Here is a 57511-nt window from a genome sequence, read left to right as displayed (position 1 = left end):
CAGCAAGCGGCTCAGGGTACGCTGGAACTCGAAGGCCAGGCGCCCACCGGTGTATAGGTCCTTGAGTTCGACCTCGGCCGAGATGATCAGCTTGACGTTGCGGTCGTAGAACTCGTCCACCATGTTGATGAACCGGCGGGCAATGTCGTCGGTGGTCACGCCCATCTGCTCGACGTTGCTCAGCAGCACGGCGTGGAAGATCTTGCCCAGTTCGATGTAGTCATTCTGGCTACGCGGCCCGTCGCACAGGGCACGGAAGTCGAACCAGGCGACGTCGTCGCAGGTCCGCAGGGCTGTGATCGGACGATTTTCGATCATCAGCACGTCGTTCTCGACAGCCTGGGTGCACTCCGGGGTCAACGCCTTGAAGCTGGCGCGCATGCTCTGGTGCGCCGCCTCGTTGAGCGGATGGTGGAACAGTTCGGCCTGTTCCAGATGACGCAGGCGATAATCGACCCCGCTGTCGACGTTCACCACGTCGGTGTACTGCTTGATCATGGCGATGGCAGGCAGGAAGCGCGCCCGCTGCAGGCCGTCTTTATAAAGGCCGTCCGGGACGATGTTGGAGGTCGCCACCAGCGATACGCCGTTCTTGAACAGCTCCTCCATCAAGGTGCCGAGGATCATCGCATCGGTGATGTCGGACACGAAGAACTCGTCGAAGCAGATCACCTTGGCCTCTTCGCTGAAGCGCTTGGCGATGATGGTCAGCGGATTCTTCTCACCCTTGAGAGTCTTCATTTCCTCATGCACACGCTTCATGAAGCGGTGGAAGTGCGTCCGCATCTTCTGCTTGAACGGCAGTGCCTCGAAGAAGGTATCGACCAGATAGGTCTTGCCACGACCCACCCCACCCCAGAAGTACAGGCCCTTGACCGGCGTCTGGTCCTTCTTGCCGAACAGCTTGCCGAACATGCCGGGCTTGTTGTTCTGCGCGTGCACCAGGTCATCGTACAGGCGCTGCAGGTGACGCACCGCAGTTTCCTGCGCCGCGTCATGGAAGAAGTCGGGACGTTTCAGATCTGCTTGATATCGTTCTAGGGGCGTCATGATTCGTTAGCGAGGCAACAAAAAACGGGCCGTCACTGTAGCGACCGGCCCGCCTTATGGCAATCAGACTTGCGTCAATATGCCTCAGTCCACTTGCGGGGCAAGCGCCTCGCGTAGGGTCTGGATGGCCGCGTCACGGGCCTCGGCGGCCTCGAACTGCGGTCCGTCGGCTACCTGCTCGCCGTTCAACCACAGACTGAAACCAAGCCCCTCGACCCGCACATCGGCCTCGCCACCCTGCTGCAACTGCTTGCTGACGGCACCCGCGCTCTTGCCGTCGGCGAAGCTGCGCGACAGCAGCAATTGCTCGCCATCGGCGCCCAGCAGGCGGAAGCGGAAGCTGCCGTCTTCGTCGCGGAAGCTGACGAACCGCGCAGTCTTGGTGGCCTTCTTCTTGACCTCGGCAGTGGCCTGCACGCTACTGCGGAATGAACGCAGGCCAACGGCTTCACGCAACTGCTCGAGGAACGGCGTGGCGATCTTGCGTGCCTTGGCAGCACCGGCCAGGAGAATGTCCTCCAGGTCAGATGGGCGCGAGATGAGTTGGTGATAGTGCTCACGCTTCTCTGCCAGCTGGCCGTCGAGCAGCTGGAACAGACGCTGCTTGGCTTCGCCCCAACCCAACCCCTGCAATAGCTCGTCGCGGAACTCGGCGCACTGCGCCGGGGTGGAGAAGGCCTGGAACAGGGTGAACAGGTGCGCGTTGTCCGGATCCTTGGCCTCACCGGGCGCGCGCGAGTCGGTGACGATGCGCGAGATGGCGTCTTTCATGTCCTTGGCGCTGGTGAACAGCGGGATGGTGTTGTCGTAGCTCTTGGACATCTTGCGGCCGTCCAGCCCAGGAAGGGTCGCCACGCTTTCTTCGATCACCGCCTCAGGCAGGGCGAAGAAATCCTTGCCCTGGCCGAACAGGTGATTGAAGCGCTGGCCGATGTCGCGGGCCATCTCGACGTGCTGGATCTGGTCACGGCCAACCGGCACCTTGTGGGCGTTGAACATCAGGATGTCGGCGGCCATCAGCACGGGGTAGCTGAAAAGCCCCATGGTCACACCGGCGTCCGGGTCTTCGCCGTTTTCCACGTTCTTGTCCACCGAGGCCTTGTAGGCATGGGCGCGATTGAGCAGGCCCTTGGCAGCGACACAGGTGAGCAGCCAGGTCAGCTCGGGAATTTCGGGGATATCGGACTGACGGTAGAAGGTCACCTTGTTCGGGTCCAGCCCACCGGCCAGCCAGGTAGCAGCGATTTCCAGACGCGAACGCTGGATGCGCAGCGGGTCGTCGCACTTGATCAGGGCGTGGTAGTCGGCCAGGAAATAGAACGAGTCGGCACCCGGCTGCTGGCTGGCGACGATCGCCGGACGGATGGCCCCGGCGTAGTTGCCCAGGTGCGGAGTGCCGGTGGTGGTGATACCGGTGAGAATGCGCGTGGTCATGGTGTTCGCTTATTCAGGCTTGGCTCAGTTCGAAAGGCGCGGCAGCAGCAGATCCTTCAGATCGGTCAGCTTGCCATGGAAGAAGTGTCCGCATTCTGCCACTTTCAGCAGCTCATGGGGGCGACCGAGTGCGTCGGACCAGGCGTAGACCAGCTGGGGGTCAACCACTTCATCCGCATCAGGCTGAACCAGGCTGATCGGGCACCGTTGCGGCAGTGGGAACTCGGGCGTCAGTCGCATCACTGCCGGAGCGATCATGAACAGATGCTGCAAGGTCTCGCCCTGGCTTTCCAGGCGACCGGCCAGGCTGGTGGCGACGAAGCCGCCGAACGAGAAGCCCATCAGCACCAATGGTAGTTGCGGGTGGCGCTCGCGCAGCCAGGCAGCGGCGGCTTCGGCATCGGCCACCTCGCCAGCGCCCATGTCATGGCTGCCCGCGCTCTGGCCAACGCCCCGGTAGTTGAAGCGCAAGGTCACGTAGCCGGCATCACGGGCGGTGCGTTGCAGGGTCGAAACCACCTTGTTGAGCATGGTGCCGCCCTGGACCGGGTTGGGATGGCAGATCAGGACCGCGCCGCGGGCATCGGCCACGTCCAGGTACAAGGCTTCCAACTGGCCGCAAGGGCCGTCGATGAACAAGGGGGTTTCGCGCACGAGCAAGGTACTACTCCGTGACCTCGGGTTGGGTCTATTCGTCTAGCTGAAGAATTCTGTTCTGATTTGCGATCGCTCGCGGTATACAGCGCAGGTCTGAGCCGTTAACGTAAAGCAAAGCCGTTTATAGAGGAAGGACTCGTGGAACTCTCGCTCCTTGTTTGGTTGTTGCCAACCCTGGCCCTGGTCATTGGCGTGGCGGTCGGTTTCATCGCGGCCCGCCTGCTGCCCAATGCTGCGCCAAGCAGTACCCAGCGTCAGCTGGACGATATTCAGAAGCGCTTCGACAACTACCAGCACGAAGTGGTGACCCACTTCAACAGCACTGCCGTGCTGGTGAAAAAACTGACCCAGAGCTACCAGGACGTCCAGGATCACCTGGCCGACGGCGCCAACACCCTGGCCCTCGACGACCTGACCCGTCAACGCCTGCTGGCCGCCCTGCACTCCGAAGCTGCGCAGGGCCAGCGCGACCGCCTGACGCCACCGAAGGACACCGCCGAAGTGCCACGCGACTATGCGCCGAAAACGCCGAACTCGCCGGGCATGCTCGATGAGAGCTACGGGCTGAAGCGTTGATTCGCTGAAATAGAATGCAAGAAGGCCTCGTGAGAGGCCTTTTTTGTGGGCGATATCACTGGCCCCTTCGCGGGCAAGCCCGCTCCCACAGGCGCACCGTCGAATCCCGTGGTTACCTGTGGGAGCGGGCTTGCCCGCGAAGGGGCCCGCACCGCAAACCTAGCTACACGCCTCCAACGCCTGCTCGATATCCCCCAGCAAATCCTCCACATCCTCCAACCCCACCGACAACCGCACCAACCCCTCGGAGATCCCGTGGTGCGCCCGCTCCTTGGGCGTATAGCTCGAATGAGTCATGCTTGCCGGATGTTGCGCCAGCGACTCGGCATCTCCCAGGCTCACCGCCCTGGCGAACAATTGCAGGGCGTTCATGAAACGCCGCCCAGCCTCGATCCCACCCTTGAGCTCGAACGCGATCATCCCGCCCGGCTGGCGCATCTGCCGCTGGGCCAGGTCGAACTGGGTGAACGAGGGCAGTCCGGGATAGTAAATCAGTTCAACCTGCGGCTGGCGGGCAAGAAACTCGGCTACCTGCTGCGCATTGCCGCAGTGGCGGTCCATGCGCAATGCCAGGGTCTTGATGCCACGCATCAGCAACGCCGCATCGTGGGGCGACAATACCGCCCCGGTCATGTCCTTGAGGCCCTCCTGTCGAATCCTGTCGATCAACGCCTTGCGTCCGACCACCAGGCCGGCGGTGATATCGCCATGGCCGCTGAGATACTTGGTGGCCGAATGCACCACGAGGTCCGCCCCTAGCTCCAGGGGCCGCTGCAGGTAAGGCGTGCAGTAGGTGTTGTCGACCACCACCTGCAGGTCATGGCCACGCGCGGCCTCGGCCACTGCCGCGATATCGACCAACTGCATGTTTGGGTTGGCCGGGGTCTCGAAGTAGATCATCCGCGTCTTGTGGCTGATCGCTGCTTTCAAAGCCTTGGGATCGTTGAGATCGACATGGCGGACTTTGATTCCGAATTCGCCAAGGCCATGGTGCATGTAGGCGAACGTACAACCGTAGACGGTACGCCCGACGATCAGCTCGTCTCCTGGCCGCAGCAGGGTCCACAAGGTCGAGGTAATGGCTCCCATGCCCGAAGCGAGCGCCAGCCCCGCTTCGCCGCCCTCCAGCGAGGCCATGCGCTGCTCCAGCAGGGCCAGGGTCGGGTTGGAGATGCGGCTGTAGAAATGCCCACCCTCCTCCCCGGCAAAGCACGCGGCGCCGTACTCGACGGTCGGAAAAGCGTAGGTGGCGGTCTGGTAGACCGGCGGCACCAAGGCGCCGCCATGGGAGAGCGGGTCGTAGCCGTGATGGATGGCTCGCGTGGAAAAACCGCTGTTGTTATGGGAGGCGCGCATGGCAACAACCTCTGGTGGTTTGTTCTAAGCTTATGCCACCAGGCAGCCCGAATCTTTTCAAAATTGCCCACGCAATCAGGTTGGTTTTGGAATGAAAACAATAAAAAACCCTTCAGGAGGGCACCAAATGCCAAACACGCTCGACCGTACCGATCGCGCCCTGCTCGCCGCCTTGCAGGACAACGCCCGGCTGACCATTTCCGAACTTGCCGATCAGGTGGCGCTGACCACCTCGCCGTGCTGGCGGCGGGTCAAGTTGCTCGAGGACAATGGCTACATAACAGGGTATCAGGCCATTCTGTCACCCAAGTCGTTGGGATTTGGCGTGACGGCGTTCGTCAGCATCATGATGGATTCGCATACCAAGGAGATGGCGCTGGCGTTCGAGCGGCGGTTGATGGAGATACCAGAGATCGTCGCCTGCCATAACATTTCTGGGCGATATGATTTTTTGCTGGAGATATTGGCGCGGGATTTGGAATCATTTGGGGAATTTACGCGCGAAGTGCTGCAGCGATTGCCAGGAGTGAAGGAGATCTATTCGAGCTTTTCTTATAAGGCGGCGAAGGAAAAGCGGGTGATCCCAGTGACAAAAATGCACATATGAGGCAACTATCATACCTTTTTACACACCTTCAACCCAAAATTTTAGTCCGGCCTCCACGGCATCACGCGATACTCAACCATTAAAACTCTGCAACCATGCACAAGCCGATAGACACAAAATTCTAACGTGTAATTTTTCGTACACCAACAAGAAACATTTCCTGCTAAAGCGGTAGAAAACCAAAGTATCCAGCGAAATAGCCCGCAACCAAAATGGCGCGACCTTTAGATATGTGAGCACGCCATGAAACCACTAGGCCTAATAATTTTAATATTTATCTCCGGATGCAGCAACAGTTGGTCATGGGATCCAAACAACAAAAACACAACATTTAAATGCGACATGGACCCATACCGACCAGGCTGCAAAAGAGACATAGACTACAAAGAATATTATCGTTCACTGCAGACACCCCAAACCTGATCCAACCCTGCAACGACTACAACCACAATGTCTCCAAGTCATGCCAACTACAATATTCACTGGCTCGACTTGGAGCCATTGCGGCCTAATCTAAATCCTAAAACTTACGGATAATTATGCTTCAACTCAAATTGTGGATCAAGTATAGGCAGATCAACATGTGGAAATATCTTCTCCCGGCGACGAAGTCGGCCTGGTACAAATCCTGTCCGCGCCCACCTGATATCCCCGTTCCTACCATCATAAATTTCTATATTCCCTATGTCTGTGACGGCTAGATGGTTATGGCGCCAATAGGATGTATCCCGGGTTTCAGTGGCTTGGGCCGACCATATCCGGCTTCGAGAAGGGTCATAGAGGAACCCTGAATTTTTTACTATAAAGTGAAGCGTCTCCCGCTTTCTTAGTTTAAACGTATAGCTATGCGGCTGCTTCTCATTAGCCACCCAGATCACAACACCACGATCCTCTAGCACTAAGTTTCCATCAGGACGAAGACGCAAAATATAGCGTCCGTTTGGAGATCTTATGAAATCCCCTGCACTCATCGCCTGGTTCGGGGGAAGCACAACGCCCCCAGAACCGCGGAACCGCTCGACATGAACTTTTCTGTATTTAGCCATCTTTATATACCTTAATCAAGAATCAGTGAAACCTGAAAGCAATCGTCTAGCGAGGCTCAGGCAGTCATAATTCCAGATCAGACAAAGGCGAAGCCACTCGGAAAGATCACCTAATCAGCGCCTCGAATTTTCCTACGATCAGGATTGAAATTTCACGCACAAAACCGTCCTTCTTCACTTCCTATTCTATGACAGAGTGATCTGACATACCCCCAAGGACAAGGAGAGCAGCCAACATGAAATACATTATTGTCTTGTGCACCCTGCTTTCGGGCTGCGGCGGCAGATGGCTTCTATACGAACACAACCATGAAGAGCAATTCAAGTGCGATATGGACCCTCACATGCAGTTCTGCTTAAACCCAGCAGAACTGGTCCGTTACATTGAAAGCCAAGAACAACGGAATGCTATAGACGAAATAGCGCCCGCTCTACAATGAGGCAGTACGCCACGAAGCGACTAAACCTTAGAATTTTAAACACTCTTATAATGCTATCCAGATACAGCAGTAGTTGGTCGTGGGACCCTAACGACAAGAACACGACGCTCAAGTGCGACATGGACCCATACCGACCAGGCTGCAAAAGAGATATAGACTATCAAGAACACTACCGATCACTGCAAATTTCACAAAGCTGAACTCCCCGCATCGATAACAGTTTCAAGAGGGCGTCCTTCGGAATGGCGAGATGGGCCGCTGGTGCTTGCCTTAGTTGCAGTGGCGCTCAATCTCAAACCCGCCAAAAATCCTCCGACGAGCCCCACCCCACCCAACCCAAAAACGAAAAAAACCCCGCCGAAGCGGGGTTTCTCACACAACATCAACGCTTAGATAGCACCACGCTGACGCAACGCATCCAGCACCTGCTTCACACCTTCCTCGACGCTGGTGACCTGGGTATCGATCACAACATCGGCATCCAGCGGCACATCGTACGGGAAGCTCTCGCCCGGGATGTTGTCGCCGCCCGCGGCGTACAGGCCTTGCGGGTCACGCTCGCGGCAGGCCAGTGGCGAGGCCTGGACGTAGACGGTGACCAGACGGTCCTTGCCGATCAGCGCCTTGGCCTGCTCGCGGCCCTCGGCGTCAGGGGCCACGAAGGCGGCCAGGGTCAGCATACCGGCTTCGTTGAACTGACGCGCCACGTGAGCGGCGCGGCGCCAGTTCTCGGTGCGACCGGCGCGATCCTGGGGCAGACCCTTGTTCAGATCGTGACGCAGGTTCTGGCCATCGAGCACGTACACCGCTCGCCCCATGTCGAACAGCTTGCGCTCCACGGCATAGGCCAGGGTGCTCTTGCCAGCGCCGGACAGGCCGCTGAACAGCACGGTGGCCGGCTGCTGGCCGAAGCGCAGGGCACGCTCTTCGGTGGACACGTGAGCCTGCTTGCCGTGCTGGCCGGTGCTGCCGTGCGGCAGTACTGGCGGGGCGATGATCATGCCGGCGCCGACGGTGCCGTTGGTCAGGCGGTCGATGACGATGAACGCACCGGTGGTGCGGTTGCTGTCATAGCCGTCCAGGGCGATGGCGCTGTCCAGGGATACCTTGACGCGACCGATCTCGTTCAGTTGCAGCGCGCTGGCAGCGTCCTTCTCGAGGGTGTTCACATCGACCTTGTGGGTGATGCTGGCAATCGAGCCCGGTACATAGCTGGTGGCGCGCTTGATGTCGTATTTCTTGCCCGGGAGCATCGGCTCCTCGGCCATCCACACCAACATGGCGTCGAACTGGTCGGTCACCGGCGGCACGTTGTCGGCATGCACCAGCAGGTCGCCACGGGAGATGTCGATTTCGTCTTCCATGGTCAGGGTCACGGCCTGGCCAGGACCTGCGTTTTCCAGTTCACCTTCGTAGGTGACGATGGACTTGACCCGGCTGCTCTTGCCCGACGGCAGGACCACGATCTCGTCGCCCTTGTGCACCACGCCACTGGCGAGGGTGCCGGCGAAGCCGCGGAAGTTCAGGTTCGGGCGGTTGACGTACTGCACCGGGAAACGCAGATCGGTGAAGTTGCGGTCGGCCGCGACCTCGACGGTCTCGAGAATTTCCATCAGCGCAGGGCCGGTGTACCAAGGCGAACGCTCGCTGCGGTTGACCACGTTGTCGCCCTTGAGCGCCGACATCGGTACGAAGTGCAGGCTGCTCGGAGTCAGGTTGATGGCCTCGGCGAACTTCAGGTAATCGGCCTTGATCGACTCGAAGACCTGCTCATCAAAGCCCTTGAGGTCCATCTTGTTGACCGCGACGACGATGTGCTTGATGCCCAGCAACGAAGCGATGTAGCTGTGCCGACGGGTCTGGGTCTGCACGCCATAGCGGGCATCGACCAGGATGATCGCCAGGTCGCAGGTCGAAGCGCCGGTAGCCATGTTGCGGGTGTACTGCTCGTGGCCCGGGGTGTCGGCGATGATGAACTTGCGCTTGGCGGTGGAGAAGTAGCGGTAGGCGACATCGATAGTGATGCCTTGCTCGCGCTCGGCCTGCAGGCCGTCGACCAGCAGCGCCAGGTCGACTTCCTCGCCAGTGGTGCCGGACTTCTTCGAATCACGGGTGATGGCCTCGAGGTGGTCCTCGTAGATCATCTTGGAGTCGTGCAGCAGGCGCCCGATCAGGGTGCTCTTGCCATCATCCACGTTGCCGCAGGTGAGGAAACGCAGCAGTTCTTTACGCTCGTGCTGAGCCAGATAAGCGAGGATGTCTTCGCTGATCAAATCGGATTGGTGACTCATTGCATTCAAGCTCCAAGCTGTAAGCTTCAAGCAGCAAGCTTGTCGGCGTACAGTTAGTTAGAAATTTTGTTGATCAACCCTGCGAGCATTCTGGAGAGCTCACGGGTCTCGGTAATCCAGTCGTCGGCCAGTTCAGATGGCAAGTAACCGATTTCACCAGCGATGATCAGTTGAGTTCGCAACTCGGCGCAGGATCCCTTCGCTACGCTCAGAAACCATGCCTTTTCTCGCGAACCTCCACGCTCCATCCCCTCAGCAATGTTGGAGGGAATCGAAACCGCTGCACGGGTGATCTGAGACCTGAATCCGAAATCCCGGCAGCCGGCAAATGCCTGATACATCTCAACGGCTAAACCTTTACTCCGCTGCCAAACCAGCAACTTCTCAAAATCCACTGCAGGTACTCCCTGTGCACCCGCAATGCAGGCGGCAGTCCACAAAAAATCAGAAGCTATGCGTTCTGCTTCTTTCTTGCAGCTTGCCGCTTGTAACTTAAAGCTTAGAAGTACCCCTGACGTTTCTTGTCTTCCATGGAACCGGCGCCATCGTGGTCGATGACTCGGCCCTGGCGCTCGGAAGTGCGCGTCAGGAGCATTTCCTGAATGATGTCGGTGAGCGTCTCGGCTTCCGACTCGACAGCGCCCGTCAATGGGTAGCAGCCGAGGGTACGGAAACGGACCTTCTTCTTGACGATGCGTGCCTTCTCTTCCTCGGAGAGGTGTTCGAGGATGCGATCGTCGTCGATCATGATCAGGGTGCCGTTCTTCTCGATGACTTCGCGTTCGGCGGCGAAGTACAGCGGCACGATCGGGATGCCTTCGAGGTAGATGTACTGCCAGATGTCCAGCTCGGTCCAGTTCGACAGCGGGAAGACGCGGATCGACTCGCCTTTGTTGACCTTGCCGTTGTACACGTTCCACAACTCGGGACGCTGGTTCTTCGGATCCCAGCGGTGCTTGCTGTCACGGAACGAGTAGACGCGCTCCTTGGCCCGGGACTTCTCTTCGTCGCGGCGGGCACCACCGAAGGCGGCATCGAAACCATGCTTGTCCAGCGCCTGCTTGAGGCCCTGGGTCTTCATGATGTCGGTGTGCTTGGAGCTGCCATGGGTGAACGGGTTGATGCCCTGCGCCACACCCTCTGGGTTGACGTGGGTGATCAGCTCCAGGCCCATTTCCTCGACCATCTTGTCGCGGAAGCGGTACATCTCCTGGAATTTCCACTGGGTGTCGACATGCATCACCGGGAATGGCAGCTTGCCTGGGAAGAAGGCCTTGCGCGCCAGGTGCAGCATCACGGCGGAATCCTTGCCGATCGAGTAGAGCATCACCGGGTTGTCGAACTCGGCGGCCACCTCGCGGATGATATGGATGCTTTCCGCCTCCAGCTGTTTCAAGTGCGTCAGTTTGTCGACCATGGCTACTCACGAAAAACGATCTTATGGACGGCCTGCGGGCCGTGTTCGAGCGAGCCACTTTATCACAGCGGATAATTCTATTTAGGCGGCGGACTAGACCGAAAAAGTCTAACCATATGACTGGGGGTTTGGGCCAGCGTCGTCAGATTGGATTCGGACAATCGATGAACAGATGTTCCAAGGCAAAGCGCCGCGCCAGGTAGTCGCCCAAGGCCTGCACGCCATAGCGCTCGGTGGCATGGTGGCCGGCGGCGATAAAGCTGATGCCGTTCTCACGGGCACTGTGGAAGGTCTGCTCCGACGCCTCGCCACTGATGAACAGGTCGACCCCGACAGCGATCGCCGTGTCGATGAAGCCCTGCCCGCCACCGGTGCACCAGCCGACCCGACGGATCACCTCGTCTCCTTCGACCAGCAGCGGCTCGCGCCCCGTCACTTCCTGTACCCGTCGAGCGAAATCGCGGGGGGTCACAGGCTCGGCGAGCGAGCCGACCAGCCCGACCACCTTGGCATCGTTCGGGTCCAGCGCGCCTTCGACGGTGATATCCAGCTGGCGCGCCAATTGCACGTTGTTGCCGACGTCCGGATGCACGTCCAAAGGCAGGTGGAAGGCCAGCAGGCTGATGTCGTGCTTGAGCAGGGTCTTCAGGCGGCGCTGCTTGATCCCTGTGATGCACGGGTTCTCGCCCTTCCAGAAGTATCCATGGTGCACCAGGACGAGGTCGGCCCCGGCCTCAACCGCGGCGTCCAGCAAGGCCTGACTGGCGGTCACGCCACTGACGATGCGGCTGACCTGGGGGCGGCCTTCGACCTGCAGGCCGTTGGGACAGTAATCCTGGATTTTGGTACTGCCCAGGTAGCGCTCTGCTTCCTCGACCAGGGTATTGAGTGCAACGGCCATGGAAAATCTCCTCGAAATCTGCGCTTTTCTTGGGCTCAACGCCCGTATAATGCCCGCCATTATGGGCCGTCGCTGGCATCGGGGAAACCGGTGTATGATCGCGCGCGTTCGCGACGTGTCGCGCAGCCATTGGCCCCCGCCTCTCTCAGGAATCGTTCATGTTCAAGGCTTTGCGTTACTTTGGATGGCCCCTGTTCACCGGTGTATTGATCGCCATACTGATCATCCAGCGCTTCCCGGAATGGGTCGGGCTGCCCAGCCAGGACGTCAACTTGCAGCAGGCGCCGCAGACCTCGCAGATCATGCAGGGCCCGGTGTCCTACGCCGAGGCCGTGACGCTCGCCGCCCCGGCCGTGGTCAACCTGTACACCACCAAGGTGGTCAACAAGAGTGCCCACCCGCTGTTCGAAGACCCTCAGTTCCGCCGTTTCTTCGGCGACAACCTGCCCAAGCAGCGGCGCTGGGAATCGAGCCTGGGCTCGGCGGTGATCATGAGTCCCGAGGGCTACCTGCTGACCAACAACCACGTCACCAGCGGCGCCGACCAAATCGTGGTGGCGCTCAAGGATGGTCGCGAAACCCTGGCCAGGGTCATCGGCAGCGATCCCGAGACCGATCTCGCGGTGCTGAAGATCGACCTGAAGAACCTGCCGGCGATCACCATCGGCCGCTCCGACAACATCCACATCGGCGACGTCTCGCTGGCCATCGGCAATCCGTTCGGGGTCGGCCAGACCGTGACCATGGGCATCATCAGCGCCACTGGGCGTAACCAACTGGGCCTGAACAACTACGAAGACTTCATCCAGACCGACGCGGCGATCAACCCGGGCAACTCCGGGGGCGCCTTGATCGATGCCAACGGCAACCTGATCGGCATCAACACGGCGATCTTCTCCAAGTCCGGTGGCTCACAAGGCATCGGCTTCGCCATTCCGGTGAAGCTCGCCCTGGAAGTGATGAAATCGATCATCGAGCATGGCCAGGTCATCCGTGGTTGGCTGGGCATCGAGGTGCAGCCACTGAGCCAGGAACTGGCCGAATCGTTCGGCATGGAGGGACGCCCGGGCATCGTGGTTGCCGGGATCTTCCGCGACGGTCCGGCGCAGAAGGCGGGACTGCATCTGGGCGACGTGATCCTGAGCATCAACGGCGAGCCGGCCGGTGACGGGCGCAAGTCGATGAACCAGGTCGCGCGGATCAAGCCCAACGAGAAGATCACCATCGAGGTGATGCGCAACGGCCAGCAACTGAAACTGATCGCCGAGGTGGGGCTGCGACCGCCACCTGCGCCGGTGGTCACGCCGGAAGAGAAGTAGTTGGGTTGGTTGGGGCCGCAAAGCGGCCCCGGTTACATCAATGCAGGATCTGGCTGAGGAACAGCTTGGTCCGATCGCTACGTGGCCGATCGAAGAACTCATCCGGTGACGCCTGCTCGACGATTTCCCCCTTGTCCATGAAGATCACCCGGTTCGCCACGGTGCGGGCGAAGCCCATCTCATGGGTCACGCAAAGCATGGTCATGCCATCCTCGGCCAGCCCCACCATGGTGTCCAATACCTCCTTGACCATTTCCGGGTCCAGCGCCGAAGTCGGCTCGTCGAACAACATGATCTTAGGTTTCATGCAAAGCGCACGGGCAATCGCCACACGCTGCTGTTGGCCACCGGACAACTGCCCCGGGTACTTGTGCGCCTGCTCAGGGATGCGCACCCGCTCCAGGTAATGCATGGCGATTTCCTCGGCCTTGCGCCGTGGCATCTTACGGACCCACATCGGCGCCAGGGTGCAGTTCTCGAGGATGGTCAGGTGCGGGAACAGGTTGAAATGCTGGAACACCATGCCCACTTCGCGGCGAATCGCCTCGATCTGCTTGAGGTCGTTGGTCAGTTCCACACCATCGACGACAATGCGGCCCTGTTGGTGCTCCTCCAGGCGGTTGAGGCAACGGATGGTGGTCGACTTGCCCGACCCCGACGGACCACAGAGCACGATGCGCTCACCTTGGCGCACGTTCAGGTTGATGTCTTTCAGAACGTGGAACTGGCCGTACCATTTGTTCACGCCCTGCATCTGGATGATGCCTTCGGGGCCGGCAGGCTGCTTGATCGCTTCACTCATGACGAAACTCCTAACGCTTGTGGCCAGTGTCCAGCTTGCGCTCCAGATGCATGGAGTAGCGGGACATACCGAAACAGAAAATCCAGAACACCAGGGCCGCGAACACGTAGCCCTCGGTTGCCATGCCTAACCACGCGGGGTCGGCCGCCGCCTGCTTGACGCTGTTGAGCAGGTCGAACAGGCCGATGATGATCACCAGGCTGGTGTCCTTGAACAGTGCGATGAACGTATTGACGATGCCGGGTATCACCAGTTTGAGCGCCTGCGGCAGGATCACCAGGCCCATCGAGCGCCAGTACCCCAGCCCCATGGCCGCGGCCGCTTCGTATTGCCCCTTGGGAATAGCCTGCAGCCCGCCGCGCACAACCTCGGCGACATAGGCCGACTGGAACAGGATCACCCCGATCATTGCCCGCAGCAGCTTGTCGAAGCTCATGCCTTCGGGCAGGAACAACGGCAACATCACCGACGACATGAACAGCACGGTGATCAGCGGCACGCCGCGCCAGAACTCGATGAAGGTGACGCACACGACCTTCACCGCCGGCATCTGCGAACGTCGCCCCAGTGCCAAGAGGATGCCCAGCGGCAAGGCGCCGGCGATGCCCACGGTGGCGATCACCAGGGTCAGCATCAGGCCGCCCCACTGGCTGGTGGCGACGTTCCTCAGCCCGAAATAACCGCCATGCAGCAGGATGTAGGCAAGGATCGGGTACAGCACCAGGAAGCACAGACCGTATAACGCCTTGCGCGGGAAACGGTTGATGAACAGCGGCGCAGCACCCAGCACCGCCAGCCACACGGTGAGGTCCACGCGCCAGCGCAGCTCCGTGGGGTAGTAGCCATACATGAACTGGCCGAAGCGCTGCTGCACGAACACCCAGCAGGCGCCGTCCTTGGTGCAGTCGGCGCGGGTGGTGCCGACCCAGTTGGCATCCAGCAGCGCCCATTGCAGCAACGGCGGCACGATCAGCCAGATCAGGTAGACAGCGAACAGCGTCAACAGGGTATTGAGCCAACTGGAGAACAGGTTGGCACGCATCCATGCGAGCGCGCCGACGGTTTTCACCGGTGGCGGCATGTCAGGTTTGAAAACATGGGCAGTCACGGGCGTATCCTCATCGCTCGATCAGCGCAATGCGCTTGTTGTACCAGTTCATCAGCAGCGAGATGCTGATGCTGATGGCGAGATAGACACTCATGGTGATGGCGATCACCTCGATGGCCTGGCCGGTCTGGTTGAGCACGGTACCGGCGAACAGCGACACCATCTCCGGATAGCCGATGCCAGCAGCCAGCGACGAGTTCTTCGCCAGGTTCAGGTATTGGCTGGTCAGCGGCGGAATGATCACCCGCAGTGCCTGGGGGATGATCACCTTACGCAGCGTCGGCCCCTCGCGCAGACCGAGCGAACGCGCCGCCTCGGTCTGACCGTGGCTGACCGAGCGGATGCCCGAACGCACGATTTCAGCGATGAACGCTGCGGTGTAGATGGTCAGGGCCAGCGTCAACGCCAGCAGCTCAGGGATCAGCACCCAACCGCCCACGAAGTTGAATCCCTTGAGTTCAGGCATTTCCCAGTGCACCGGGCTGCCGAACAGCAAGGCACAGGCGCCGGGAATGACCAGGAACAACCCAAGCCCTACCCAGAACTTGTGGAACGGTTCGCCGGTTTCGTCGAAGCGCTTGTTGGCATACCGCACCATCGCCATGATTGCCACCACCGCCAGCACCAGGGCGACCACGAAAGGCCAGAAGCCATCGGCCATGGACGCGCCAGGCATGTTCAGGCCACGGTTGCTGATGAAGAAGGTGTCTTCGATATTGATGCTGCTGCGCGGCCCCGGCAGGGTCAGGAACACGGCAAAGTACCAGAACAGGATCTGCAGCAAGGGAGGGATGTTGCGGAAGGTTTCCACGTAAACCGTCGCCAGCTTGCTGATCATCCAGTTCGGCGACAACCGCGCCACGCCGATGCTGAAACCGAGGATCGTTGCCAGGACCACGCCGATGAAGGTGACCAACAGCGTGTTGAGCAGGCCGATGACGAACACCCGCGCATAGCTATCGGACTCTACATAGGGAATCAGATGCTGGGCGATGCCAAAGCCGGCACTGCGGTCGAGGAAGTCGAAGCCCGAGGTGATGCCCCGGTGTTGCAGGTTGGTTTGCGTGTTATGGAACAGGTACCAGCCCAGGCCCACCACGAAGATGATCGTGAGGATCTGGAACAGCCACGCGCGCACACGTGGATCGCTCAGGGACAAGCCCTTTCGTGCGCCGATTTGATTTTGCATGAAATGCCCCGGACAGTAGGGATTCGAACAGCCTGCGGCGGCGGGATGCCGCCGCAGGAGGCAACCATCAGCGCACTGGAGGTGCGTACTGGATGCCGCCGTTGTTCCACAGGGCGTTCATGCCGCGGTCGATCTTCAGGTCGGTGCCCTGGCCCAGGTTCTTCTCGAACACCTCACCATAGTTGCCGACTTGCTTGACGATCTGCACTACCCAGTCCTTGGGCAGCTTGAGGTCCTTGCCATATTCACCATCGGCGCCCAGCAGTCGAGCGACGTCCGGGTTCTTGGTGGACTTGGCCTCGGCCTCGACGTTCTTCGAGGTGATCCCCGCCTCCTCGGCATTGAGCATGGCGAACAGGGTCCACTTGACGATGCTGAACCAGTCTTCGTCGCCCTTGCGCACCACCGGGCCCAGCGGCTCCTTGGAGATGGTTTCCGGCAGCACGACATAGTCGCTCGACGCCGCCAGCTTGGAGCGTTGGGCGAACAGCTGCGACTTGTCGGAGGTCAGCACGTCGCAACGCCCGGACTCCAGCGACTTGGCGCTTTCGTCGGAAGTGTCGAAGGTGATCGGGGTGTACTTCAGGCCATTGGCGCGGAAGTAGTCGGACACGTTCAGCTCGGTGGTGGTACCGGCCTGAATGCAGATGGTCGCGCCATCGAGCTCCTTGGCGCTGGAAACGCCGAGCTTCTTGTTGACCAGGAATCCGACGCCGTCGTAGTAGGTTACGCCGGTAAACACCAGGCCCATGCCGGCATCGCGCGAGCTGGTCCAAGTGGTGTTACGCGACAACACGTCGACTTCGCCGGACTGCAGCGCGGTGAAGCGCTCCTTGGCGTTGAGCTGGCTGAACTTGACCTTGGTGGCGTCGCCGAATACGGCGGCAGCCACGGCCCGGCAGACATCGGCGTCGATACCGATGATCTTGCCCTTGGCATCAGGTACCGAGAAGCCCGGGAGGCCGTCGCTCACGCCACACTGGACGAAGCCCTTCTTTTTGACCGCATCGAGGGTGGCGCCAGCCTGGGCGGTGCTCACGGCGCCCAGCGCGGCGGCAGCGGTCAGGACTGCCAGGGTGGTTTTCAACATCTTCATTCACAACCTCCAAAATTGCTCTTCTTGTATTGAGCCGGAATTGCACCGCGCCCTTTTGAGGCGCATCCGACCCTTGTTGGCTTGTTATTGGGTCAATTGGCGCAATGGGCTGTTCTGTGACAGCCTTCGGGTGCAGGGGTGTTACCGTCACCGGCGAGCCCGCGCATCGGGGGTTTAATAGCAAAGCGCGTACCATAGTCGCTGGCTTAAGCGATTAAGCCCCTCGTCAAGTAGGCAAAGTTGTATCGTTGCGACATTCTCTTTCGACGCGTTAATACCGACGCTTGGATTTCGAGCACGCTCGGCGTGCATCCGCACACTTTCGGAGCAGTTATGACCAACCCGCTGATTCTCGAACCCCAGAAAACCGCAGATGCCTGTGTGATCTGGTTGCACGGCCTGGGCGCCGACCGTTACGACTTCCTACCGGTGGCCGAATTCATGCAGGAGCGATTGGCTACCACGCGGTTCATCATGCCCCAGGCGCCTACCCGACCGGTGACCATCAACGGCGGCTATGCCATGCCAAGCTGGTATGACATCAAGGCCATGAGCCCGGCGCGAGCGATCGACGAAGCGCAGCTGGATGAATCAGCGCAGCAGGTCATCGACCTGATCAAGGCCGAACAGGCCAAGGGCATCAGCCTTTCGCGGATCTTTCTGGCTGGATTCTCCCAAGGTGGCGCGGTGGTGCTGCACACTGCCTATGTGAAATGGCAGGAAGCGCTGGGCGGGGTCATCGCACTGTCGACCTACGCCCCGACCTTCCACGACAGCCACGATCTGAGCGCTTGTCAGCAACGTACTCCAGCGCTGTGCGTACATGGTATCCATGACCCGGTGGTGATCCCCTCGCTGGGCCGCACCGCGTTCGAATACCTCAACCAGTGGGGCGTAGCGGCGCGTTGGCAGGAATACCCCATGGAACACGAAGTGGTCGTGGCCGAACTCGCCGATATCCACAACTGGTTGAGCGAGCATTTGCAATAAGCAGGGCTCGCCTGTAGTTGTAGGCGTTATCCACTACGCCGCGCCCAGTTCTTGCATTACACTGCCCGCGTACATTCCATAACCAGTTGACGAGACGATCGTGCTCAAGGCACTCAAGAAAATATTCGGCAAGGGAGACGCCGCATCACCGGCCGTCGATCCTGCAGCCAGCGCGCCCGCGCCCGCCGCTCGCCCTCTACCCGAGGCGGCACCGGCCAAACCACGCAGCAAGCCTGCCCCCCAACCTGTCGCCCAGGCCCCAGCGCCTGATGCGCCGCGCGCGCCGCAAACGGCCAAGGAAAAGCCTCGTCGCGAACGCAAGCCCAAGCCCCAGGCCAGCCTGTGGAAGCCCGAAGACTTCGTGGTCGAGCCGCAGGAAGGCAAGACCCGCTTCCACGATTTCAAGCTCTCCAACGAGTTGATGCACGCCATCCACGACCTGGGCTTTCCTTATTGCACGCCGATCCAGGCCCAGGTGCTCGGTCACACCCTGCGCGGCCAGGACGCCATCGGTCGGGCCCAGACAGGTACCGGCAAGACCGCTGCGTTCCTGATTTCGATCATTTCCCAGCTGCAGCAGACGCCACCGCCCAAGGAACGCTACATGGGCGAGCCGCGCGCGCTGATCATCGCTCCGACCCGCGAACTGGTGGTGCAGATTGCCAAGGACGCCATGGCCCTGACCAAATACAGTGGCCTGAACGTGATGAGCTTCGTCGGCGGCATGGACTTCGACAAGCAACTCAAGGCCCTGGAAGCCCGCCACTGCGACATTCTGGTGGCCACACCCGGTCGTCTGCTGGACTTCAACCAGCGCGGCGAGGTGCACCTGGACATGGTCGAAGTGATGGTGCTGGACGAAGCCGACCGCATGCTCGACATGGGCTTCATCCCACAGGTACGCCAGATCATCCGCCAGACTCCGCCCAAGAGCGAACGCCAGACCCTGCTGTTCTCGGCAACCTTCACCGATGACGTGATGAATCTGGCCAAACAGTGGACCACCAACCCGGCCATCGTCGAGATCGAGCCGGAGAACGTCGCCAGCGAAACGGTCGAGCAGCACGTCTACGCGGTGGCCGGCAGCGACAAGTACAAGCTGCTGTACAACCTGGTGACCCAGAACAAGTGGGAACGGGTGATGGTGTTCGCCAATCGCAAGGACGAAGTGCGGCGCATTGAGGAGAAACTGGTGCGTGACGGCATCAACGCCGCGCAACTGTCCGGCGACGTGCCGCAGCACAAGCGCATCCGCACCCTGGAAAGCTTCCGCGAGGGTCGCATCAGCGTGCTGGTGGCCACCGACGTGGCCGGTCGCGGTATCCACATCGACGGCATCAGCCACGTGATCAACTTCACCCTGCCGGAAGACCCGGACGACTACGTGCACCGCATCGGCCGTACCGGTCGAGCCGGCACCAGCGGCGTGTCGATCAGCTTCGCCGGCGAGGACGACTCGTACCAGTTGCCGGCGATCGAAGAACTGCTGGGGCGCAAGATCAAGTGCGAGATGCCGCCGGACGAGCTGCTCAAGCCGGTGCCGCGCAAGCATCATTGATTGCAGGAGCGGCCGTCTTGCTCACAATCTGAAAGCACGCCAGGCTACCAGCGTCCGGCCGCCTCCTGATCGCTTTGTCGGCCTTCGACCCAGCGCGGCCCTTCCTGGGTGTTTTCCTTCTTCCAGAACGGCGCCCGCGTCTTCAGGTAATCCATGATGAAGTCGCAGGCCTCGAAGGCCGCCTGGCGATGAGCACTGGCCACGCCAACGAAGACGATCGGCTCACCCGGTTCCAGCGCACCGATCCGGTGCAGCACCTCGACCTTGAGCAGCGGCCAGCGTTGCTGCGCCTCGGCCTCGATCTTGGTCAGGGCCTTCTCGGTCATGCCCGGATAGTGCTCGAGGAACATCCCCGCCACTTCGCGGCCATCGTTGAAATCCCGCACATAGCCAACGAAACCGACCACCGCGCCCACACCGACATTGGCGGCGTGCATGGCATTGACCTCGGCCCCCGGGTCGAAAGCCCGCTCCTGCACTCGAACGGTCATCTTCAACCTCCCGTCACAGGCGGGAAGAACGCCACTTCATCGCCCTCTTCCAGCGGCTCGTCCAGCCTGCACAATTCTTCGTTGCGTGCGCACATCAGATTCTGCTCGGCCAGCACGGCATACTCCCCACCCTTGGCCACCAAGGCCTGGCGTACATCGTCGAGCACCTGGAACGGCCCCTCCACGCGCTCGGTGTCCATGCCCAGCCGCTCGCGGTAGCGGGCGAAGTAAAGCACCTTGACCTTCATCATGCCTCCACCTTGTAGTGGCCGCTCTTGCCGCCGAGTTTTTCCAGCAGACGAACCTGCTCGATGATCATGCCTTTGTCCACGGCCTTGCACATGTCATAGATCGTCAGTGCGGCAACGCTGGCGGCTGTCAGCGCCTCCATCTCCACACCGGTCTGCCCGGCCAGCTTGCAGCGGGCGACGATACGCACGGCGTCCTGACCCTCGGCGCTGAGCTCGACCTTGACGCTGGTCAGCATCAACGGGTGGCACAGCGGAATCAGGTCACTGGTCTTTTTCGCCGCCTGTATGCCGGCGATCCGCGCAACGGCGAACACATCGCCCTTGGGGTGCTCGCCATCGACGATCATGCGCAAGGTCTGCGGCAGCATGCGCACCCGCGCCTCGGCGGTGGCCTCGCGCTCGGTCACGGCTTTTTCAGTGACGTCGACCATGTTGGCGCGCCCCTGGGAATCAAGATGTGTCAGCACTGCTCTGCTCCTGTGAAGGGAATCAGGAGTGTAAACCCGTGGGTCAGGTTTGAGCAGAGGTATGTGTCGGCAGGATTGCCCTCTGCGGGCATGCCCCCGAAAGGGCAGCCCGGCTTTTGAGGTTACAGGTGCGACTCGGCGTACTCGGCCAGTACCGAACGTGGCACCCCCTGCAGGGTGATGTGCACGCCGTGGGGGAAGTCCTTGAAGCGCTCGGTCAGGTAGGTCAGCCCTGAGCTGGTCGCGGACAGGTAGGGGGTATCGATCTGCGCCAGGTTGCCCAGGCAGACCACCTTGGAACCGGAGCCGGCACGGGTGATGATGGTCTTCATCTGGTGCGGCGTGAGGTTCTGGCACTCGTCGATCAGGATCAGACTCTGCTGGAAGCTGCGCCCACGGATGTAGTTGAGGGACTTGAACTGCAGCGGTACCCGCTCGAGGATGTACTCGACACTGCCATGGGTGCTCTCGTCGTCCATGTGCAAGGCTTCGAGGTTATCGGTGATCGCCCCCAACCACGGCTCCATCTTCTCCGCCTCGGTGCCGGGCAGGAAGCCGATTTCCTGGTCCAGGCCCTGCACGCTGCGGGTCGCGATGATGCGTCGGTAGCGCTTGCTGACCATGGTCTGCTCGATGGCTGCGGCCAAGGCCAGGATGGTCTTGCCCGAGCCTGCGGCGCCGGTCAGGTTGACCAGGTGGATATCCGGGTCGAGCAAGGCAAACAGCGCCAGACTCTGATGGATGTCGCGCGGCTTCAGCCCCCAGGCTTCCTGGTGCAGCAACGGCTCCTGATGCAGGTCGAGCAACAGCAGCTCATCGTTGCGAATACCCTTGATCCAGCCGACGAAGCCCTGCTCGTCGATGATGAACTCATTGATGTGCACGGCCGGCAGGTTGTCGATCAATTGCACGCGGTGCCAGGTGCGCCCACGCTCCTGGCGGGTATCGACTTTGCTGACCCGATCCCAGAATGAACCGGTGACTGAGTGGTAGCCCTTGGACAGCAAGGACACATCGTCGACCAGTTGGTCGGTGCTGTAATCCTCGGCGGCAATGCCGCAGGCACGCGCCTTGAGGCGCATGTTGATGTCCTTGGTGACCAGCACGACGTCCAGGTCGGCGCGCTTGCCTTTGAGTTCGAGCAACTGGTTGATGATGATGTTGTCGTTGAGGGTTTCCGGCAACAGCCGGGTCGGTTCACTGCGCGGGCTCATCAGGATCGACAGGTAGCCCTTGGGTCCGCTTTTGCCACGCTGGATCGGCACGCCCTGCTCGACATCGCTGGGCGAGGCATCTCCAAGGGTCTGGTCGATCAGGCGGATGGCCTGGCGACATTCGGCGGCGATGGTGTGTTTCCCGGTCTTGAGCTTGTCGAGTTCCTCCAGCACCGTCATCGGCAGGGCGACATGGTGCTCCTCGAAGTTCAGCAATGCGTTGGGGTCGTGTATCAGGACGTTGGTATCGAGCACATAGAGGATTGGCTGGGTGGAGGAAGGGTTGCGTCCTTGGTCATCCATACTCGGTCACCTTATGTCGAAGCCACACGGCGCGTTCTGTTACGCCGCAAAGTGACGACCGTTCTTCCCGTATCCGCGTTGCTACGGGCGGGAAGCAAACCTGGCAAGGTGGGCCTGGATGACGCCACCTGTGCTGCAGGAATCGGCTGTCTGGTTTCTTCATACCGCAAAAACGATGACTAAAAAAAGTCTTTTTACGTCCTGGTGAAGTTTATTTTGCTGAATGACGACCAGCACTTGGCGGGCACGCCAAGCAGGACTACAGTCAAAAGGTATGCCTCTCAAGGAGCCACCGCAGCGCGTTGGGCGTAATCATGGCAGTCTTCCCAGCCGATACCGCTCTGCGCCGTGCTGCGCAACAACCATTGCACTGCAGGCTGCGCTTTGGACAAGCTGTCGTGGAACTGGATCACCCCTTTGCGCCATAGCAGCATCAAGGTCATCACCCGCTGGGCCGACGCCTCGGCAGACAGGCCGGTTTCGTCCTGGGCATCGATGTCCCACAACGACACTTGCAACCCCTGGCTGGCCATGAATGCCTCGCCATCGGCACGACGCTGCCCGTAAGGCGGCCGGAACAACGGCACATACTGCTTGGGCAGCTCCGCTTGCACCCGCGCCTGGCTGCGCCGCAGGGAATCCTGCCAATCCTGCCACTGGGCGTGGGAGCGGTATTCCCAACCCTGGATGCCCACGCACTGACCGGCATAAAGGTGGGGCAAGACCTGCGCCGAGCCGCCATCACGTCGCAGTTGCAGGCGATTGCCAATGACGAAGAAAGTACCCTGCAGGCGCTGCTTGCGCAGATAGCCTGTCAGCCGATCGGTGTCGCCGCCTTGAGGGCCGGGGCCACCGACGAAGGTCAGGAGGAACATGCGGTCGTTCAGCTCATCGCCGTTGCGTTCACGATTGGACAGGCGTTCTACCTCACTGCTGGTCTGCGGCAGCAGTGCGGCCTTGCGCAGTTGCTCATCGAGATAACGGGCATGGAACTGATGACTGGGCTCGATCCACTCGGTGTAGAACTCGCCGACATCGCTGGCGAACGTAACCGAACGAGTGCGTAACTCAGCCATGGATGCCACGGGGTAGCAGAACGAGGCATCTTGCTCGCAACTGCGCAGGGCCTGCTGGTAACCCTGCCACAATCGCTGCCACATCCGCGCCCGTATGGCCCTGATTTTCTGCAGGTTGATCTGCCGCAAACCCAGTCGTGCAGCCAACGCCTTGTCGTCCAGTTGCTCGCTCTCGTGCAGCACCTGGGCAAACGCCAGAATTTCGGCCCGGGAGGCAACGTCGAACAATGCCGGGCTGTCCAACTGTTCGGGCCACACCGCGCGATCGAGCGTGGCCGGCGGCAAGGGGCCGGCTTGGACGGACAAGCTCAGGGAAATGGCCAGCAAGGCCAGGGCAATGCGCACATCCGTTCTCCGCAAATGGCCAAACCCGCACTATAACGCCTCGCGGTTATCATGGCCTGTGCCTATCGGCCACATAGTTTGGCGTAACCTCCCCCACCCCGTAGAATCGCGGCAACGCCTTTAGGAGCCGACCCGATGCTGACGGTGATTTCCCCCGCCAAGACCCTCGACTACGACACCCCACCGGTGACCGACCGCTTCACCCTGCCCCAGTACCTGGACGACTCGCAGCAACTGATCGAACAATTACGCACATTGTCACCAGCGCAGATCAGCGAGCTGATGCACCTATCGGACAAACTCGCCGGGCTCAATGCCGCGCGTTTCGGCAGCTGGACCCCAGACTTCAGCCCAGCCAACGCCAAGCAGGCGCTGCTGGCGTTCAAGGGCGACGTGTACACTGGCCTGGATGCCGAATCCCTGAGTGAAGACGATTTCACCTATGCCCAGGAGCACCTGCGCATGTTGTCGGGCCTTTACGGCCTGCTGCGCCCGCTCGACCTGATGCAGCCTTATCGCCTAGAGATGGGCACCAAGCTGGCCAACGCCCGCGGCAAGGATCTGTATGCATTCTGGGGTACGCGCATCAGCGAGTGGTTGAATCAGGCTCTGGTCGAGCAAGGCGACGACCTGCTGCTGAACCTGGCGAGCAACGAGTACTTCAGCGCGGTCAAGCGCAGCGCCCTGAAGGCGCGTGTACTGAATGTCGACTTCAAGGACCAGAAGAACGGGCAGTACAAGATCATCAGTTTCTACGCCAAGAAGGCGCGCGGCATGATGAGCCGTTTCGTGATCCAGGAGCGTATCGCCGATCCCGAGCAGCTCAAAGGGTTCGACGTGCAGGGGTACTACTACAGTGCCGAACAATCGAAGCCAGATCACCTGGTGTTCTTGCGTGATCATCCGGTTGATTGATTGGGGCTGACGCCCGGGCGCTGGAGGTCTGCAGCGCCGCACAAATCGAGCGCCGCGCGGGCGGCGCTCGATATCCGCACCAGCAAAGCCCCAAAGCGCACACCCCTCTACACCCCTCCCCCGCCAAAATTCCCCTCCCGCCCCGCAATGATGCACTCCTCGCCGGGGCCTATATCGCCATATCTCTGGCGCCAAAAAACCAACGATATTGACCTTATCGCCAAACGCCATAAGACCGTTCGTAGTTTTTTGACGAATTCTGAAAAAATTTTTCCGATGATGGCATATAAACATCTCGTGTAAGGATCGCCCTTTATATTCCGGGACGAAACCCCAGCGTGCTATCAGATTGAAACTATTTGGCACTGAAAAAAATATTTAGAAATCTTTCATCGGGGCGGAGCCAGCCAGGAACTTCTGCTACGGCCAATCGCTCATAGAGCCGTAACGATTTTCCTCCCCACGATGTGTGAGAGATGACTTACAGATGACAAACAGCAGGTATCCACTACCTGCTTGGTTAACCCAGACAGGTATTACCGGCGACCCGGAATACCCGTCACTGCAGGAGAGTCGCGCCCCCTAAAATTCGTCCTAGTGGTTGATTTCAAAGGATTTTTCCACTTGAAAAAACAAGCACAGCAACGCGCCAAGTAGCGCATTGCATTAAAGACGGCTGCATTTCAGGGCACGCCTTTTAAAGACTGGCTTTTAACTGCCTATTTAGAGTGCACAACTTTGCGCGCTCCGGATTTATTCATGCCTGCGCTCGGCGAAGTGCGATTTCGTCATGGGTCCGTGCGCCTGAAAACTGTTGTTATCAACCCAGTCCGGCGTTTCTCGGAAGCGTCGACGTGATAAACACATGAGGTGATTGCGATGCGTATCAGCATCTTTGGTTTGGGTTATGTAGGTGCGGTCTGTGCAGGTTGCCTGACGGCACGGGGCCATGAAGTGATCGGTGTGGACGTGTCCAGCACCAAGATCGACCTGATCAATCAGGGCAAGTCGCCCATCGTCGAACCGGGCCTGGAAGAATTGCTGCAACAGGGCATCGCCAACGGTCGCCTGCGTGGTACCACCGACTTCGCCGAAGCCATCCGCGCCAGCGACGTTTCGATGATCTGCGTCGGCACCCCCAGCAAGAAAAACGGCGACCTCGGCCTCGAGTACATCGAGTCGGTGTGCCGCGAAATCGGCCATGTCCTGCGTGATACCGAGCGCCGCCACACCATCGTGGTGCGCAGCACCGTCCTGCCGGGCACCGTCAAGAACGTGGTGATCCCGATCATCGAAGACTGCTCCGGCAAGAAGGCTGGCATCGACTTCGGTGTCGCGGTCAACCCTGAGTTCCTGCGTGAAAGCACCGCCATCAAGGACTATGACCACCCGCCAATGACCGTCATCGGCGAATTCGACAAGGCCAGCGGTGATGTCCTCCAGGCCCTGTACGAAGAGCTCGACGCGCCGATCATCCGCAAGCCGATCGAAGTGGCCGAGATGATCAAGTACACCTGCAACGTCTGGCACGCCACCAAAGTCACCTTCGCCAACGAAATCGGCAACATCGCCAAGGCCGTCGGCGTCGATGGCCGCGAAGTGATGGACGTGGTCTGCCAGGACAAGGCACTGAACCTGTCCCAGTACTACATGCGCCCGGGCTTCGCCTTCGGCGGCTCGTGCCTGCCCAAGGACGTGCGCGCCCTCACCTATCGCGCCTCGAGCCTGGATGTGAAAGCGCCGCTGCTCGACTCGCTGATGCGCAGCAACGAATCCCAGGTACAGAACGCCTTCGACCTGATCGAGCGCCACGACAAGCGCAAGGTCGCCCTGCTCGGCCTGAGCTTCAAAGCGGGCACCGACGACCTGCGCGAGAGCCCACTGGTGGAACTGGCCGAACGCTTGATCGGCAAGGGCTACCAGCTGGATATCTACGACGAGAACGTTCAGTACGCCCGCGTCCATGGCGCCAACCGGGAGTACATCGAGTCGAAGATCCCCCACGTCTCCTCGCTGCTCAACGACGACTTCCAGAAGGTCATCGACAACGCCGAGGTGATCGTCCTGGGTAACCGTGACGAGCAGTTCCGCGCCCTGGCCCAACAGGCGCCAGCCGGCAAGCAGGTGATCGACCTGGTCGGCTTCATGAGCAAACCGACCTGCACCACTGGCCGTACCGAAGGCATCTGCTGGTAAGCCCTCGGCCGGGCGACGCGGGTTCTGATCCCGCTCCCGCGTCGCCCCCTTTTTCCTGATTCTTCGACGGATGCTGAACATGCAAAGGCTCCAGACAGTGCTGTTGCAGTGCGCCGGTTGGCTGGCCTACATGAGCCTGCTCATGTTGCTCGCCCTGGCCCTGCCCGCCGATATCTTCGACTCGCAGTCGAAGCACTTCATCTTCCTGGTCGGTGCGGTCGGCATCTGGCGTTACTCCATGGGCGCCACCCATTTCATCCGCGGCATGATCTTCCTCTACGCGGTGTACCCGTACCTGCGCCGCAAGGTGCGCAAGATGGGCAAGTCCGCCGACCCATCGCATGTGTACCTGATGGTCACCAGCTTCCGCATCGAAGCACTGACCACCGCCCAGGTGTACAGCTCGGTGATCCGCGAGGCGATCGACTGCGGCTTCCCCACCACCGTGGTCTGCTCGCTGGTGGAGATGTCCGATGAACTGCTGGTCAAGAGCCTGTGGGCCAAGTACAACCCGCCCGAGCACGTGACCCTGGACATCGTGCGCATCGCCGGTACCGGCAAGCGTGACGGCCTGGCCTACGGCTTCCGTGCCATCTCGCGCATGCTGCCCGACGAGAACGCCGTGGTCGCCGTGATCGACGGTGACACCGTGCTGGCCGAAGGCGTGGTGCGCAAGACCGTGCCGTGGTTCAAGCTGTTCCCCAACGTCGGTGGCCTGACCACCAACGAATTCTGCGAAGTGCGCGGCGGCTACATCATGAGCGAGTGGCACAAGCTGCGCTTCGCCCAGCGCCACATCAACATGTGCTCGATGGCCCTGTCCAAGCGCGTACTGACCATGACCGGTCGCATGTCGATGTTCCGCGCAAGTGTCGTGACCAACCCCGAGTTCATCGCCGACGTCGAAAGCGACTCGCTGATGCACTGGCGCCTGGGCCGCTTCAAGTTCCTCACCGGTGACGACAAGTCGAGCTGGTTCAGCCTCATGCGCCTGGGCTACGACACCTTCTACGTACCCGATGCCGCCATCAACACGGTCGAACACCCGCCTGAGAAGAGCTTTCTCAAGGCCAGTCGCAAGCTGATGTACCGCTGGTACGGCAACAACCTGCGGCAGAACTCCCGCGCCCTGGGCCTTGGCCTGCGCCGCCTGGGTCTGTTCACCAGCATCGTGCTGTTCGACCAGCGTGTGTCGATGTGGACCAGCCTGCTCGGCCTGACCGTGGCAGTGATCGCCAGCCTCAAGTTCGGTCTCGGCTTCCTGCTGGTGTACCTGCTGTGGATCGGCATCACCCGCCTGATCCTGACCATCATGCTGCTGTGCTCCGGCCACGAAGTCGGCCCGGCCTACCCGCTGATTCTCTATTACAACCAGATCGTCGGCGCGCTGATGAAAATCTACGTCTTCTTCCGCCTCGACAAGCAGTCCTGGACCCGCCAACCGACTGCCCTCAAGCGAGACCTCGCCAGTTTTCAACAATGGTTCAACACCTGGTCCTCGCGGACCATGACCTTCTCGGCCGCCAGCATCTTCGTCGCTGTGCTGTTCATGGTCGTATGAGCCCAACCGGATCGGAACTAACAGGAACAAACACCATGAATACCGCCGTGAACGTCAACGTCGTGCATGAGTCCGAAGCCCAGCGCCAACACGCCCGGGTGCGCATTCCCGCCAAGCTGCGCTTCCTCGACAGCGAGCGCCAAGCCCACGAGGTGAAGGTCGAGGACCTCTCCGCCGGTGGCCTGAGCTTCCATACCAAACGGCATCTCTCGATCGGCGAAGTACTGCGCGGACGTCTGCAGTTCGTGGTCGACAACCTCGGCCTGTCGATGGACATCGAGTTCCAGGTGCGCTCCTACAACGTCGCCGATGGCCGCACCGGAGCCCAGTTCCAGAACCTCGAACCCCGCGATATCTCGACTCTGCGCCACATCATCACCAGTCACCTGTCCGGTGAACTGATCACCATCGGCGACGTGCTCAGCACCTTGCAGCGCGACAACTTCACCAAGGCACGCAAGCAGAAGGATACCGGTAGCGGCCTGTCCGCTTTCGGTCGGATCAAGGCCGTCGGCGTAACCCTGGGCGTGTTCGTCATCGGTGTCGCCGCCTTCGGCTTCGTCGCCAAATCGCTGTACGGCATGTACTTCGTCAGCCAGGCCGAAGCCGGCGTGGTCGCGGTCCCCACCACCAACATCACCATGCCGCGCGACGGCACCGTGCAGAGCCTGGTGCAAAGCGGCGGTCAGGTTGCCAAGGGCGCGCCATTGGCGAGCTTCACCACCAGCATGCTGGACATGCTCAAAGGTGGCCTGGGCGACTCGCAGCTGGAGCCCGCGAAGATCGAGGAACTGTTCGGCAAACAGCTGTCGGGCACCCTTACCAGCCCGTGCGACTGCGTGGTCTCGCGTCAACTGGTGGACGATGGCCAATACGCCGCCAAGGGTCAGCCGATCTTCCAACTGGTGCCGCGTACCACCACGGCCATGGTCGAGGCACGCTTCAGCTACCGCCAGTTCGACAAGGTCAAACCAGGCACCCGGGTCAACTTCCAGGTGGCCGGCGAAGACGCCGTGCGCACCGGCCAGGTCGTCAACAGCAGCAGCCTGGACAGTGAAAACCTGGCCGCCGATATCCGCGTGCAGATCAAGCCTGACGACACCCTGCCGGCCGAACTGGCCGGACGCCCAGCCGCCGTCAGCAGTGACCGTGGTCCGTCGCTCGACTGGCTGATCGACAAAGCCATGGCCCGTGGTCTGTAAGAGGATCCCGAGATGATTCCCTACAAGAAAAGCGCAAGCCTGAGCCTCTGTGCCTTGGCCACGGCCATCGCCCTGGCCGGTTGTGCCGGCCTGCCTGACCAGCGCCTGGCCAACGAGGCCCTCAAGCGCGGTGACACCGCCCTGGCCGAGCGCAACTACAAGGCCTTGGCCGACCTCGGCTACAGCGATGCACAAGTCGGCCTGGCCGATGTCAAGGTCGCCTCGCGCGACCCTGAGCAGATGCGTGAAGCCGAGGCCACCTACCGCAAGGCCGCCGCCACCTCGTCCCGTGCCCAGGCGCGCCTCGGCCGCCTGCTGGTGGCCAAACCCGACACCACCCAGGCCGAGCGTGAAGAGGCCGAAACCCTGCTCAAACTGGCTGCCAAACAGGGTGAAGGCAATACCCTGGTGCCGCTGGCGATGCTCTACCTGCAGTACCCGCAGAGCTTCCCCAACGTCAACGCCCAGCAACAGATCGATCAGTGGCGCGCCGCCGGCAACCCGGAAGCGGGTCTGGCCCAGGTGCTGCTGTATCGCACCCAGGGCACCTACGACCAGCACCTGGCTGAAGTGGAGCAGATCTGCAAAGCGGCGTTGAGCACCACCGACATCTGCTACGTCGAACTGGCCACCGTGTACCAGAAACGTGCCCAGCCCGAACAGCAAGCTGCCCTGCTCGGCCAGCTCAAGTCCGCCTACGCCCGTGGCCTGGTCCCTGCATCGCGGGTCGACAGCGTCGCCCGCGTGCTGGCCGACCGCACCCTCGGCCAGACCGACGAGAACACCGCCAAGGATCTGCTCGAGCAGGTGGCACCGGTCAATCCGGCCTCCTGGGTCAGCCTGGCACAGTTGCTCTACGACTTCCCTGAGCTGGGCGATACCGACCAACTCATGGCCTACATCGACAAGGGCCGCGAAGCCGAACAGCCGCGCGCCGAGCTGCTGCTGGGCCGCCTCTACTACGAAGGCAAGCTGGTACCGGCCGATGCCCAGAAAGCCGAACAGCACCTGCTGGCCGCAGCCGATGCCGGTGAACTCAGCGGCCACTACTACCTCGGCCAGCTTTACCGCCGTGGCTATCTGGGCAACGTCGAGCCGCAAAAGGCCGTGGATCACCTGCTGATCGCCGCCCGTGGCGGCCAGAACAGCGCCGACTACGCCCTGGCCCAGCTGTTCGCCGAAGGCCGTGGCGTGCGCACCGATAACACCAATGCCTGGGTGTTCGCCAAGCTTTCGCAGCTCAACCCGACGCCGCAGTCCACCGAGCTGCTGCAGCAGATCGACGCCCAACTCACGCCCGAGCAACGCAGCCAGGCTGAGCGCCTGCTGGAGCAGGAAGCCAAGGCCCGCGGCAGCATGGCCCAAGGCGCCAACAGCATCCTGGCCCTCGAGGCCGTTCAAGACGACCAAGCAGTAGATGGTGAGGACTCGCTATGACGCTCAACCCCTTCGTGAAAGCCGGCATTGGCCTGAGCTTCGCCCTGTTGTGGTCGTGCCCGACCCTTGCAGACATGACCGCCCAGAAGAACTTCGGCCTGGACGTGAAAATCACCGGCCAGTCCGAAGACGATCGCGACCTGGGCACCCGCTCCGGCGGTGACGTCAATGGCCTGGGCCTGGACCTGCGCCCTTGGGTGTATGGCGAGCGCGGCAACTGGAGCGCCTATGCGATGGGCCAGGCGGTCACCGCCACCGACACCATCGAGACCGACACCCTGCGCCAGAACGACGATGGCACCCGCACCGACACCTCGGTCGACGGTCGCGAGCAGGACAAGAGCTACCTCGCCATGCGCGAATTCTGGATCGGCTACAGCGGCCTCACCGCCTACCCGGGCGAGCAACTGCGCCTGGGTCGCCAGCGTCTGCGCAGCGACGACGGCATGTGGCGCGACACCAACATCGAAGCGCTGAACTGGACCTTCGACACCACCTTGCTCAAGGCCGACCTGGGCGTGGCGCAGCGCTTCAGCGAATACCGTACCGACCTGACCGAACTGGCCCCCGAAGACAAGGACCGCACCCACGTCTACGGCAACGTCGCCGCGCAATGGACACCTGGCCACTGGGTCGGCCTGCGTGCGCACCATACCCATGACAGCGGCAGCCTGAAGAACCCAGGCGAAACCGTCGACGGGCTGGACAAGACCCGCACCGGCGACCTCACCTGGCTGGGCCTGGAAGCCAACAGCGACGCCTACAACTGGCGCAACGACCACACCATCAACTATTGGGGCAGCGTCACCTGGCTGACCGGCGACCGCGACACCCTCAGCACCCAACAGGTTGGGGACGACCGGGTCGCCACCGGCAAACAGAGCGGCGACGTCAACGCCTGGGCCACCGACCTCGGCATCCGCCTGCGCCTGGACCCGCAGTGGCAGGTCGGCGCGGCCTACGCCCGTGGTAGCGGCGGCGGTGGTGACGATGGCTCGAACAACTTCGAGCAAACCGGCCTGGAGAGCAACCGCTCCAACTTCACCGGTACCCGCTCGCGTGTGCACCGCTTCGGCGAAGCCTTCCGCGGCGAGCTCGGCAACCTGCAGGCGGCCACGCTGTTCGCGTCCTGGCAACTGCGCGAGGACTACGACGCCAGCGTCATCTACCACAAGTTCTGGCGCGTCGACGGCCACCAGAACATCGGCTCCAGTGGCATCAACGCCGTGGTCGACGACAACGGCGTGAACCGCTCGCTGGTCGATGGCGAGAAAGACCTCGGCCAGGAAATGGACGTGGTCGTCACCAAGTACTTCAAGCAAGGCCTGCTGCCGGCTTCGATGAGCCAGGCGATCGACGAGCCATCGGCCCTGGTGCGCCTGCGCGCCGGCGTGTTCAAGCCAGGCGATGCCTACGGCAAGGAAGCTGACTCGTACATGCACCGCGCCTTCGTCGATGTGATCTGGCGCTTCTGACGCCGGGAGAGGACCTGTCATGAACCTTCACCCGCACCTACGACACAGCCTTCTGGCCAGCGCCCTGCTGCTGGCCAGCGGCCTGGCGGTCGCCGCCGAACCTGCGGTGATCGCCAAGGAACTGCAGCAGGCCAAGACCTACACGGTGTCTTCCGCGCCGGTCGAGCCGCTGCACCTGGACCCACCCAAGCTGCCCGACCTCAGCGGCTACACCGCTGAAGCGGTGCAGAAGAAGATCGACCGCAGCCACAAGGGCAAGGTCAGCATCCGCCGCATGTTCCAGGAGGACACCCTCAAGGAATTCGTCGGTGGCGACAACAAGGCAGCCGAGTGGGTGCAGCGCCAGCATGGCATCCCACAGGCGATCTTCGTCGACGACGGCCATATCGACCTGGTCGAGCTGAGCAAGAAGGTGCCCAACCAATACCTGCGTGAAGTCGAGCCGGGCGTCTACCTGGCGCGCCTGCCGATCGTGGTCGGCCACAAAGGCATCCTCGAGATCAATGGCAAGGTCAAGGAATTGCGTCTGTCCGAGGAAGGCGGCGCGTTCATGGTCAATGACGGCAAGCTGTTCGTCACCGACACCAAGGTCACCGGCTGGCGCGAAAAGGCCAACGGCCCTGCGACCTTCCAGACGCCCAAGGCATTTCGCCCGTTCCTGCTGTCATGGGGCGGCACCGAGACCTACATCGTCAACACCACCATGGCCAGCTTCGGTTATGCCAAGTCCAAGTCCTATGGTGTGAGCATCTCGCAGTACACGCCGAACATGGCCAAGCAGATGGGCCGCACCGAGCCCACCGGCTGGATCATCGGTTCGACCTTCAGCGACATGTGGTACGGCTTCTACTGCTACGAGACGTCCGACTTCGTGGTCAAGGACAACACCTACCACGACAACATTGTCTACGGCATCGACCCCCACGACCGTTCGCACCGCCTGATCATCGCCGGCAACACGGTGTACGGCACCAAGAAGAAGCACGGGATCATCGTCTCGCGTGAGGTCAACGACAGCTGGATCATCAACAACAAGAGCTTCGACAACAAGCTCTCCGGCGTGGTGATCGACCGTAACAGCGTCAACAACCTGATCGCCTACAACGAGATCTACCGCAACCACACCGACGGCATCACCCTGTACGAAAGCGGCGACAACCTGATCTGGGGCAACAAGCTGATCAACAACCGCCGCCACGGCATCCGCGTGCGTAACAGCGTGAACATCCGTGTCTACGAGAACGTCGCCTTCGCCAATGGCCTGGTAGGCATCTACGGCCACATCAAGGACCTGTCCGACACCGACCGCGACATCGCCCTCGATCCGTTCGACACCAAGGTGTCGCTGATCGTGGTCGGTGGCGAGCTGGTCGCCAACGGCTCCGGCCCCCTGTCCATCGACTCACCGCTGTCGGTCGAACTGTACAAGGTGAAGATGCTCGCCCCGCGCAAGGCCAGCGGCATTTCCCTCAATGGCGTGCTGGGCGAGCGCCAGGACGAAATTCTCGACCTGCTGGTGCGCCAGCAGAAAGCCGTGCTGATCGACCCGGTCGAACGCCAGACCGAAATGATCGATTAAGGAAGCCCAGACCATGACTCCACACCTGATGAAACTGCTGGGCCTGTCCGCCGCACTGCTGGCCATCAGCCAAGGCGTGCAGGCCGACGAGGTCAAGGCACCGACCTTCACCGCCGAGCCCTGCTGCCAGCTGTGCCCGGAGGCGCATGACGCCAGCCGCTACACCACCCGTTACCAACAGAACTTCACCACGCTGGTGCAAGCCCAGGGCGACTGGTTGTTCCGTACCCGCGAAGACCTGCGCACCGAGTTCGACACCACGCCAAGCGGCTACAAGCGGCTGCAGCAGGTGCACGATGCCTTCAAGAAGCGCGGCGTGGAACTGGTGGTCGTCTATCAGCCGACCCGCGGGCTGGTGAACCGCAACATGCTCAAGCCTGAAGAGAAAGCCGCCTTCAACTATCAAAAGGCCCTGGGCAACTACAAGGCCATGCTCCAGCGCTTCGCCAAGATGGGCTACAACGTGCCTGACCTGTCGCCGCTGACCAACGAGCAGTTGGCCGCCGCCGACCAGGGCAAGGATTTCTACTTCCGTGGTGACCAGCACTGGACCCCTTACGGCGCCCAGCGCGCAGCCAAGATCGTGGCCGATACCGTGCACCAGATGCCGGCCTTCGAAGGCATCCCGCGCAAGGAATTCGAAACCCACGTGTCCGGCCGCATGGGCAAGACCGGCACCTTGCACAACGTGGCCGGGCAACTGTGCGGCACCCGCTACGCCATCCAGTACATGGATCAGTTCACCACCGAACCAAAGGCGACAGCCGGCGGCGAGGCCAGCGGCGACGATCTGTTCGGCGACGCGGGCAACGCCGAGATCACCCTGGTGGGCACCAGCCACAGTGGCAAGAACTACAACTTCGCCGGATTCCTGGAACAGTACATCGGTGCCGATGTGCTCAACGTCGCCTTCCCCGGCGGCGGCCTGGAAGGCTCGATGATCGAGTACCTGGGCAGCGAGGAATTCCAGAACCACCCACCGAAGATCCTCATCTGGGAATTCTCGCCCCTGTATCGCCTGGACCAGGAAACCATCTGGCGACAGATCCTCGCCCTGCTCGACGATGGCTGCGATGCACGCCCGGCATTGATGAGCGCGAGCAAGACGCTCAAGCCCGGCACCAACGAACTGATGGTCAACGGTAAGGGCGGCGTCATCAAGAACCTGGTCAATCGCAATCTGCAGATGGACGTCAAGTTCGAGGACCCTTCGGTCAAGGTGATGCAAGCCACCCTCTGGTACCTCAACGGCCGCCACGAAGACATCAAGCTGGAAAAGCCGGAAACCTCCGACACCAATGGCCGCTTCGTCTTCCAGATGCGTGAAGACGAGGACTGGGCCGACCAGAGCCTGCTGGCATTCGAGGTTCAGGGGCCGGAGAACGGCACCCAGAAAGTCGAAGCCAAGCTGTGCAAACGCCACAACTTCGCTGTGCCGGCGCAGACCGCGCAGGCCAGCCAGTGAGGTCAGCATGAATCCAATCAAGCGAATCGCGTGCCCTTCCCTGCTGCTCCTGGCGCTGTTCGGCGGCGCCGCCCAGGCAGCGCTGGTGCCACCCCAGGGCTATTACGAAGGCATCGAGAAGATCAAGACCAGCGACGGTAATTTCCGTTGCGAGGCCGCACCCACGCCCTATACCGGTCCGCTGCAGTTCCGCAGCAAGTACGAAGGTTCGGACAAGGCCCGCTCGACGCTCAACGTAGCTGCGGAAAAGGCCTTCCGCGACTCCACCGCCGACATCACCACGCTGGAGAAAGGCGTGAGCAAGATGGTCGGGCAGTACATGCGCGACGGCCGCCCCGCACAACTCGACTGCACCCTGACCTGGCTCGGAAGCTGGGCACGCGCTGGCGCGTTGCTGTCGACCGACTACAACCACACCGGCAAGTCCATGCGCAAATGGGCCCTGGGCAGCATGAGCGGTTCGTGGTTGCGCCTGAAATTCTCCAAGTCCCAGCCCTTGGCGGCGCACCAGGCCGAGGCCGAGTTGATCGAGAAATGGTTCGCCCGCCTGGCCGAGCAGACCGTGCGCGACTGGAGCGACCTGCCGCTGGAGAAGATCAACAACCATAGCTACTGGGCGGCGTGGTCGGTCATGGCCACCGCCGTGGCCACCGACCGCCGCGATCTGTTCGACTGGGCAGTGAAGGAATACAAGATCGGCGCCAACCAGGTCGACGATCAAGGCTTCCTGCCCAACGAAATCAAGCGCAAGCAACGCGCTTTGGCCTACCACAACTACGCCCTGCCGCCACTGGCGATGATCGCCAGTTTCGCCAAGGCCAACGGTGTCGATCTGCGCAGCGAAAACAATTTCGCCTTGCAGCGCCTGGGCGAAGGCGTGCTGGCCGGCGCACGCGACCCGCAGCATTTCGCGCAGCGGGCCGGGGTGAAACAGGACATGAAAGACCTCAAGGTCGAGAGCAAGTACGCCTGGCTCGAACCCTGGTGCGCGCTGTACCAGTGCGTCGGTGACACCCAGCAGCGCAAGCACGGCATGCAGCCGTTCAACAGCTTCCGTCTGGGCGGTGATCTGACCCGGGTCTACGACCCGAATGCGCAGCTCAAGAAGTAACGCAACACCCCTCTAGGAGCGGGTAACTCCGCTCCTGGAGGAAATATTGGTCGCCCTCCGCGTTTTGCCGTGGGGGGTTAGGGGGGCGCTTTGCCCTGTGCTGTGAACAATTAGGAGAACCGGGATGGTCTTCTCGTCCAACGTGTTCCTGTTCCTGTTCTTGCCGATCTTCCTCGGCTTGTACTATCTGAGCGGGCAACGTTATCGCAACCTGCTGTTGCTGGTCGCCAGCTACATCTTCTACGCCTGGTGGCGAGTGGACTTCCTGGCGCTGTTCGCCGGGGTGACGCTGTGGAACTACTGGATCGGCCTCAAGGTCGGCGCCGCCGGCGTGCGCACCAAGCCTGCGCAGCGCTGGTTGCTGCTGGGCGTGGGCATCGACCTGGCGATCCTCGGCTACTTCAAGTACGCCAACTTCGGCGTCGATAGCCTCAATGCGATCATCACTTCGTTCGGCCTGGAGCCGTTCATCCTCACCCACGTGCTGCTGCCGATCGGTATCTCGTTCTACATCTTCGAGTCGATCAGCTACATCATCGACGTCTACCGCGGCGATACCCCAGCCACGCGCAACCTGATCGACTTCGCGGCGTTCGTGGCGATCTTCCCGCACTTGATCGCCGGCCCCGTGCTGCGCTTCAAGGACCTGGTCGATCAGTTCAACAACCGCACCCACACCCTGGACAAGTTCTCCGAAGGCTGCACCCGCTTCATGCAGGGCTTCATCAAAAAAGTGTTCATCGCCGACACCCTGGCGGTGGTCGCCGACCACTGCTTCGCCCTGCAGAACCCGACCACCGGTGACGCCTGGCTAGGGGCACTGGCCTACACCGCGCAGCTGTACTTCGATTTCTCCGGCTACAGCGACATGGCTATCGGCCTGGGCCTGATGATGGGCTTCCGCTTCATGGAAAACTTCAAGCAGCCCTACATCAGCCAGTCGATCACCGAGTTCTGGCGCCGGTGGCACATCAGCCTCTCCACCTGGCTGCGCGACTACCTGTACATCACCCTGGGCGGCAACCGCAAAGGCACCTTCAACACCTACCGCAACCTGTTCCTGACCATGCTGCTCGGTGGCCTGTGGCACGGTGCCAACTTCACTTACATCATCTGGGGCGCCTGGCACGGCATGTGGCTGGCCATCGAGCGGGCGTTGGGCATCGACACCAACCCGCAGCGCTTCAACCCGATCAAGTGGGCGTTCACCTTCCTCCTGGTGGTGGTCGGCTGGGTGATCTTCCGCGCCGAGAACCTGCACGTCGCCGCCCGCATGTATGGCGCCATGTTCAGCTTCGGTGAGTGGCAGTTGTCGGAGCTCAATCGTTCCCAGCTCACCGGCCTGCAAGTCGCGACCCTGGTGATCGCCTATCTCACCCTGGCGTTCTTCGGCCTGCGCGATTTCTACCGCAACGCCACGCCGCCCGCCGCCGTGCGTACGCCGGCGCAGGTCAATGCCGACGGCTCGATCGGTCTGGACTGGACCCGGGTCATGACCCGCGCACTGATCCTGCTGCTGTTCGTCGCCTCGATCCTGAAACTTTCGGCGCAGAGCTACTCGCCGTTCCTGTACTTCCAGTTCTGAGGTTGACGACCATGACCCGGACATTACGCATCACCTATTCGCTGTCGTTCCTCGGCTTGCTGGTCGGGCTCGGCGCCTGGTCGGTCGGCGGCCTGGAAAGCTTCAACCGCACCAGCCAGATGACCCTGCTCAACGGCAAGCTGGCCAAGGCCGCCGAGACCCATTACGACGAGCAGTTCCCGATCAAGCGCCTGGGCACCAACCTCTGGGCAGCGCTGGACTTCAAGCTATTCAACGAAGGCCGCCCCGGCGTGGTCCTGGGCCGCGAACAGTGGCTGTTCAGCGATGAGGAGTTCAAGCCGACCGCCGGTGCCGAGCAACTGATGCAGGAGAACCTGGCGCTGATCCAGGGCGTGCGTGACACCCTGCGCAAACACGGCAGCCAGCTGGTGCTGGCGATCGTCCCGGCCAAGGCGCGGGTCTACGCCGAGTACCTTGGCAAGGAGCAACCGGCCAGCCTGCACGACGACCTGTACAACCAGTTCCACGCCCAGGCCCGCCAGGCCAACGTGTTCGCCCCCGACCTGATGGCCCCGCTGGAGCAGGCCAAGGCTCGGGGTCAGGTGTTCCTGCGCACCGATACCCACTGGACGCCGATGGGCGCCGAAGTGGCGGCACAGGCACTGGCCGAAGCGGTCGGTCGCCAGAAGATGCTCAGCGGCGAGCCCCAGGCCTTCGTCACCGACGCCGGCAAGACGGCCCCGTACAAAGGCGACCTGACCAACTTCCTGCCCCTCGATCCGCTGTTCAGCGACCTGCTGCCGCCGCCGGACAGCCTGCAACAACGCTCGACCCGTCCGGCCGGGGGCAACGAAGCAGGCGGCGACGCTCTGTTCGCCGACACCCAGATCCCGGTAGCGCTGGTGGGTACCAGCTACAGCGCCAATCCGCACTGGAACTTCCTTGGCGCGCTACAGCAGGCGCTGCACAGCGACGTCGCCAACTACGCCGAAGACGGCCACGGCCCGTTGCTGCCGATGCTCAAGTACCTGCAAAGCGACGCCTTCAAGAACGCCGCACCACAAGTGGTGGTGTGGGAATTCCCAGAACGTTATCTGCCAATGAAAAACGACCTCAGCAGCTTCGATCCGCAATGGATCGCGCAGCTGAAGGGTACCCGTAAATCCGATGAAAACCTGGCGCTGTCGTCCAACCAGACGAGCCACTGATAGAGAGGAACACGCACATGACCACCAATACTTCCATTGCCAAAGCCCTCACCCTCGCGGCAGGCCTGTCTCTCGCTTCCATGCAGGCGTTTGCCGGCGCCGACGCCGCCCTGTATGGCCCGAGCGCACCGAAAGGCTCGACCTTCGTGCGTTTGTACAACGCCTCCAGCGCGCCAGCCGCCGCCACCGTCGGCAATACCCAGATCAAGCAGGTGGGCGCCCAGTCCAGCAGCGACTTCAGCTTCCTCCCAGGGGGTGACTACACCGCCCAGGTCGCTGGCAAGAGCGTGCCGGTCAAGCTCGCCGCGGACAAGTACTACACCCTGGTCAACAACGCCAACGGTGCCCCGCAGTTGATCGAGGAAGCGCCATTCAAGAACAAGCAGAAGGCCCTGGTTCGCGTGCAGAACCTGAGCGACCAGCAACTGAGCCTGAAGACCGCTGACGGCAAGACCGAAGTGGTCAAGCCGGTAGCGGCCAAGGGCACTGGTCAGCGTGAAATCAACCCGGTCAAGGTCAGCATGGCGCTGTACGCAGGAGACAAGAAAGTCGGCGACGTCAAACCCGTCGCTCTGGAGCGCGGCGAAGCGGCCGTGCTGTATGTAACCGGTTCCGGCAACGCCTTGTCGCCGGTGTGGGTAACTCGCCCCGTGGCTAGCAACTGATCCCCCTGCCTCTAAACGACTTTTATTGGAGAAACATGATGATCCCGGTAATTCTTTCTGGTGGTAGCGGTTCGCGTCTGTGGCCTCTGTCGCGCAAGCAGTTCCCCAAACAGTTCCTGGCCCTGACCGGTGAACACACCCTGTTCCAGCAAACCCTCGAGCGTCTGGTATTCGAAGGCATGGACGCGCCGTTGGTGGTCTGCAACAAGGATCACAAGTTCATCGTCCAGGAACAACTCGACGCCCTGAAGCTCGAGACCCAAGGCATCATGATGGAGCCGTTCGGGCGCAACACTGCCCCGGCAGTGGCCATGGCCGCCATGAAGCTGGTCAACGAGGGCCGCGACGACCTGATGCTGGTATTGCCCGCCGACCACGTGATCGATGACCAGAAGGCCCTGCAACGTGCCCTGGCCCTGGCCACCGTGGCTGCCGAAAACGGCGAGTTGGTGCTGTTCGGCGTGCCGGCGACCAAACCGGAAACCGGTTACGGCTATATCCGTTCGGTCCAGGACGCCTTGCTGCCCGAAGGCGTGGCGCGGGTCGCCCAGTTCGTCGAGAAACCCAACGAGAAGCGTGCCGCCGAATTCGTCTCGACCGGCGGTTATTTCTGGAACAGCGGCATGTTCCTGTTCCGTGCCAGCCGCTTCCTCGAGGAGCTGAAGAAGCACGATCCGGATATCTACGACACCTGCCTGCTGGCTCTGGAGCGCAGCGCCGAAGACGGCGATGTGCTGAGCATCGACGAAGCCACCTTCGCCTGCTGCCCGGACAACTCCATCGACTACGCGGTGATGGAAAAGACCCAGCGCGCCTGCGTGGTACCGATGTCGGCCGGCTGGAGCGACGTGGGCTGCTGGTCCTCGCTGTGGGAAGTGCACGACAAGGATGCCGACGGCAACGTCACCAAGGGTGACGTAGTGGTACAGGACAGCCGCAACTGCATGATCCACGGCAACGGCAAGCTGGTGTCGGTGATCGGCCTGGAGAACATCGTCGTGGTCGAGACCAAGGATGCGATGATGATCGCCCACAAGGACAAGGTCCAAGGCGTCAAGCAGATGGTCAAGACCCTCGACGAACAGGGCCGCAGCGAAACCCAGAACCACCTCGAGGTTTACCGTCCGTGGGGTTCGTACGACTCGGTGGACATGGGTGGCCGCTTCCAGGTCAAGCACATCACCGTCAAGCCGGGCGCCAGCCTGTCGCTGCAGATGCACCACCACCGCGCCGAACACTGGATCGTGGTGTCGGGCACTGCCGAAGTGACCTGTGACGAAAACGTGTTCCTGCTGACCGAGAACCAGTCGACCTACATTCCGATCGCCTCGGTCCACCGTCTGCGCAACCCCGGCAAGATCCCGCTGGAAATCATCGAAGTGCAGTCGGGCAGCTACTTGGGCGAGGATGACATCGAGCGCTTCGAGGATGTCTACGGGCGGACCTCGACGCCGATCGAGCGTGGCGTTTCGGTGAAGACCATCGCGCAGTAAAGCTGCAAGCTGCAAGCTGCAAGCGAAAGCGGGACGGTGGGGAGCCTACAGGTGTGGGCTCACCACCGTCCCGCTTTTGCTTGTGGCTTGAAGCTTGAAGCTTGCAGCTTATGACTTGCCGCTCCAAGATGATTCGAGACCCGAATGGAATCCGCCCAACATGATCATCGGTGCCTTTCTCATCCTCACCTGGCTGGTGCTGCTGCTGCGCTACCCGGCCAAGGCCCTGCCGATTTCCATGGCGGCCGTGTGCGGCCTGGCCCTGGTCGCGCTGTTCGTCGCCTGGCAAGACAACCGCGAGGCTTCACGCCTTGCGCGCCTGGACCTGCGCCTGAGCTATGCCCCTGATCAGTGCCCTGCGGATCGAGCGTTGCAGGTGCAGATGACAAACGGCAACAACGTGCCACTCATCGAACTGCGCTGGCGCGTGGCGGCTTATGCGCCGGGCGACAGTGTGAATCTGGCGGAAAATACCTATAACGCGCCGCGCTATCGCGGGCCAGGCGAGCTGCAACCTGGAGCGCAGTGGAAAGACTGCCTGCCGCTGCCGCCGCTGCGGTCCGGGTACCGGCCACAGACCCTTGAGTTTCGTGCTGAACGGCTGCAAGGTACGTTTGCCAACTAGATTTCCTAGTGTCTGTGCCGGCCTCTTCGCGGGGCAAGCCCGCTCCCACAGGTACCTTGTAGGAGCGGGCTTGCCCCGCGAAGAGGCCGGCACAGAAACACAACAGCCCCAAACCACAGGCGCGCTTCCATGCCCACCGTCCTCATCACCGGTTGTTCCAGCGGCATCGGCCGCGCCCTGGCCGACGCCTACCGCGATGCCGGCCATGACGTCTGGGCCACCGCCCGCAAGGCCGAAGACGTCGAAATACTCGCCAACGCCGGCTTCACCGCCCGGCAACTGGACGTCAACGACAGCGATGCCCTGGCGCGCCTGGCCGAGGAGCTCGAAGCGCAACATGGCCGCCTCGATATACTGATCAACAACGCCGGCTATGGCGCCATGGGCCCCTTGCTCGACGGCGGTGTGGACGCCATGCGCCAGCAGTTCGAAACCAATGTCTTCGCCCTGGTCGGCGTGACCCGCGCCCTGTTCCCGCTGCTGCGCCGGGCACGCGGTCTGGTGGTGAACATCGGCAGCGTATCGGGCGTGCTGGTCACGCCGTTCGCCGGTGCCTACTGCGCATCCAAGGCCGCGGTACACGCCCTCAGCGATGCTCTGCGCCTGGAACTGGCGCCGTTCGGCGTCCAGGTAATGGAAGTACAGCCCGGCGCCATCGCTTCGCAGTTCGCCAGCAATGCCCAGCGCGAGGCGGCGCAGGTACTGGCGGCCGACTCGCCATGGTGGCCGTTGCGCAGCTATGTCGAGGCCCGGGCCCGCGCTTCGCAGGACAAACCGACCCCTGCTGCAGTATTCGCCCAGGGCGTGCTGGCGGCTACACGCAAGAACCCGGCACCGGCGCTGGTGCGCCTGGGCAATGGCAGCACAGCGTTGCCTCTGCTGGCGCGCCTACTGCCGCAGCGCGTGCTGGACGCCGTCCTGCGCAAACGCTTCGGGCTCACGCGCCCGCTCTAGCAGGAGACCCGTACCACCACCTGCGCCGCCACCTCTGCGGGCGAACCCTTCGGCAGGCCATGCACAGCCACCTCGGCCAAGTCCGGCAGCGCGCTGTCGGCAGGCAGGATCACTTGCCCCCAACCGCGCTCGGCCATGCCCACGATGTAATGGCGCCACAGCACCTCGCCAACGCCGAGGGTATCGATCAGGATGTCGGTGTGCGGCACGCGTTCGATCAGTGTCCGCGTGCCCGCTTCAGTGGCCAGATCCAGCGCGATGCCGATGATCCGCGCTTTCGGCAGTTGCTCACGGACCGCCTTCAGCGCAGCATCGACCGCCATCTGACTGCGACCAATGAGCACCACCTCGACACCCGCTCCAGCCAGGCCAATGGCGGTCGCCAGGCCCACGCCCGAGGTGGCACCACACACCACTGCGCGTTTGCCGTTCAAAGCCAGATGCATCGCGGCGTCCTCGATCAGGCTTGCGCAGGCTGCTCGTCGAACGCTTGCCAGCCGCCGCCCAGGGCCTTGTACAGGCCCACCAGCGCCTGGGCTACCGCCGCCGAACTGTCGATCCACTGTTCCTCGCTGGCCAGCAACGCGCTCTGGACGCTCAGCACGTTGAGAAAGTCTACGGCCCCTTCGACGTACTGACGTTGGGCGGTCTCCAGGGCGATGCGGTTCTGCCGTACGGCCTCGGCCAGGTGATCGCGGCGCAGTTGGCTGGCGTTGTACAAGCGCAGCACGTCGTCGATCTCATGCCAGGCGCCGAGCACCACCTTGCGATAGTTCAGCGCGGCTTCCTGCTGCTGCGCCTCGCGCAATTGCAGGGTGCCCTTGAGCCGGCCACCCTCGAAGATCGGCAACGACAGCTGTGGACCAAAGGCGAAGCGGCGAGAATCCCAGGCGCCGAAGTCCGCCAACTGCATGGCCTGGAAGCCGACATTGCCGGACAGGCGAATGCTCGGGTAGAAGTCGGCCTTGGCCACGCCGATGCTGGCCGTGGCGGCATGCAGACGCGCCTCGGCCTGGCGGATGTCGGGGCGTCGCTCAGCCAGCTCCGATGGCAGGCCGATGGCGAAGGTCTGCTGCGGCGTCGGTACATCGCCGCCCTCCAGCAACTCAGCCTGCAGGCTGCGTGGCGGCTCTGCGGCAAGCAGGCTGAGGGCGTTGATCAGATCGTCACGGCGCGCCTGCAGGGTCGGCAGGCGCGCCTCGATGGAGGCCACCTGGGCACTGGCCTGGGCCACGTCCAGGCGAGTGGCGACGCCCTCGGCCTGCCGATCCTCGGAGAGCTCGAGGCTGTGCTGGGCGACTTTGAGGTTGTCCTCGGTGACCGCCAGAGTGTGTTGCACCGCACGCAACTGGATGTAGTTGCCAGCGGTTTCCGAAAGCAGTGCCAGGAGCACGCCACGACGGTCGTTTTCCGCCACTTCCACCGAGGCATCGGCCGCCTCGACCTGTCGCCGCACACGGCCCCAGAGGTCGAGCTCCCAGCCAGCGACCAGGTCGCCCTGCCACAGGTTGAAAGCCGACTTGCCGGCATGCCCGGATGGGTCACTGAGGCCTTCGGCGCTGTTGCGCGCCCGGCTGTAACCGACGTTGGCATCCACCGACGGCGCCTGCTCGGAAGCCACGGTACTGCGCAGAGCGCGGCTTTGCAGCAAGCGCGCGCTGGCCATCTGCAGGTCCAGGTTACGCTCGGCCACACGCTGGATCAGCGCGCTCAGGCGCGCATCGTGAAAACTGTCCCACCAGCGCAGTTCGAGCGGTTCGGCCTGGGGCTGACTCGCCGCCGCCTCGCCCTGCAAGGGCAACCAGCGTTGCGGCGCCTGGCTGTCGGGGCGCTGGAAATCGGGGCCAAGGGTGCAGCCGGCAAGTACGATGGCGAACAGCACCGGGCTCAGACGCAGAGCGGGCTTCATCGAGCAGTGACCTCCGTGCCTTTGAGCGTGTCGCCGTGGGTGTCGATGGTCGCTTCCACCGACATCCCCACGCGCAGGCGCTCGAGCAAAGGCTGGCCGTCATCGAAGACGATCTTCACCGGGATGCGCTGCACCACCTTGGTGAAGTTGCCGGTGGCGTTGTCCGGCTTGACGGCGGCGAACGTCACCCCGGTGGCCGGGGCGATACTTTCGACATGCCCATGCAGGGTCTGGCCGGCAAAGGTATCGACACTGATGCTCACTGGCTGGCCCGGCTGCACGTGGGTCAGCTGGGTTTCCTGGAAGTTGCCGACCACGTAGGCATGCTGCAACGGCACCACCGACAGCAGTCGCGCACCTGGGTTGACGAAGGCGCCGACACGCAGCGCTCGCTCGCCGACCATGCCGTCCACCGGCGCGGTGATTCGGGTGTAGGACAGATCCAACTGGGCTTTTTCCAGGCCGGCTTCGGCACGCTTGAGCTGGCCATCGGCGCTGGCCACCTGGGCGCTGAGGATGTCGACCTGTTTGCGCGTCGCCACCAGCGCCGCCTGGGCATTGGCCAGTCGTGCCCGAGCCTGGTCGACACGGCTGCGCGCCTGCTGGGCGTTCTGCACAGTGCCGGCGCCCTGCTCGGCCAGGCGGCTATAGCGCTTGACCTCGTGATCGGCGAAGGCCGCCTCGGCCTGGGCGGCTTTCACCGCGGCTTCGGCCTGGACGATCAGCGAGCCCTGGCGGTCCAGGGTGGCGCGGGCATCGGCGCTCTGCGCCTTGGCCACCAGCAATTGGGCCTGGGCGGCATCGAGCGCGGCCTGGTAATCACGGTCGTCGATGGTCGCCAGCAACTGGCCGGCGCTCACCTGCTGGTTGTCTTCGACCAGGACCTCCTTGATGAAGCCGGCGACCTTGGGCGCGACCACCGTGTAGTCGGCGATCACATAAGCGTCGTTGGTGCTCTGGCGCCGGTCGCTGCCAAAGATCCATGGGCCGATCAGGCCCGCCAGTACGGCCACGGCGATCACCGAGCCGATCACGATTGTCTTGCGGTTGTGGTTCATTTTCAGCGGTCTCGAATTCATCCGGCGTTCAACCCACCGCACGCGGCGGATAGACCCGGGTAGGCACGAAAGGAATCAGGCAGATCAAGGCCACGGCGACGCCGGCCATGACCAGGTAGAGGTCGGCCGAGGTCAGCACCAGGGCTTGGTCGTGGATACGTCTGGCCAGGCCGGCAGCGTTGTCGTCGATCAGCGGTGCATTGCCCAGGCTGTCCACCAGGTGGTTGGAGTGAAAGTGCCGGCGCAAGGTACCGAGGGCATCGATCAGCCCCCCGGCGACCACCGCTGCCAGGCCCTTGACGGTATTGAACCAGCTCGAGGCGAAAGGCCCTTCCTGGGGGCTCATGCCGTTGGTGGACAGCATCAGCAGAGGCAGCACCGCCATCGGTTGGCCGAACACCTGCAACAGGTAGAACGGGTAGAAATCGCCGCGGATCCATTCGGAGGTCAGCAGGCTGCTGCCCAGGCAGCTGGTTGCCAGCAGCGCCAGGCCCACCGCCAGCACCCAGCGGCAGTCCACCGCGCGGATGTTGCACAGCGCCGCAGTCAGCGGCAGCGCGATCAGTTGCGGCATGGCCACCAGCAGCATCAGAGGGCTGGTCTGAGCCGGGCGATAGCCCTGGATCTGTGCCAGGTACGCCGACGGGATGGTACCGACGCCGGAAAGCACGATCAGCACCCCGGCCAGGGTCACCAGGGCGAAACTCAGGTTGCGCCGCGACAACATGCGCAGTTGGAAGAACGGCAGCGGCTCGGACCATTCGTTGTACATGAACAACACCAACAGCAGCAGGCCGCCGCCCAGCAACCAGCTGATCAGCGGCGAATCGAACCAGCCCCAGCGGTCACCCAGGGACAGGCCGAGCACGATGCAACTGATGGCCGGCAGGCCGAGCAGCACGCCGCGCCAATCGAACTGCTTGAAGCGCTCCAGGCGCAGCGGGTCCTGGGGCAGGCCCCAGCCGACGCAAAACATAGCCAGGCCAGACGGCAGGATGATCTGCCAGAACGCCCACTGCCAACCGACGTATTCGGTCCACAGCCCGGCCAGAGGCGTGCCTAGGTTGGGGCCGAAGGTGGCTGTCAGGGCATAACCGGCCAGGCCATAGATCTTGATGCCCGGCGGCAGGAATCGCAGCGCAACGCTCATCAGCATCGGCGGCAGGGCGCCGGAGGCCAGGCCTTGGACGATACGCAGCAGCATCAGGCTGTGCAGGTTGGGAGCAAAGGGCTGGAGCAGGCCAAGCACGGCGAACACGGCAATCGCAGTCAGGGTGAAGCGGCGCAAAGAGAACGTCGTGGCGAGCCAGGGGGCGAAGGCCATGGCCGACACCGAGGCTGCGCTGTAGACCGCCAACAGCCAGGCGCCTTCGTCGGCGCCGATGCCCATGGCGCCGCGGATATCCGCCAGGGAGATCTTGGTCACCGCTTCGTTGAGGCCGGCGCACAGCACCGCCAGCAACACCCCGAGCAGGCCGACCACCACCCGCAGGCCAAAAGCCGCCTGCGCAGGCGCAGCGGCAGTCGCGGCGGAGGGGGTGGACAACGCACTCATGAACAGACATCTCCAGCAATAATTTTCAGGCTGGACAAGTCTAAGAAGGTCGAATGCTTACGAAAACTGACTTCTCGGAAGGTTTAAGTTGCGTCTGGCGCAATCCAAGTGAACCGGCACTGTCTGCTTCGCGGGCAAGCCCGCGAATAGGCCGTTATGACCGCAGCAAAACTCAAGGATCGACACTGCAAACCGCCTTCAACGTCTGACGCAACCAGCGATGCGCCGGGTCGTTGTGAAACCGCGGGTGCCAGGCCTGCAACACGTTGACCCGCTCCAGCGGCACCGGAATCTCGAACGAGCGCAGCGGCAAGCCAAGCTTGTGTACGCTGTTGAGGATGTTGGCCGGCATCGGCAGCAGCAGGTCGGAATCCGGCAGCGAGAACAGTGCCGAGTGGAAGCTGGGCGTGATCAATGCCACCCGCCGCTGCACCTTGAAATTGGCCAGCTCCACGTCGATCGGCCCATTGGCCCGACCACGCCGCGACACGCTGATCTGTGGATAACAGGCAAAGCTCTGCGGGGTGATCGGCTCCTCGAAGATCGGATGATCACGCCGTGCCAGCCCCACGTACCAGGTCTGGAACAGGCTCTGCACCTTGATCTCCGGCCCCAGGTCGACGGTGGAACTGATGATCAGATCGGTCCGCCCGTCGCGCAGCACACTGTCGTCGTCTCCGCCCGGGCTTTCCGGCACGAAGCGCAGCACCGTGCGCGGCGCCTGCTCGTGCATGCGGCGCAGCAGTGGCGCGCCGTACAGGGCGATGAACAGGTCGTTGGTGCGAATATTGAAGGCGCGCTCGAGCTTCGGCAGGTCGACCTCACCCGCGCCGCGAAACACCTCTCCAGCCTGCTCCACCAGCGCCGCCACCTGCTCGCGCAAGGCCAGCGCCCGGGGGGTAGGCACCAGGCCGCGACCGGCGCGGACCAGGATCGGGTCGCCCAGGGCCTCACGGATACGCCCCAAGGTGCGGCTCATGGCCGCCGGGCTCAGGTTCATGCGCTGCGCAGCACCGACCACGCTGCCTTCATCGAGCAAGGCGTCGAGCGCGACGAGCAGGTTCATGTCCGGGAGTTGCATGGCCGTGTTCCGTGACAGCTGTGGGAAAGGCAATGGTAACAGCTGGACGATTGCGCCAGATGTAATGCGCTCGTGCGTGGGGGGGCATTTATTCACGGGCCGTGTTAGGCCTTAAATGAAGCATTGGCAGGTCCGGCCCTTTCGCGGGGCAAGCCCGCTCCCACAGGTACTTGGGCATTGTGCAGTTCCTGTGGGAGCGGGCTTGCCCGCGAAAAGGCCGGACCTACAAGCACATCAGCCAGCCCAAGCCAAGGATCCCGCATGCCCCATCCCGTCCTGATCGCCATCGATGCCTCCCCCGCCGCCAGCGCCCTGCTCGCTCTGGCCCTGCGCTATTGCCGCCCCGACGAGCACGAACTGCACGTGCTGCTGGCCATCGACTCGACCTTCGCCGTGCATGACAAACCCGCCCCCTACACCGCCGAGGAACTGGAGGAATACCCAGCCGCCTGCGAAGAACAACGCCTGGGCGACGCTGCCGTAGCCGATGCCATGCGCCAACTGCAGGCCGCCGGTTTCGCGGCCCACGGCTGCATGGTCGCCGGCCAACCCGTCGATGCCATCGTCGACAAAGCCAAGGAACTGAACTGCGAGTTGATCATCATGGGTCACCGCCACCTGTCTGGACTGGGGCGGCTGCTCGACCCGTCGATCAGCGCCAAGGTGATCGACCAGGTGAAGGTGCCAGTGTTGGTCGGAGTGGCCTGACCGCTCATCAGCGTGCTAATGCAATCGCATTGACCAGGCAATGCATTCGCATTACCTTGGACTGCATCGCTTGATCCAAGAGGACAATGTTCATGGCCACTACCCTCGACGTCGAGTCCACATTGACCGATCGCTACCAGACCACGGTTCCCGAAACCGTGCGCCGCGCCTTGGGCCTGAAAAAACGTGACAAGATCCATTACTCGATTCGGCCGGATGGAGGGGTGATACTCACCCGCGCAGAGGCAACCGAGGACGATCCGGTACTGGGCCAGTTCCTCGATTTCCTGGCGCACGATATCGCCCGGCATCCTCAGCGGCTGCAGGTTGTCGATGCTGGCCTGCTCGCGCGCCTCGATCAACTCGTAGGCGACACGGAGGTCGATCTGGATCAACCTCTATCGGCGGATGATGAATGAGTGACGCGAGCAGGAAGCCCTTGGTTATTCATGGATGGAGCGTATTTGCCCACCCTTTGTTTCTTGCCAACCTGGCAACACTAAGCGCTCAAGTGGAAGCGCAAAAGGCTAAAGACCCTGTCGGCTATACCAAAAAAAATGCGTACAAACGGCTGGTAGCCATCAAACGACTAGCGTTCGACATCATCCCGCAAGATCCAACCAGAGCAGAATATCGCCAAGGCGGAACGCTCGGCGATGATCGCAAACACTGGTTCAGGGCAAAGTTCTTTCAACAGTATCGATTGTTTTTCCGCTACCACGCTGCCAGCAAGATCATCGTGCTGGCTTGGGTAAACGACGAAGCCAGCAAGGTCTTTAAAAGAATGCTCATCCACGGCCACCCTCCGGATGATTGGGATGAGTTGCTGAACGAAGCCGCACATCGGCAATGATTCCAGGTCACCCCTCGCCAGGCCTCACCACCACCGTACAGGTCGTCCCCGCCGCCAGCAGGAACCCCTCCGGCACTTCATCGATGTGAATCCGCACCGGCACCCGCTGCGCCAGCCGCACCCAGTTGAAGGTCGGGTTCACATCGGCGATCAACTCGCGGCTCTGGGGGTTGTCACGGTCGTAGATGCCGCGGGCGATGCTCTCCACATGGCCGGTGATGCGCTCGCCACTCATCATCTGCAATTCGGCCTGGTCGCCCACCTTGACATGCGGCAGCTTGGTTTCCTCGAAGAAGCCATACACCCAGAACGAGTTCTCGTCGACCACCGCCATCACCGCTTCACCGGTGCGGGCATAGTCGCCTTTGTGGATGTTCAGGTTGGTCACGTAGCCATCGACCGTGGCGACGATCTGGGTACGTTTGAGGTTCAGTTCTGCCGCGGCCAACTCGGCCTGGGCCTGCTGATAGTCAGCCAGGGCGGCGTTGGCGATGTTGCTGGCGTCATCGCGGTTTTCCTTGGAGATCACCAGGTTGTCCAGGTCGGCACGGCGCTTGGCGTTGACCTTGCGCATCTCCCAGGTGGCCTTGCGCGAGGCGACCAGGGCCTTGGCCTGCTCCACCGCCAGCTGGTAATGCTCGGGATCGATCTGGATCAGCAGGTCACCCTTCTTCACCCGCTGGTTGTCCTTGACCGGCACGTCCACCACATAGCCCGGTACATCGGCGGCGACGTTGATGATGTCAGCGCGCACGCGGCCGTCGCGGGTCCATGGCGTGGTCATGTAGTGCAGCCACAACTGGCGACCGATCACCACGGCGGCGGCCAGCACCAACAGGGTGGCGACCAGACTGAAGAACTTTTTCATCGAAGGTTTCTCACCAATAGAGCGACAGCGCCAAGGCGCCGAACAGACAGACGAACAGCGACAGGCGCAACAGTGCCGGGTGCCAGAAGAAGCGATAGCCGTCATGGCTGGCGATGAACCGGTCCAGGCCCCAGGCCAGGCCCAGGGCGAACAGGAACATCAGGGACATGGTCGGCATGTACACGCCATGGAAGGCGATTTCGCGGGGCATGATTTCAGGGAGCATCGTGCAGTCCTTTCGCCGGAGCCAACGGCGACTGTGGGTCGAGCAGGGAAGAGCGGATGAAATGCAGGTAGCTCTGCACGCGCCGCAGCACCGAGGTGTCGAAGTGTCGGGCGAACGGCTCGTCGGTGGCCTGCACGCGGCTGATAGCGTGATCCACCGCCACCAGGGCACGTTCGTGGTTGCTGGCATTGGGTTGCAGGAACAGCCGGGTCAACGCCCGGCCCATGACGCGGATGGCCTGGCGCCATGGCTGCGATTCGGCATAGGCCGGGTGAACCGGCGCGCGTGCCTGCTCCTTACGCAGTTCGATGATGGCGTGGCCGATCTCCAGCACGGTGAACATCCACCCCATCAGTTCGCTCTGCACCTTGGGTTTGCCGGCGGCCAGACCATATGCCTGGTGCAGCAGGTCACGGGTGCGGCTCTCGAACGCCGAGCCGAGCCCACGCAGCCCACCACCGATGGCGAACAGCACCTGCTCGCGCAGTTCCAGTTCCAGACGACTCCACAACCAGCGGCTGTTGGGCGGCAGAATGATCGCTCCGGCCGCCGCGCAGACGAACATGCCGATGACCATGCCGATGTAGTCGTTGATGAAGGTATAGGGGTCATACACGGTGAGGTTGTTGGGCACCGAGCCGATGGCGAAGAACACCAGCAGGCCGATGCCATAACCGGCGTAGGCCGGTCGTGACGAGAGGAACGCGCCCAGCACGAATACCGGAGCCAGGACCATGCACAACAGTGCGAAACCGTCGATCCAGGGAAACACGAAGAAGGTTTCGAAGAAACCGATGAAGGCGCCCAGGGCCGTGCCGCAGGCCATCTGGAAGGACATGCGCTTGGGGTTCGGCGAAGCAGCCGACAGGCCCACGGTGACCGTGGCGATCAAGGTCATCATGGCCCCGCTGGGCCAGTCGCTGAGCAGCCAGTAGCTGCCCAACAGCAACAGTACCGCCGAGGCCCGTACCCCGGCGGCAAGCGACACCAGCCAGCTGGTCTGTGCCACATACGGCTCATCCCACTGCTCACGCTGGTGGCGGTGCGCGGCCAGCGAAGCGTGGGTCTCGGCGTAGCTGTACATCTCGTCGACGAAGCGGTAGAGCAGCTCGAAGGCGGTGTGAAAGTCGAGCAGATCCGACTCGCTCGGCCCTGTCGCCAGGTAGTCGGCACGCAGGCCGCGTACCTGGGCCTGCAGGCCTTCCTTGTAGGCGGCCAGCTCCAGGGTCAGGCGCAACGCGTCGGCGTCGGTCAGGGCACGGCCGACGTAGGGCTGCAACAGCTCGATCAAGGTTTCCAGGCCTGGTTCGATAGCGCTGACGATCTGCGCAGGCCCACGTGCACGCAGGCGTTCGATGAGCCGGTGCAATGCGTTGAAGCGCGTGGTGATGGCCATGAACTCACTGTTCATGCGCACCAGCCGCCCCGAGCGGCGCCGCATGTGCGGGTCTTCGAAGGCGGTGACGTTGCGCAGGCTCTCGAGCCCGACGGCCTCGGCGACGAAGCGCACGTTGCTGGTTTCGAAACGGTCGCGCTGACTGTCGCCGCGCAGCGCCTCGACCACCACTGCGGCGAACACGCCAAAGCGCTGGTACAGGGCGTTGCGCATGGCCGCGCTGGCCGACTGCGGCAGGATCGCGGCGCTGACGAAGGTCGACACGAGGATGCCCAGGGCGATTTCCAGTACCCGCCATATGGCAGCCATGAACGCCTGGTCAGGGTGTTGCAACACTGGCAGGCCGATCATCGCTGCGGTGTAGCCAGCCAGCACGAAACCGTAGGCGCGGAAGGTGCGGTAGCGCATGGCGCCGGCCGAGCACAGGCCGACCCACAGCGCGAGGCTGGGCAGGAACAGCTCGGTGTTCTGCGGGAACAGGGCGATCAGCACCACCGCCATCGCCGAGCCGGCCAGGGTACCGAGCACCCGGTAGAAACTCTTGGCGAAGACATGCCCGCTCTGCGGCTGCATGACGATGAACACGGTGATCATCGCCGTGCGCGGCTGCGGCAGCTCCAGGCGCATGGCCAGCCACAGGGTGATGAAGGCAGCGGCCAGCACCTTGAAGATGTAGACCCAGGTCACCCCATCGGTACGCGCCCAGGCGAAGAAGCCTCGGCGCCATTCCAGACGCTGCAGCCAGCGCATGGGCAAAGTCAGCGCGCTCATTCGGCGTGGTCCGCCTGCCGGTCGAAAATGGCCAGGGTGGCCGGGGTCTTGGGCGGCGCCTGACGCGCTTGGGCGGGTACGTCATTGCCGGCCTGCAGGCCACCCCCCAACGCCGTCACCAACTCGGCATGGGCGATCAGACGCGCGGCCTGGACCTGCTGCTGGGTCTGCTGTTGGCGGAACAACAGGGTCTGGGCGTTGAGCACGTTGAGGTAGTCGGTGAGGCCACGCTGGAACGCGATCATGGCGATGTCGTAGGTCCTCTGCGCGGCAGCCACCGACTCGGCGGCGAAATGCGCTTGCTCCTTCATCGACTGGCGGCGGATCAACTGATCGGAAATGTTCTTCAGCGCACCGATCACAGTCTGGTTGTAATGCGCCACAGCCACGTCGTAACCGGCCGAAGCTACGCCCAGCTGCGAGCGCAGGCGGCCGCCGTCGAAGACCGGCAAGCTGATGGCCGGTCCGACGTTGTAGTTGAACTTGCGCCCGGTGAGAAACGCCAGCGGACCGCCACCGGTGGCCATGAAGCCGAGGCTGCCGACCAGGTCGACGTTGGGGAAGAAGCCGGCGTGGGCGACATCGATGCCACGAGCCTGGGCGGCGACCTGCCAGCGGCTGGCGACGACGTCGGGGCGCTGGCCGACCAGCTCGGCAGGCAGCGTCGACGGCAGTTTCAGTGGCGCGGCCAGAGCCAGGCTGGGTCGCTGCAGCTGCGCGCCCTCCCCCGGACCCTTGCCGGCCAGGGCCGCCAGTTGGTTACGGGTCAGAGCGATCGCCTCGTTGAGGCTGTCGATCTGGCGATGGGTTTCGGGCAGCGGCGCCTCGGCCTGGCTGACCTCGAAATGGGTGCCGATACCGGCGTCCAGGCGACGCTTGGCCAAGGCCAGGATCTGCTCCTGCTGCTCGAGCTCGGCCTTGACGATGTCGCGCTGGGCAAAATGCAGACTCAGCTGGATATAAGCCCGCACCACATTGTTCTGCAATTCCAGTTGCGCCTGGCGAGCCTCGGCTACGCTCATGTGCGCCTGGTCCACGGCCTGCTCGCTGGCATTGCGCTCGCGCCCCCAGAGGTCGAGGGCGTAGCTGAAACCGATGGCCGCGTTGTTGTCCCAGGTGTTGGCCCCGGCCAGCTCACCCGGGCCGTAGAATTGGTCTTCAGGCCAGTTGTGCCGCTTGAGCGTGGCCTGACCGTTGGCCTGCAGCTTTTCTGCCGACTCGACCACACCGGCCATGGCCTTGGCTTCACGTACCCGCGCCATGGCCATGGCCAGGGTCGGGCTACCAGCCACGGCCAGTGCCACCCAGCGATTCAATTGCGGATCGCCATAGGCCTGCCACCACTGCTGGTCCGGCCAGTGGGCGTCGGTCGCGGCTTGGCGTATGGCCGCATCGGTGGTCAGGGTGTTGGCTTGCAGCGTCTTGCTTTGCGGGGCGATGCCCCATGTTCCGATACAGCCGCTCAAGGTGAGGCTAAGGGCACAGGCACTGAACGCCTGAAGCGTTCTGATGATGCGACGCGGCACAGCTGCGATTTCCCGAGGAAGAGGTGGAGGGGCCGGGCAATTCTAGGGGGCCGCTGCACTGGCGATAAGCGTATATTCCTGCGAATCTTTGTTACCGAAACAGCGATAATCCGCCTTTGGTCGAAGGCAGAATTTAATATCTTCGCCGTTACTTCGTGACACAATTTCGCCCTCAACTTCGAGAGTGACCCATGGACACCCTGCAAAACATGCGAGCTTTCAGTTGCGTCGCCCAGCTCGGCAGCTTCACCGCCGCCGCCGCGCAACTGGATACCACCACCGCGAACGTCTCGCGGGCGGTCTCCAACCTGGAAGCCCATCTGCAAACCCGTCTGCTCAACCGCACCACCCGGCGCATCGCCCTGACCGAAGCCGGCAAGCGCTACCTGATGCGTTGCGAGCAGATCCTCACCTACGTGGAAGAAGCCGAAGCCGAGGCCAGCGACGCCCATGCGCGCCCTGCCGGGCAGTTGAAGGTGCACTCGATGACCGGCGTCGGCCAGCACTTCGTGGTCGATGCCATCGCCCGCTACCGCGAATCGCACCCCGACGTGACTTTCGATTTGACCATGGCCAACCGCGTGCCTGACCTGCTCGACGAAGGCTACGACGTGTCCATCGTGTTGGCCACCGAACTGCCGGACTCCGGTTTCGTCTCGCAGCGCCTGGGCATCACCTACAGCATCGTCTGTGCCTCGCCGGATTACGTGGCCAAGCATGGCTTCGCACACAAGCCGGTCGACCTGCTCAAGCATGCCTGCCTGCGCATGGTCAGCCCGGTGATTCCGCTGGAAAAATGGCTGTTCGACGGCCCGGAGGGCCAGGAGATGGTCAACATTTCCACCTCGCCGTTCCAGGTCAACTCAGCCGATGCCATGAAGACCGCGATCCGTTGCGGAATGGGCATGGGCGTGCTGCCGATCTACTCGGCGATCGACGGCTTGCGCGACGGCAGCCTGGTGCGGGTGTTGCCCGAGTATCGGTTGCAGGAGCTGAATTTGTACGCGATCTACCCGTCTCGCCAATACCTGGATGCGAAGATCAAGACCTGGGTCGAGTACCTGCGCAACTCGCTACCGGAAATCCTGGCCGCCCATGAGGCCGACCTGAAAACCCATGAATTGTTGATCGCCAACTGAAGAGAGGCAGCGGCAAGCTACAAGCGGCAAGAAAAAGCAGATTTGTGCATCCCGGGCTTTTTCTTAAAGCTTGCAGCTTGTAGCTTGTAGCTTTTCTCTGGAAGTAGCCCATGAAAAAGACCGTCCTGGCCTTCAGCCGCATCACCCCGGCCATGGCCGAGCGCCTGCAGCAAGACTTCAATGTGATCCTGCCGAACCCCAAGCTCGGCGACATCAATGCCCAATTCAACGAAGCCCTGCCCGAAGCCCACGGCCTGATCGGGGTTGGCCGCAAGCTGGGCCGAGCCCAGCTCGAAGGGGCTGGCAAGCTGGAAGTGGTGTCGAGCGTGTCGGTCGGCTACGACAACTACGACCTGGACTACTTCAACGAGCGTGGCATCGCCCTGACCAACACCCCGGACGTGCTCACCGAAAGCACCGCCGACCTGGGCTTCTCGCTGATCATGGGTTGCGCCCGCCGCACCGCCGAACTGGATGCCTGGACCAAGGCCGGCAACTGGCGGGCAACCATCGCCCCGCAGCACTTCGGCAGCGACGTGCACGGCAAGACCTTGGGGATCGTCGGCCTGGGTAACATCGGCGCCGCCGTGGCCCGGCGCGGTCGCTTTGGCTTCAACATGTCGATCCTGTATGCCGGCAACAGCCGCAAGACCGCGCTGGAACAAGAGCTAGGCGCGCAGTACCGCAGCCTGGAGCAACTGCTGGCCGAGTCCGATTTCGTCTGTATCGTAGTGCCGCTGTCCGACGCCACGCGCAAGCTGATCGGCGCCCGTGAGCTCAAGTTGATGAAGCCGAGCGCCTTTCTCATCAACATCGCCCGCGGCCCGGTGGTCGACGAAGCGGCGCTGGTCGAGGCGCTGCAAAAAGGCACCATCAGGGGTGCCGGCCTCGACGTGTACGAAAAGGAGCCGCTGGCAGAATCGCCTCTGTTCCAGTTACCCAACGCCCTGACCCTGCCGCACATCGGCTCGGCCACCGCCGAAACCCGGGAGGCCATGGCCAATC

52 protein-coding genes (2 of these 52 only partly in view) are annotated in these 57511 nt (G+C 62.2%); 26 read left to right on the top strand and 26 right to left on the bottom strand.

Going from position 1 to position 57511, the window contains the following annotated elements:
- From zapE to KY379_RS08620, 3 genes are all read right to left on the bottom strand, one after another.
- Positions 1–1050, bottom strand: the 5' portion of a protein-coding gene (zapE, locus tag KY379_RS08630; RefSeq protein WP_133329807.1) for a cell division protein ZapE. 45 nt of this gene lie to the left of the window's left edge; only the first 1050 of its 1095 coding nucleotides appear in the window; its start codon is at positions 1048–1050; its stop codon lies beyond the left edge, outside the window.
- Between the two features lie 84 nt (positions 1051–1134).
- Positions 1135–2484 carry a tryptophan--tRNA ligase gene (locus KY379_RS08625; protein ID WP_261239614.1) on the bottom strand — a complete coding sequence of 450 codons (1350 nt, stop codon included), beginning with the start codon at positions 2482–2484 and terminating at the stop codon, positions 1135–1137.
- A 24-nt stretch (positions 2485–2508) separates the two neighbouring features.
- Positions 2509–3144 carry an alpha/beta hydrolase gene (locus tag KY379_RS08620; protein ID WP_133329803.1) on the bottom strand — a complete coding sequence of 212 codons (636 nt, stop codon included), beginning with the start codon at positions 3142–3144 and terminating at the stop codon, positions 2509–2511.
- Positions 3145–3279: 135 nt separating this feature from the next.
- On the opposite strand from KY379_RS08620, the gene KY379_RS08615 reads away from it, so the two are divergent.
- Positions 3280–3717: a YhcB family protein gene (locus KY379_RS08615; RefSeq protein ID WP_133329801.1), complete on the top strand. Its 438-nt coding sequence runs from the start codon at positions 3280–3282 to the stop codon at positions 3715–3717.
- Between the two features lie 159 nt (positions 3718–3876).
- On the opposite strand, the gene KY379_RS08610 is transcribed toward KY379_RS08615, so the two are convergent.
- Positions 3877–5073 (bottom strand): methionine gamma-lyase, encoded by a 1197-nt coding sequence (locus tag KY379_RS08610; protein WP_261239615.1) that lies wholly within the window; start codon positions 5071–5073, stop codon positions 3877–3879.
- A gap of 127 nt (positions 5074–5200) precedes the next feature.
- On the opposite strand from KY379_RS08610, the gene KY379_RS08605 reads away from it, so the two are divergent.
- Together KY379_RS08605 and KY379_RS08600 are read left to right on the top strand one after the other, a co-directional pair.
- Entirely contained in the window at positions 5201–5680 is a 480-nt protein-coding gene (locus tag KY379_RS08605; protein WP_261239616.1) for an Lrp/AsnC family transcriptional regulator, read from the top strand.
- A gap of 1282 nt (positions 5681–6962) precedes the next feature.
- Complete coding sequence (locus KY379_RS08600; RefSeq protein WP_261239617.1) at positions 6963–7166, top strand: hypothetical protein; 204 nt, start codon at positions 6963–6965, stop codon at positions 7164–7166.
- Between the two features lie 389 nt (positions 7167–7555).
- Here KY379_RS08600 and cysN read toward each other — a convergent pair whose 3' ends face one another.
- From cysN to KY379_RS08580, 4 genes are all read right to left on the bottom strand, one after another.
- Positions 7556–9457 (bottom strand): sulfate adenylyltransferase subunit CysN, encoded by a 1902-nt coding sequence (gene cysN / locus KY379_RS08595; protein ID WP_133329796.1) that lies wholly within the window; start codon positions 9455–9457, stop codon positions 7556–7558.
- 53 nt (positions 9458–9510) lie between these two features.
- The gene (locus KY379_RS08590) at positions 9511–9852 is read right to left on the bottom strand and encodes a four helix bundle protein (RefSeq protein WP_261239618.1); all 342 of its coding nucleotides are present in this window, start codon (positions 9850–9852) and stop codon (positions 9511–9513) included.
- 104 nt (positions 9853–9956) lie between these two features.
- Positions 9957–10874 (bottom strand): sulfate adenylyltransferase subunit CysD, encoded by a 918-nt coding sequence (gene cysD, locus KY379_RS08585; protein ID WP_054884652.1) that lies wholly within the window; start codon positions 10872–10874, stop codon positions 9957–9959.
- Between the two features lie 142 nt (positions 10875–11016).
- Positions 11017–11775, bottom strand: coding sequence for a Nif3-like dinuclear metal center hexameric protein (locus KY379_RS08580; protein WP_196171531.1), 759 nt, complete (start codon positions 11773–11775; stop codon positions 11017–11019).
- Positions 11776–11933: 158 nt separating this feature from the next.
- Here KY379_RS08580 and algW point away from each other — a divergent pair, with 158 nt between their 5' ends.
- Positions 11934–13094 (top strand): Do family serine endopeptidase AlgW, encoded by a 1161-nt coding sequence (gene algW / locus KY379_RS08575; protein ID WP_196171530.1) that lies wholly within the window; start codon positions 11934–11936, stop codon positions 13092–13094.
- Between the two features lie 37 nt (positions 13095–13131).
- Here the strand turns inward: algW and KY379_RS08570 are convergent, their stop codons facing one another.
- The 4 genes from KY379_RS08570 to KY379_RS08555 form a co-directional block, all read right to left on the bottom strand.
- The gene (locus tag KY379_RS08570) at positions 13132–13896 is read right to left on the bottom strand and encodes an amino acid ABC transporter ATP-binding protein (protein WP_133329791.1); all 765 of its coding nucleotides are present in this window, start codon (positions 13894–13896) and stop codon (positions 13132–13134) included.
- 10 nt (positions 13897–13906) lie between these two features.
- On the bottom strand, positions 13907–15004 hold the full coding sequence (locus tag KY379_RS08565) for an amino acid ABC transporter permease (RefSeq protein ID WP_261239620.1): 1098 nt from the start codon (positions 15002–15004) through the stop codon (positions 13907–13909).
- A 10-nt stretch (positions 15005–15014) separates the two neighbouring features.
- Positions 15015–16193: an amino acid ABC transporter permease gene (locus tag KY379_RS08560; protein WP_261239621.1), complete on the bottom strand. Its 1179-nt coding sequence runs from the start codon at positions 16191–16193 to the stop codon at positions 15015–15017.
- Positions 16194–16260: 67 nt separating this feature from the next.
- A complete protein-coding gene (locus KY379_RS08555) occupies positions 16261–17289 on the bottom strand; it encodes an amino acid ABC transporter substrate-binding protein (protein ID WP_133329785.1) in 1029 nt (342 codons plus the stop codon).
- A 333-nt stretch (positions 17290–17622) separates the two neighbouring features.
- Between KY379_RS08555 and KY379_RS08550 the strand changes: the two genes are divergently transcribed.
- Both KY379_RS08550 and rhlB read left to right on the top strand, forming a co-directional pair.
- Positions 17623–18279 (top strand): alpha/beta hydrolase, encoded by a 657-nt coding sequence (locus KY379_RS08550; RefSeq protein WP_133329783.1) that lies wholly within the window; start codon positions 17623–17625, stop codon positions 18277–18279.
- Positions 18280–18379: 100 nt separating this feature from the next.
- Positions 18380–19837 (top strand): ATP-dependent RNA helicase RhlB, encoded by a 1458-nt coding sequence (gene rhlB, locus KY379_RS08545; RefSeq protein ID WP_133329781.1) that lies wholly within the window; start codon positions 18380–18382, stop codon positions 19835–19837.
- A gap of 44 nt (positions 19838–19881) precedes the next feature.
- Here the strand turns inward: rhlB and moaE are convergent, their stop codons facing one another.
- The 5 genes from moaE to KY379_RS08520 all read right to left on the bottom strand — a co-directional run bounded on the left by moaE (position 19882) and on the right by KY379_RS08520 (position 23984).
- Positions 19882–20328, bottom strand: a complete 447-nt coding sequence (moaE, locus tag KY379_RS08540; RefSeq protein WP_133329779.1) for a molybdopterin synthase catalytic subunit MoaE — start codon at positions 20326–20328, stop codon at positions 19882–19884.
- Between the two features lie 2 nt (positions 20329–20330).
- On the bottom strand, positions 20331–20576 hold the full coding sequence (moaD, locus tag KY379_RS08535) for a molybdopterin converting factor subunit 1 (RefSeq protein WP_261239681.1): 246 nt from the start codon (positions 20574–20576) through the stop codon (positions 20331–20333).
- The gene (gene moaC, locus KY379_RS08530) at positions 20576–21046 is read right to left on the bottom strand and encodes a cyclic pyranopterin monophosphate synthase MoaC (protein WP_133329777.1); all 471 of its coding nucleotides are present in this window, start codon (positions 21044–21046) and stop codon (positions 20576–20578) included. The genes moaD and moaC overlap by 1 nt, the downstream gene beginning before the upstream one ends.
- A gap of 122 nt (positions 21047–21168) precedes the next feature.
- Positions 21169–22563, bottom strand: coding sequence for a PhoH family protein (locus tag KY379_RS08525; protein ID WP_196171529.1), 1395 nt, complete (start codon positions 22561–22563; stop codon positions 21169–21171).
- Between the two features lie 281 nt (positions 22564–22844).
- The gene (locus KY379_RS08520; protein WP_261239622.1) at positions 22845–23984 is read right to left on the bottom strand and encodes a polysaccharide deacetylase family protein; all 1140 of its coding nucleotides are present in this window, start codon (positions 23982–23984) and stop codon (positions 22845–22847) included.
- A gap of 135 nt (positions 23985–24119) precedes the next feature.
- On the opposite strand from KY379_RS08520, the gene yaaA reads away from it, so the two are divergent.
- The 15 genes from yaaA (at position 24120) to KY379_RS08445 (ending at position 43416) form a co-directional block, all read left to right on the top strand.
- Positions 24120–24899: a peroxide stress protein YaaA gene (gene yaaA / locus KY379_RS08515; RefSeq protein ID WP_133329771.1), complete on the top strand. Its 780-nt coding sequence runs from the start codon at positions 24120–24122 to the stop codon at positions 24897–24899.
- Between the two features lie 879 nt (positions 24900–25778).
- Positions 25779–27095, top strand: a complete 1317-nt coding sequence (locus KY379_RS08510; RefSeq protein WP_196171527.1) for a nucleotide sugar dehydrogenase — start codon at positions 25779–25781, stop codon at positions 27093–27095.
- Positions 27096–27174: 79 nt separating this feature from the next.
- Positions 27175–28656: a mannuronan synthase gene (gene alg8, locus KY379_RS08505; protein ID WP_165976080.1), complete on the top strand. Its 1482-nt coding sequence runs from the start codon at positions 27175–27177 to the stop codon at positions 28654–28656.
- Positions 28657–28691: 35 nt separating this feature from the next.
- Complete coding sequence (locus KY379_RS08500) at positions 28692–29858, top strand: alginate biosynthesis protein Alg44 (protein WP_196171526.1); 1167 nt, start codon at positions 28692–28694, stop codon at positions 29856–29858.
- Between the two features lie 12 nt (positions 29859–29870).
- Positions 29871–31295: an alginate biosynthesis TPR repeat lipoprotein AlgK gene (algK, locus tag KY379_RS08495; protein WP_261239623.1), complete on the top strand. Its 1425-nt coding sequence runs from the start codon at positions 29871–29873 to the stop codon at positions 31293–31295.
- On the top strand, positions 31292–32770 hold the full coding sequence (locus tag KY379_RS08490) for an alginate export family protein (protein ID WP_133329764.1): 1479 nt from the start codon (positions 31292–31294) through the stop codon (positions 32768–32770). Before algK ends, KY379_RS08490 begins: the two co-directional genes overlap by 4 nt.
- Positions 32771–32789: 19 nt before the next feature.
- Positions 32790–34349, top strand: a complete 1560-nt coding sequence (gene algG, locus KY379_RS08485; protein WP_196171524.1) for a mannuronan 5-epimerase AlgG — start codon at positions 32790–32792, stop codon at positions 34347–34349.
- A gap of 13 nt (positions 34350–34362) precedes the next feature.
- A complete protein-coding gene (locus KY379_RS08480; protein WP_133329762.1) occupies positions 34363–35814 on the top strand; it encodes an alginate O-acetyltransferase in 1452 nt (483 codons plus the stop codon).
- 7 nt (positions 35815–35821) lie between these two features.
- A complete protein-coding gene (locus KY379_RS08475) occupies positions 35822–36925 on the top strand; it encodes a mannuronate-specific alginate lyase (RefSeq protein ID WP_133329760.1) in 1104 nt (367 codons plus the stop codon).
- 124 nt (positions 36926–37049) lie between these two features.
- Positions 37050–38510 carry an MBOAT family O-acyltransferase gene (locus KY379_RS08470; RefSeq protein WP_133329758.1) on the top strand — a complete coding sequence of 487 codons (1461 nt, stop codon included), beginning with the start codon at positions 37050–37052 and terminating at the stop codon, positions 38508–38510.
- Positions 38511–38521: 11 nt separating this feature from the next.
- A complete protein-coding gene (locus KY379_RS08465; RefSeq protein ID WP_261239624.1) occupies positions 38522–39679 on the top strand; it encodes an alginate O-acetyltransferase in 1158 nt (385 codons plus the stop codon).
- A gap of 17 nt (positions 39680–39696) precedes the next feature.
- Entirely contained in the window at positions 39697–40344 is a 648-nt protein-coding gene (locus tag KY379_RS08460) for an alginate O-acetyltransferase AlgF (protein ID WP_261239625.1), read from the top strand.
- Between the two features lie 38 nt (positions 40345–40382).
- Positions 40383–41837, top strand: coding sequence for a mannose-1-phosphate guanylyltransferase/mannose-6-phosphate isomerase (locus KY379_RS08455; RefSeq protein ID WP_261239683.1), 1455 nt, complete (start codon positions 40383–40385; stop codon positions 41835–41837).
- A gap of 160 nt (positions 41838–41997) precedes the next feature.
- Positions 41998–42462 carry a multidrug transporter gene (locus KY379_RS08450; protein WP_133329752.1) on the top strand — a complete coding sequence of 155 codons (465 nt, stop codon included), beginning with the start codon at positions 41998–42000 and terminating at the stop codon, positions 42460–42462.
- A gap of 129 nt (positions 42463–42591) precedes the next feature.
- Positions 42592–43416: an SDR family oxidoreductase gene (locus KY379_RS08445; protein WP_261239626.1), complete on the top strand. Its 825-nt coding sequence runs from the start codon at positions 42592–42594 to the stop codon at positions 43414–43416.
- On the opposite strand, the gene KY379_RS08440 is transcribed toward KY379_RS08445, so the two are convergent.
- The 5 genes from KY379_RS08440 to KY379_RS08420 form a co-directional block, all read right to left on the bottom strand.
- On the bottom strand, positions 43413–43862 hold the full coding sequence (locus KY379_RS08440; protein ID WP_196171522.1) for an SDR family NAD(P)-dependent oxidoreductase: 450 nt from the start codon (positions 43860–43862) through the stop codon (positions 43413–43415). The two genes, KY379_RS08445 and KY379_RS08440, sit on opposite strands and share 4 nt — an antisense overlap.
- Positions 43863–43876: 14 nt before the next feature.
- Complete coding sequence (locus tag KY379_RS08435; protein ID WP_133329746.1) at positions 43877–45325, bottom strand: efflux transporter outer membrane subunit; 1449 nt, start codon at positions 45323–45325, stop codon at positions 43877–43879.
- Positions 45322–46383, bottom strand: coding sequence for an HlyD family secretion protein (locus KY379_RS08430; RefSeq protein WP_196171520.1), 1062 nt, complete (start codon positions 46381–46383; stop codon positions 45322–45324). Before KY379_RS08430 ends, KY379_RS08435 begins: the two co-directional genes overlap by 4 nt.
- Before the next feature lie 28 nt (positions 46384–46411).
- Positions 46412–47938, bottom strand: a complete 1527-nt coding sequence (locus tag KY379_RS08425; protein WP_133329742.1) for an MFS transporter — start codon at positions 47936–47938, stop codon at positions 46412–46414.
- Between the two features lie 172 nt (positions 47939–48110).
- Entirely contained in the window at positions 48111–49019 is a 909-nt protein-coding gene (locus KY379_RS08420; protein ID WP_133329740.1) for a LysR family transcriptional regulator, read from the bottom strand.
- Between the two features lie 261 nt (positions 49020–49280).
- Here KY379_RS08420 and KY379_RS08415 point away from each other — a divergent pair, with 261 nt between their 5' ends.
- The 3 genes from KY379_RS08415 (at position 49281) to KY379_RS08405 (ending at position 50580) form a co-directional block, all read left to right on the top strand.
- Positions 49281–49727 carry a universal stress protein gene (locus KY379_RS08415; protein ID WP_261239631.1) on the top strand — a complete coding sequence of 149 codons (447 nt, stop codon included), beginning with the start codon at positions 49281–49283 and terminating at the stop codon, positions 49725–49727.
- A 92-nt stretch (positions 49728–49819) separates the two neighbouring features.
- Positions 49820–50146 (top strand): type II toxin-antitoxin system PrlF family antitoxin, encoded by a 327-nt coding sequence (locus KY379_RS08410; protein WP_261239632.1) that lies wholly within the window; start codon positions 49820–49822, stop codon positions 50144–50146.
- Positions 50143–50580: a type II toxin-antitoxin system YhaV family toxin gene (locus KY379_RS08405; protein WP_261239633.1), complete on the top strand. Its 438-nt coding sequence runs from the start codon at positions 50143–50145 to the stop codon at positions 50578–50580. The genes KY379_RS08410 and KY379_RS08405 overlap by 4 nt, the downstream gene beginning before the upstream one ends.
- A 7-nt stretch (positions 50581–50587) precedes the next feature.
- Here the strand turns inward: KY379_RS08405 and KY379_RS08400 are convergent, their stop codons facing one another.
- The 4 genes from KY379_RS08400 to KY379_RS08385 are packed head-to-tail and all read right to left on the bottom strand — an operon-like array spanning position 50588 to position 55367.
- Entirely contained in the window at positions 50588–51448 is an 861-nt protein-coding gene (locus KY379_RS08400) for an HlyD family secretion protein (RefSeq protein WP_133329732.1), read from the bottom strand.
- Between the two features lie 10 nt (positions 51449–51458).
- On the bottom strand, positions 51459–51659 hold the full coding sequence (locus KY379_RS08395) for a DUF1656 domain-containing protein (protein ID WP_133330012.1): 201 nt from the start codon (positions 51657–51659) through the stop codon (positions 51459–51461).
- Positions 51660–51663: 4 nt separating this feature from the next.
- Positions 51664–53841 (bottom strand): FUSC family protein, encoded by a 2178-nt coding sequence (locus KY379_RS08390; protein ID WP_133329730.1) that lies wholly within the window; start codon positions 53839–53841, stop codon positions 51664–51666.
- The gene (locus KY379_RS08385) at positions 53838–55367 is read right to left on the bottom strand and encodes an efflux transporter outer membrane subunit (RefSeq protein ID WP_196171516.1); all 1530 of its coding nucleotides are present in this window, start codon (positions 55365–55367) and stop codon (positions 53838–53840) included. The genes KY379_RS08390 and KY379_RS08385 overlap by 4 nt, the downstream gene beginning before the upstream one ends.
- A gap of 191 nt (positions 55368–55558) precedes the next feature.
- On the opposite strand from KY379_RS08385, the gene KY379_RS08380 reads away from it, so the two are divergent.
- The gene (locus KY379_RS08380) at positions 55559–56506 is read left to right on the top strand and encodes a LysR family transcriptional regulator (RefSeq protein WP_133329726.1); all 948 of its coding nucleotides are present in this window, start codon (positions 55559–55561) and stop codon (positions 56504–56506) included.
- Between the two features lie 110 nt (positions 56507–56616).
- On the top strand, positions 56617–57511 hold the 5' portion of the coding sequence (locus KY379_RS08375; RefSeq protein ID WP_196171515.1) for a 2-hydroxyacid dehydrogenase. The gene runs 83 nt beyond the window's last position; only the first 895 of its 978 coding nucleotides appear in the window; its start codon is at positions 56617–56619; its stop codon lies beyond the right edge, outside the window.

It is taken from the genome of Pseudomonas sp. HD6422 (assembly GCF_025377065.1).
Lineage (GTDB): Bacteria > Pseudomonadota > Gammaproteobacteria > Pseudomonadales > Pseudomonadaceae > Aquipseudomonas > Aquipseudomonas putida_U.
This window is presented reverse-complemented; position numbering and strand designations above follow the sequence as displayed.

Excerpts from the sequence above, each read along its gene's own strand:
- KY379_RS08625 (WP_261239614.1), bottom strand. The coding sequence starts at position 2,484 with ATGACCACGCGCATTCTCACCGGTATCACCACCACCGGCACTCCGCAC.
- KY379_RS08610 (WP_261239615.1), bottom strand. The coding sequence starts at position 5,073 with ATGCGCGCCTCCCATAACAACAGCGGTTTTTCCACGCGAGCCATCCAT.
- KY379_RS08605 (WP_261239616.1), top strand. The coding sequence starts at position 5,201 with ATGCCAAACACGCTCGACCGTACCGATCGCGCCCTGCTCGCCGCCTTG.
- KY379_RS08600 (WP_261239617.1), top strand. The coding sequence starts at position 6,963 with ATGAAATACATTATTGTCTTGTGCACCCTGCTTTCGGGCTGCGGCGGC.
- cysN (WP_133329796.1), bottom strand. The coding sequence starts at position 9,457 with ATGAGTCACCAATCCGATTTGATCAGCGAAGACATCCTCGCTTATCTG.
- cysD (WP_054884652.1), bottom strand. The coding sequence starts at position 10,874 with ATGGTCGACAAACTGACGCACTTGAAACAGCTGGAGGCGGAAAGCATC.
- KY379_RS08580 (WP_196171531.1), bottom strand. The coding sequence starts at position 11,775 with ATGGCCGTTGCACTCAATACCCTGGTCGAGGAAGCAGAGCGCTACCTG.
- algW (WP_196171530.1), top strand. The coding sequence starts at position 11,934 with ATGTTCAAGGCTTTGCGTTACTTTGGATGGCCCCTGTTCACCGGTGTA.
- KY379_RS08570 (WP_133329791.1), bottom strand. The coding sequence starts at position 13,896 with ATGAGTGAAGCGATCAAGCAGCCTGCCGGCCCCGAAGGCATCATCCAG.
- KY379_RS08560 (WP_261239621.1), bottom strand. The coding sequence starts at position 16,193 with ATGCAAAATCAAATCGGCGCACGAAAGGGCTTGTCCCTGAGCGATCCA.
- KY379_RS08555 (WP_133329785.1), bottom strand. The coding sequence starts at position 17,289 with ATGAAGATGTTGAAAACCACCCTGGCAGTCCTGACCGCTGCCGCCGCG.
- KY379_RS08550 (WP_133329783.1), top strand. The coding sequence starts at position 17,623 with ATGACCAACCCGCTGATTCTCGAACCCCAGAAAACCGCAGATGCCTGT.
- moaE (WP_133329779.1), bottom strand. The coding sequence starts at position 20,328 with ATGACCGTTCGAGTGCAGGAGCGGGCTTTCGACCCGGGGGCCGAGGTC.
- moaD (WP_261239681.1), bottom strand. The coding sequence starts at position 20,576 with ATGAAGGTCAAGGTGCTTTACTTCGCCCGCTACCGCGAGCGGCTGGGC.
- KY379_RS08525 (WP_196171529.1), bottom strand. The coding sequence starts at position 22,563 with ATGGATGACCAAGGACGCAACCCTTCCTCCACCCAGCCAATCCTCTAT.
- yaaA (WP_133329771.1), top strand. The coding sequence starts at position 24,120 with ATGCTGACGGTGATTTCCCCCGCCAAGACCCTCGACTACGACACCCCA.
- KY379_RS08510 (WP_196171527.1), top strand. The coding sequence starts at position 25,779 with ATGCGTATCAGCATCTTTGGTTTGGGTTATGTAGGTGCGGTCTGTGCA.
- alg8 (WP_165976080.1), top strand. The coding sequence starts at position 27,175 with ATGCAAAGGCTCCAGACAGTGCTGTTGCAGTGCGCCGGTTGGCTGGCC.
- KY379_RS08500 (WP_196171526.1), top strand. The coding sequence starts at position 28,692 with ATGAATACCGCCGTGAACGTCAACGTCGTGCATGAGTCCGAAGCCCAG.
- algK (WP_261239623.1), top strand. The coding sequence starts at position 29,871 with ATGATTCCCTACAAGAAAAGCGCAAGCCTGAGCCTCTGTGCCTTGGCC.
- KY379_RS08490 (WP_133329764.1), top strand. The coding sequence starts at position 31,292 with ATGACGCTCAACCCCTTCGTGAAAGCCGGCATTGGCCTGAGCTTCGCC.
- algG (WP_196171524.1), top strand. The coding sequence starts at position 32,790 with ATGAACCTTCACCCGCACCTACGACACAGCCTTCTGGCCAGCGCCCTG.
- KY379_RS08480 (WP_133329762.1), top strand. The coding sequence starts at position 34,363 with ATGACTCCACACCTGATGAAACTGCTGGGCCTGTCCGCCGCACTGCTG.
- KY379_RS08475 (WP_133329760.1), top strand. The coding sequence starts at position 35,822 with ATGAATCCAATCAAGCGAATCGCGTGCCCTTCCCTGCTGCTCCTGGCG.
- KY379_RS08470 (WP_133329758.1), top strand. The coding sequence starts at position 37,050 with ATGGTCTTCTCGTCCAACGTGTTCCTGTTCCTGTTCTTGCCGATCTTC.
- KY379_RS08465 (WP_261239624.1), top strand. The coding sequence starts at position 38,522 with ATGACCCGGACATTACGCATCACCTATTCGCTGTCGTTCCTCGGCTTG.
- KY379_RS08460 (WP_261239625.1), top strand. The coding sequence starts at position 39,697 with ATGACCACCAATACTTCCATTGCCAAAGCCCTCACCCTCGCGGCAGGC.
- KY379_RS08455 (WP_261239683.1), top strand. The coding sequence starts at position 40,383 with ATGATCCCGGTAATTCTTTCTGGTGGTAGCGGTTCGCGTCTGTGGCCT.
- KY379_RS08450 (WP_133329752.1), top strand. The coding sequence starts at position 41,998 with ATGATCATCGGTGCCTTTCTCATCCTCACCTGGCTGGTGCTGCTGCTG.
- KY379_RS08445 (WP_261239626.1), top strand. The coding sequence starts at position 42,592 with ATGCCCACCGTCCTCATCACCGGTTGTTCCAGCGGCATCGGCCGCGCC.
- KY379_RS08440 (WP_196171522.1), bottom strand. The coding sequence starts at position 43,862 with ATGCATCTGGCTTTGAACGGCAAACGCGCAGTGGTGTGTGGTGCCACC.
- KY379_RS08435 (WP_133329746.1), bottom strand. The coding sequence starts at position 45,325 with ATGAAGCCCGCTCTGCGTCTGAGCCCGGTGCTGTTCGCCATCGTACTT.
- KY379_RS08430 (WP_196171520.1), bottom strand. The coding sequence starts at position 46,383 with ATGAACCACAACCGCAAGACAATCGTGATCGGCTCGGTGATCGCCGTG.
- KY379_RS08425 (WP_133329742.1), bottom strand. The coding sequence starts at position 47,938 with ATGAGTGCGTTGTCCACCCCCTCCGCCGCGACTGCCGCTGCGCCTGCG.
- KY379_RS08420 (WP_133329740.1), bottom strand. The coding sequence starts at position 49,019 with ATGCAACTCCCGGACATGAACCTGCTCGTCGCGCTCGACGCCTTGCTC.
- KY379_RS08415 (WP_261239631.1), top strand. The coding sequence starts at position 49,281 with ATGCCCCATCCCGTCCTGATCGCCATCGATGCCTCCCCCGCCGCCAGC.
- KY379_RS08410 (WP_261239632.1), top strand. The coding sequence starts at position 49,820 with ATGGCCACTACCCTCGACGTCGAGTCCACATTGACCGATCGCTACCAG.
- KY379_RS08405 (WP_261239633.1), top strand. The coding sequence starts at position 50,143 with ATGAGTGACGCGAGCAGGAAGCCCTTGGTTATTCATGGATGGAGCGTA.
- KY379_RS08400 (WP_133329732.1), bottom strand. The coding sequence starts at position 51,448 with ATGAAAAAGTTCTTCAGTCTGGTCGCCACCCTGTTGGTGCTGGCCGCC.
- KY379_RS08395 (WP_133330012.1), bottom strand. The coding sequence starts at position 51,659 with ATGCCCCGCGAAATCGCCTTCCATGGCGTGTACATGCCGACCATGTCC.
- KY379_RS08390 (WP_133329730.1), bottom strand. The coding sequence starts at position 53,841 with ATGAGCGCGCTGACTTTGCCCATGCGCTGGCTGCAGCGTCTGGAATGG.
- KY379_RS08380 (WP_133329726.1), top strand. The coding sequence starts at position 55,559 with ATGGACACCCTGCAAAACATGCGAGCTTTCAGTTGCGTCGCCCAGCTC.